The organism is Paraburkholderia sp. MM5496-R1 (assembly GCF_050436205.1).
In the GTDB taxonomy this organism is placed as follows: domain Bacteria; phylum Pseudomonadota; class Gammaproteobacteria; order Burkholderiales; family Burkholderiaceae; genus Paraburkholderia; species Paraburkholderia tuberum.
In genome coordinates this window covers 4,013,956-4,071,404 of record NZ_JBNDLT010000002.1, presented here as the reverse complement: position 1 = coordinate 4,071,404, position 57,449 = coordinate 4,013,956, and the positions used below count along the sequence as shown (strand labels likewise).

The window sequence follows — 57,449 nt, the reverse complement described above, 5'->3', positions numbered from 1 at the left end:
GATCCCGCTCGCGCAACGCGGCGAGCGCGGCGCGGCGCGCGCACGGCGGCTCGTCGTGAGAATTCGATGCGGGAGAAGCGACAGAAACGGGCGAAGCGGCGGACGTCATGGCAAACGGATCGGCGTTGGAGGCGGTAAAGACGGCGGACAGACGGCGGCTGAGCCGCGCGCGAGCGGCCAAGCGGCTCAAGCACACAACCGTTTACAATACCCGATTCGACCAACCGGCGCGCTTTCGGGCACGCCCGTCAGTTGGCGACGCAAGACCGCCGACCTCGCACCGCGCCGGCTGCGCGCCGCCCCGCCCATGCGTGGCAACCGATCAGACCATCATCGTGCACCGGATCGGAGTCACCGAAGGCCCGGCTCTGACCAACAAGGAGACATTGTGACGATTTACAAGCTGGGCGAAGCCGCCCCGATCATTCATGAAAGCGTGTTCGTCGCGGATTCGGCGAACATCATCGGCAACGTAACGCTCGAGGAGAACGCGAGCGTGTGGTTCGGCGCGACACTGCGCGGCGACAACGAGCCGATCACGATCGGCGCCGGCAGCAACGTGCAGGAAAGCGCGGTGCTGCACACCGACCCCGGCTATCCGCTGACGGTCGAGTCGAACGTGACGATCGGCCATCAGGCGATGCTGCACGGCTGCACGATCAAGGAAGGCGCGTTGATCGGAATTCAGGCGGTGGTCTTGAATGGCGCGGTGATCGGCCGCAACTGTCTGGTCGGAGCGGGCGCCATCGTCACCGAGGGCAAGGTGTTTCCCGACAATACGCTGATCCTCGGCGCGCCGGCGAAGGCGGTGCGCGAACTGACGCAAGCGGATATCGCCAACATGCAGCGCGGCGCGGCAAGCTATGCCGGGCGCCGCGAGTATTTCAAGGCGCAGCTCGTACGCATCGGCTAGACGGCCGGCGCGCGGTGCGCAAAGGCGCGGCGTCATGCCGCGTCATTCCAGCGAGGAAAAGTTGTGAGCGACCAGTTGCAAAAATTCATGTTCAGCGCGGCGCCGGTGCGCGGCGAGATCGTTTCCCTGCGCAATACCTGGCAGGACGTCCTGACGCGCCGCGATTATCCGGCGCCCGTGCGAACGATTCTGGGCGAAATGATGGCCGCGTGCGCGCTGCTGTCGGCGAACCTGAAATTCGACGGCACGCTCGTCATGCAGATTTTCGGCGATGGCCCGGTCAAGATGCTGGTCGTGCAGTGCAGCTCGAACCTGACCATGCGCGCCACCGCGAAGCTGTCCGGCGAAGCCGCCCATACGATCGACGACACGACCTCGCTCATCGATCTGGTGAACGCGAGCGGCTACGGCCGCTGCGTGATCACGCTCGACCCGACCGCCAAGCAGCCCGGCCAGCAGCCGTACCAGAGTATCGTGCCGCTGTCGGGCGTGGACGGAGCGCTGAAGTCGATCGCCGAGGTGCTCGAGCACTATATGCCATCACTCCGAGCAGCTCGACACGCGCATGTGGCTCGCGGCGAACACCGAGCGCGCGGTCGGCATGCTGCTGCAGAAACTGCCGGGCGACGGCGGCATCGTCCCGCATCCGGGCGAGCTCGACGCGGATACGTGGGAACGCGTGTGCACGCTCGGCGGCACGCTGTCGCACGACGAGCTGCTGAAGGAAGAACCTGAGACGGTGTTCCGACGCCTGTTCTGGCAGGAAAACGTCCAGCATTTCGAGCCCGTTACCGCGCGCTTCGAATGCACGTGCTCGCGCGAAAAAGTCGGCGCGATGCTGAAGATGCTTGGCCGCGATGAAGTCGACAGCGTGATCGAGGAACGCGGCCACGTCGAGATTCACTGCGAGTTTTGTAATCAGCGCTACGAGTTCGACCCGGTCGACGTCGCGCAACTTTTCGTGGCCGGCGGACTCTCACAGGGTGTGACGCCGGCGGCCGCGCAGCGGCACTAGACCGCGCTTTCGCCGAAGCGGAGTACGTGCCCGTGAACTGATCGCGCTCTTCAACGCAAGTCCTGACCGCGCCGCCCCATGCCTCGTCACGGCTCGGGCGGCGCGTTGCTTTTGAGCGCGGCGTTGATACTTTGGAAGGATGCGGCGCTGCGCGTTGGAAGACGCTTGCTCGAGCCTCGGACCGATGGAGATTCGACCATGAAGCACACGCTTTCGTTGATCCTTGCCGTCCTCACGGGCAGCGCGGTGCTGGCCGGCTGCTCGATCGATCCGCGTGGCCCAGCGCCGATTCTGAGCCGTCTGCCGCCCGATCAGGCTGAAGCCATCAGTCATACGCAGACGCTGACACCGGAGGAACGCGCGCGCTATGACGCGATCGAGCAACAGGTCATGTTCGAACAGAATCAGACGATGGCCGCGGACGCCGCCGCGCAAGCCTGGTCGCGCTATTACTCGCGTTCGCCGCCCGTGAGGTTTTCCGCGGGCTTCTCGAGCGGCGGCTGGGGACGTGGCTGGGGAACCGGGATCGGCGTCGGGTTCGGGCCGTATTGGGGCTGGTAGGGCGAACACGGCAGCATAAAAACAAAAAAGCGCGGTTCAGGATGAACCGCGCTTTTTTTGCGCCTTCCTGCGAGGCCGATGCGAAATATCGAACCTCAGTGCACCGGCTTCTTCTGCTTCGCAGCCGCTGCCTTCCCGCCATGCTTGCGATCCGGCTTCGCGCGCGACTCCGGATTCGGCACCACATGCAGCGGCGCGGCCGACACCTCACCGCGCGTCGAGGTGTTCGCCGACGGCGTATTCGCCAACGGCAACGGCTGGTTCGGCGACACGAACTGCACGAACACTTCGCCGTCCTTGACCATGCCCATTTCGTAGCGCGCCCGCTCTTCGACCGCGGCCGTGCCATTCTGCAGGTCCTGCACTTCGCCCTGGATGCGCTCGTTGCGCAGCTTCGCGTCGGCATTCTTCTGCAGTTGCTGCGCGAGTTGTCCCTGCAACTCATGTACGCGCAGCCAGCCGCCGTGCCCCCACCAGAGCGGGTACTGGATCAACGCCAGCAGAACGATCAGGACAGCAGTGACAAGCCGCATGAAGTAAGCACAATAAATACGCGCCGCCCTGCGCTATACGCAGGGCGGCGAGGTCAATCAGAAACGAAGGATAACCGGCTCATCGATCGGCGTGAACAATCTGGCGAAGACCGCTTAGCGCAGATTGTAGAAGGCCGACTTGCCCGGGTAGCTCGCGATATCGCCGAGATCTTCCTCGATACGCAGCAGCTGGTTGTACTTCGAGATGCGGTCGGAACGCGACAGCGAACCTGTCTTGATCTGGCCGGCGTTCAGACCGACGGCGATGTCCGCGATCGTCGAGTCTTCAGTTTCGCCCGAACGGTGCGAAATCACCGCCGTGTAGCCCGCGCGCTTGGCCATTTCGATCGCCGCGAAGGTTTCCGTCAGCGTGCCGATCTGGTTGATCTTGATCAGGATCGAGTTCGCGATGCCCTTCTCGATGCCTTCCTTCAGGATGCGCGTGTTCGTCACGAACAGGTCGTCGCCGACCAGTTGGACCTTGTTGCCGAGCTTGTCGGTCAGCGTCTTCCAGCCTTCCCAGTCGCCCTCGTGCATGCCGTCTTCGATCGACACGATCGGGAACTTGTCGGCGAGGTTCGCGAGGTAGTCCGCGAATTCCGTCGACGACAGCTGCAGGCCTTCGCCCGCGAGCTGGTACTTGCCGTCGTGGTAGAACTCGCTCGCCGCGCAGTCGAGCGCGAGCAGCACGTCTTCACCGGCGCGGTAGCCTGCTTTCTCGATGGCTTGCAAAATAGTGGACAGGCATTCCTCGTTGCTGCCGAAGTTCGGTGCGAAGCCGCCTTCGTCGCCGACTGCCGTGCTCATGCCGCGGTCCGACAGGATCTTCTTCAGCGCGTGGAACACTTCGGCGCCGCAGCGCAGTGCTTCGCGGAAGCTCGGCTGGCTGACCGGCACGATCATGAATTCCTGGATGTCCAGGCTGTTGTTCGCATGCGCGCCGCCGTTGACGATGTTCATCATCGGCACCGGCAGTTGCATCGCGCCCGAGCCGCCGAAGTAGCGGTACAGCGGCAGACCGGCCTCCTCAGCCGCGGCCTTCGCGACGGCCATCGACACGGCCAGCATCGCGTTCGCGCCGAGGCGCGACTTGTTGTCGGTGCCGTCGAGCTCGAGCAGCGTCTTGTCGAGGAACGCCTGCTCGGAAGCGTCGAGACCCATGATCGCTTCGGAGATTTCCGTGTTGATGTGCTCGACGGCCTTCAGTACACCCTTGCCGCCGTAGCGGCCGGCTTCGCCGTCGCGCAGTTCGATCGCTTCGCGCGAGCCGGTCGACGCGCCCGACGGCACGGCCGCGCGCCCCATCGTGCCCGACTCGAGCAGCACGTCGCATTCGACGGTGGGGTTGCCTCGCGAATCGAGAATCTCTCGACCGATGATGTCTACGATAGCACTCATGGTTTCCTCAAAGGATGACGTTGAATTCTTTACTGTGACCTTGCATCGCGTGTCTGCCGGTCTCCCCGACAGACAGCTCGCGCGCCGATACGTTCGACGACCATTATGCGAAAACGCCGCGGGTCGATTATCGAGGACAATCGTGACACGCGGCGCACACCTGAATCAGTTGAAATCGCTTTCGAGGAACGGCCCGCGCTTGACGGCCCGGTCGAGCGTGACGAGCGTCTCGAGCAGGTCGGCCATGCGATTGAGCGGCACCGCGTTCGGCCCGTCGGACTTCGCTTGCGCCGGATTCGGGTGCGTTTCCATGAACAGACCGGCGACGCCGACCGCGACCGCGGCGCGCGCGAGCACCGGCACGAATTCGCGCTGGCCGCCCGAGCTCGTGCCCTGACCGCCCGGCAACTGCACCGAATGCGTCGCGTCGAACACGACCGGCGCGTTGGTCTCGCGCATGATCGCGAGCGAACGCATGTCCGACACAAGGTTGTTATAGCCGAACGACACGCCGCGCTCGCACGCCATGAAGCGGTCTTCGGACAGACCCGCTTCACGCGCGGCGTCGCGCGCCTTGTCGATCACGTTCTTCATGTCGTGCGGCGCGAGAAATTGGCCCTTCTTGATGTTGACCGGCTTGCCCGAGCGCGCGCACGCGTGGATGAAGTCGGTCTGACGGCACAGGAACGCGGGCGTTTGCAGCACGTCGACGACCGACGCCACCTGCTCGATCTCGTGTTCGGCGTGCACGTCGGTCAGCACCGGCAGACCGAGCTGGCGCTTCACTTCCGACAGGATGCGCAGACCTTCGTCCATGCCCAGACCGCGAAACGACTTGCCGCTGCTGCGATTGGCCTTGTCGTACGACGATTTGTAGATGAACGGAATGTTCAGCTTCGCGCAGATTTCCTTCAGGCGGCCGGCCGTGTCGATCGTCATCTGTTCGGATTCGACGACACAGGTACCGGCGATCAGGAAAAACGGCTTGTCGAGCCCGACGTCGAAATCGCCCAGTTTCATGCTTTCTCCTCGACCCTCGACTGCTGATGCGCGAGCGCCGCTTCGACGAACGACTTGAACAGCGGATGACCGTCACGCGGCGTAGACGTGAATTCAGGGTGGAACTGGACGCCGACGAACCACGGGTGCATGCTGCGCGGCAGCTCCATCATTTCCGGCAAATCCTCGCTCGGGGTACGGGCGCTAATGATGAGGCCACCGCCTTCGAGCTGGGGCACGAAACGGTTATTCACCTCATAACGGTGACGATGGCGTTCGTTCACGTCGGTGCCGTAGATCTCTTCGGCGAGCGTGCCGGGCTTGATCGGGCAGCGTTGCGAGCCGAGGCGCATCGTGCCGCCGAGATCCGACTCTTCGGTACGCTTCTCGACGCGGCCTTCGCGGTCGTACCACTCGGTGATCAGCGCGACCACGCGGTTCTTCGTTTCCTGATCGAATTCGGTGCTGTTCGCGTCCTTCAGGCCGACGACGTCGCGGGCGAATTCGATCACGGCGAGCTGCATGCCGAGGCAGATGCCGAGATACGGCACCTTCGCTTCGCGCGCATAACGGATCGCGGCGATCTTGCCTTCGGTGCCGCGACGGCCGAAGCCGCCCGGCACGAGCACCGCGTCGAGATGCTTGAGGCTCCCGACGCCTTGCGTTTCGATTTCTTCGGAGTCGATGTACTCGATGTTCACGCGCGTCGACGTATGCATCGACGCATGACGCAGCGCTTCGATCAGCGACTTGTACGACTCGGTCAGATCGACGTACTTGCCGACCATGCCGATCGTCACTTCGTGCTTCGGGTTCTGCAGCTTCTCGACGAGGTCCGACCACATGGACAGGTCCGCCGCCTTCGGCGTGAGCTTCAGCTCTTCGCAGATGATCGCGTCGAGACCCTGGTCGTGCAGCATCTGCGGAATCTTGTAGATGCTGTCCGCGTCCCACACGGAAATCACCGCGTCTTCGGGCACGTTCGAGAACAGCGAGATCTTCGCGCGCTCGTCGTCCGGAATGCGGCGGTCGGCACGGCACAGCAGCACGTGCGGCGAAATGCCGATTTCGCGCAGCTTCTGCACGCTGTGCTGGGTGGGCTTGGTTTTGAGTTCGCCGGCCGTGGCGACCCAGGGCACCAGCGTCAGGTGCACGAAGCACGCGCTGTTGCGGCCGAGGCGCAGGCTCATCTGGCGCGCGGCTTCGAGAAACGGCAGCGATTCGATGTCACCCACCGTGCCACCCACTTCGACGATCGCGACATCCGGCTCGCCGCACGTCGCAGACGCTGCGCCGCGCTCGACGAATGCCTGGATTTCGTTCGTGATGTGCGGGATGACCTGCACGGTCTTGCCGAGATAATCGCCGCGGCGTTCCTTGCGGATTACCGACTCGTAAATCTGGCCCGTGGTGAAGTTGTTGGCCTTGCGCATCTTCGTGCTGATGAAGCGCTCGTAGTGGCCGAGGTCGAGGTCGGTTTCCGCTCCATCTTCCGTCACGAACACTTCGCCGTGCTGAAACGGGCTCATCGTGCCGGGGTCGACGTTGATGTAGGGATCGAGTTTGAGGAGGGTGACTTTAAGACCGCGCGATTCGAGGATCGCGGCGAGGGAAGCGGCGGCAATACCCTTGCCGAGGGAAGATACTACGCCGCCGGTGACGAAAACATATTTGGTCATCGCTGGATGCTCGCGGGAAAAACGGATTATACCGTAAAGGATGGTCCCGACCCAGCAAAAAACGACCGACCCACGCGTGCCGAGGCCGCCTCGCATGGCAGCCGGCGCAGCGGTTTGGGGCCCGCTTCGTGCCCGCAGCACGTCAGGCGGTTCGCTCCAGTTCACGCAGCATGCGTTGCACCGCGCGCGCGGTTTCGATCGGCTTTTCCATCGGATACAGATGGCTGCCCTCGATCCACTCGACATGCCCGCCGGTCGCGCGTCGCGTCGCGTCGAGCCCGGCCTGGCGGATTTCCTTCGAGCGTGTTCCGGCGATGAACCCGACCGGCACCGGCGCGCCGCGCGCGAGCCGCGCGCCGAGCGTATGCGGCAGCGTCCGGTAGATCTGGTATTCGGTGCGACGATCGAACGCGAGCACCCGGGTGCCGTCGGGCGAACTCTGCGGAATGCCGAAGTCGATGTAGTCGGACAGCATGCGCTCGTCCCAGCGCGCGAACGCGGGCTTCGAATGGAAGTGCCGCCATGCTTCGTCACGGCTCGTCCATTGCGTGCGCCGCTTGCGCGTCGCGGCGGCGGGCGACAGCCGCTCGTCGAGCCCGGTCCATTGCGACACGCGCAGCATGCTGCTGCGCCAGCCGGCGATCACCGGCGAGTCGAGCATCACGACGCCCCTCACCCACTGCGGCTTTTTCAGCGCCGCCATCAGCGACAGATAACCACCGAGCGAATGCCCGACGAGCCACACCGGCTGCTCGTACTTGCGGGCGATGTCGTCAAGCAGTTGCTCGACCAGATGGGGCCAGTCCTGTGTGACCGGAAAGCGCGGATCATGGCCGATCCGCTCGATCGAGCGCACGTCGTAGTCGTCGGAGAGCTCGGCGAAGATCGTCCGGTAAGTCGAGGCCGGAAAGCCGTTCGCATGCGAGAAATGGATGATGTTTTTCAACTGCGGCGATCTCCGTTGTGTTTTTTACGCGTGGGCGGGTGCTTTGCCCGTGCCGCTGCTTATACCGCTGCTTGCGCCTGTTGTCTGCGCTGTTGCGCTCATCGGGCCGCGACGCGCTCAGGGCTCCATCCAGTAGCGGCGCTGCGTGTCCCGATAGCGCTCGAGCGTGAGCGCGGCGCCCTCCTCACCGCGCGCGCCCGGATCGACGTCGACCCTCACGGCGCCATCGCGATCGCTGCGCCCGAGTTCGATATGACGCGCCGCGTAGCGCGCGAACACGCCCGCATTCGGATGATGGAAGCGATTCTCGTAGCCTACCTGAAATAACGCGATGGACGGATCGATAGAGTCGAGGAACGGCTCGGTCGACGACGTTTTGCTGCCATGATGCGGCACCATCAACACTTGCGCGCGCAGCATAGCGGGATCGCGCGCGAGCAGCGCGCGTTCGGCCGGCGCTTCGATGTCGGCGGTCAGCAGGGCCGTGAAACGCGGCGCGTTCGCACCGACGAACGCCGCCGCCTGGCTTGCGTTGGTGGGCGGCAACGTGCTGACCCTCAACACGCAGCAATGCTCGTTCGCCTTGCCCGTGAGTGCCCCGACGTCAGGCCACAGGACGGCGAACTCAACACCATCCCAGTGCCAGCGCTGCCCCGCCACGCACGGCAGCGTCTGCGTGCCATGCTGGTTTGCCTTCGGCCACAGCGGATTGTCCGGCGCCAGAGCAGCCACCAGCTGACGCACCTCGATCGCATCGAAAACGGCAGGGGCGCCGCCCGCATGATCCGAATCAGCGTGACTGATCATCAGCGTATCGAGCGTCGTCACGCCTTGCGCCCGCAGGAACGGCACCACCACGCGCTCGCCAGCGTGGCTCGATTCCGGACCGGGACCCGCATCGAACAGCAAGGCGTGATGCGCGGTCTGCACGAGCACCGACGAGCCCTGCCCGACATCGAGCGCAGTCAGACGGAACGCGCCTGATGGCTCGGCGAGTGCGCCGCTTGCGCTGGGCATCAGCAGCGGCAGCCACGACAGCGGCGCCGCCCAGCGCAGGGGCCAGCCGCGCGGCGCGAGACACCACAGCACACCGAGCGCCGCCGCGGCCAGCGCCCACGCATGCGGCTGCGGCAGCCACCACAGCGTCCAGCGCGGTCCCGACGCCAGTTGCAGGCCGGCCGCGAGACCATCGAGCAGCGTGTGCGCGGCGCGCCACGCGAACGCATCGAGCGGCGCGGGCAATGCGACGCCCGCGAGCACCGTCGGCGTGACGAGCAGGCTCACCCAGGGAATCGCGAACGCGTTCGCGAGCGGACCGGCGAGCGGAATTTGCGCGAACCAGTAGGCGGTCAGCGGCGCCAGCGCGACCGTCACCGCGACCTGCGCGTGAGCGGCGCTGCGCAACCGTTCGGCGAGCGCGCGCAAACGCCGGATCGACACGGGACGCGCCGCGCTGCCCTCCTCGTCTTCATGATGACGGGACGCCAGTGGAACCCGCACGCGCGGCCGCCCCGACATCGCCAACAGGATCGCGCCGACTGCGCAAAACGACAGCCAGAATCCGGCCGACACGACCGCCCAAGGATCGACCAGCAGCACGAGCCCGAGCGCCCACGCGAGCACCGTGGAGCGCGCTAGCTGCCGGCCGCCGACGAACGCCAGCGCGACGAGCGCGGCCATCCACAGCGCGCGTTGCGCTGGCACGTTGAAGCCCGCGAGCGCGGCATGCAGTGCGGCGAACATCGCACCCGCCGTCACGCCGACGAGCTGCGCGGGCAAGCGCAGCGGCCAGTTGCGGCCGAGCCACCCCGACCGTCGCCAGATTGCCGCCGCGAGCCAGCCGGTCAGCCCCGCGACCAAGCCGAGATGCAAGCCCGAAATCGCCACCAGATGACTCGTGCCGGTGCCGCGCATCAATTGCCAGTCGGCGGGGCTCACTTCGTCCTGCGCGCCGATCGCGAGCGCGACGACGATGCCGCGATGCGGCGCATCGGCAAGCACCGTGTCGATACGCGCACGCAATCCGGCGCGCCAGCGGTCGACCAGCACGGCGAGCCCGCGCGCGTGACCGGTCAGGCGCCGCGCATGGTCCGGCACGCTCACGTAGCCGGTCGCGCGGACGTTGCGCGCGAGCAGACTCGCCTCTGCATCGCGCACGCCGAAATTCGCGTTGCCGTGCGGGCGCTTCAGGCGCACGGTCAGACGCCAGCGTTCGCCCGGTTCGAGCCGCGGCGCCGCGGCGTTGCGCGCGATCCAGGCTAGCTGGATCACGCGCGGGAAAGCGGCGAGCCGCGCACCGTTCGTATCGACGTCGAACAGGAAGCGCGCGCCTTTGTCGTCACGCGTCGGCAATCCCTTGATCGTGCCGACCACCTCGATATCGCGCCCTTCCCACTCGTGCGGCAGGCTCACCGCGAGCCGCGTTTGCGCGCGCACGGCCGCGTAGCCGAAGCCGACGCAGATCGCCGCGCACCACACCGCGCTCCAACCGGCCACCCGCCGCATGCGAGCGTCGCGCCATACGCGGCTAGCGAGCTGGTGCGAGAAGCCCCGCTCGTATTCGCGCTGGAGCGCCGCACCGGCCGCATCTGCCGCACCTGCCGCACCTGCCGCACCTGTAACACCCGCCGCCGCAGCCGCTCCGCCGCCACGCAAACCCCACACCGCAACGCCGGCCGCCGTGCAGCCGAGCAGTATCAACGCGCACCATGCGCCTGTATCCGGCAACACCGCCTGTCGCTGCAGCCAGACCACCCCCAACGCAAATCCACACCAGACCGCCCTCATCCGCCCTCCGTACCCGCTGGCGCCGGGCCTCGTCACTGCGCCAGCGAACGGGCAGCAGCGAGCCCGCCGGGCGTGGGGATCGCCCGACGCGAACCCTTTCGATCAACGGAATCGATTATGCAGAGGAAAGCGCGAGTCGCGGCAGCGCGGCGAGCGCGTTAGCCGTTGTGCCAAGGGCGGCTGCGTCGGAAGTGACACCGCGCAGTCGCGCGAGGCTCGCGCCGATCGCCGGAATCTGCTCGGGTGAATTGCGCTGCCTGTACATCCACGACGGCGCGATATCGGGCGCGTCGGTCTCGACGACCAGCGCATCGAACGGCAGTTGTTCCGCGAGTCGCCGGATCTGCCGGGCGCGCTCGAACGTGAGGTTGCCGCCGAACCCAAGATGCATGCCCTGATCGATGTACGCCTGCGCCTGCTGGAAACTGCCATTGAACGCGTGCGCGATGCCGCGATGAATCTGATGCCGGCGCAGCCCTTTGATCACCTGATCCTGCGATTTGCGCACATGGCAGATGACCGGCAAATCGAATTCGCGCGCGAGCTGCAACTGGCCGTTGTAGAAAAACTGCTGGCGCGCATCGTCGAGGCCGTCGACGAAATAGTCGAGCCCGATCTCGCCGATGCCGACGAAGCGCGGATCGTCGAGACTCGCCTCGATCTCCATGCGCAACAGGTCGAGGTCGGCATCGACGGCGTGCGGCGTGAGGAGCGGATGAATGCCGAGCGCGTACGCGCCGCCGTCGACGCGATGCGCGAGCTCGCGCACCGCCGCGAAGTTCTGTCGCCCGATCGCCGGAATCACGATGCGCGACACCCCCGCATGGCACGCGGACGCCGCAACCGCATCACGGTCGGCGTCGAATTCCGAAGCGTCGAGATGGCAGTGCGTGTCGATCCACATGGGTTATCTCGCTGGCAAGAGTGCGGACCGTGCCGGCCCGCACTCAGACCGGCACCGGCGGCTCTTCGTGCAGCACGCCGTCGCGCAACCGCATGATGCGATCACAGCGGCCCGCCAGCTCCGGGTCGTGCGTGACGATCACGAAGCTCGTCTCGAGCGTGCGCGACAGTTCGAGCATCAGGTTGAAGACCGTGTCGGCGGTGCCGCCGTCAAGGTTACCGGTCGGCTCGTCGGCGAGCACGCAGGCGGGCTTCGTGACGAGCGCACGCGCGATCGCGACACGCTGACGCTCGCCGCCCGACAGCTCGCCCGGCCGATGCTTCGCGCGATGCCCCATGCCGACGCGCTCCAGCACCGCCATGGCCTCGCGGCGCGCGACTTCGGTCGTCTCGCGACGAATCCGCAGCGGCATCGCGACGTTATCGAGGGCGGAAAACTCCGGCAGCAGATGGTGAAACTGATACACGAAACCGAGCGCGCGATTGCGCAGGACGTTGCGCTCGCGCTCGGAGAGTTTCGTGAACGGCTTGCCGAGCACCGACACGTGGCCCGCGCTCGGATCGTCGAGACCGCCGAGCACGTGCAGCAGCGTGCTCTTGCCGGAGCCCGACGCGCCGACGATCGCGAGCTTCTCGCCGCGCCGCACGGCGAGTTGCGCATTGTTGAGCACCTGCACGTTCAGCCCGCCCTGCACGAACGCTTTGGAAATGCCGGTGGCTTCGAGCACGAACGGATGCAACGCGGAGTCCTGAGCGGTCATGGATGAATCGGTTGAGGGATGGACGAGGCGGTCATTCATAGCGCAGCGCCTCCGCCGGACGGACCTTCGCGCCGCGCCAGCTCGGATAGAGCGTCGCGAGCGCCGACAGCACGAACGCGATGATGCCGATGCGCGCGACGTCCGCCGGAACCAGCTCGGACGGCAGCTCGCTGATGAAGTACACCGACGGCGGCAGGAATTGCACGCCGAGCAGATGCTCGATCATCGGCACGAGCCACGGAATGCTCCACGCGATCAGACAGCCGAGCACGACGCCGGTCGCCGTGCCGATGAAGCCGATCGTCACGCCCTGCACGACGAAGATCTTCATGATCGAGCCGGGCTGCGCGCCGAGCGTGCGCAGGATCGCGATGTCGGCCTGCTTGTTGGTCACCGTCATCACCAGCGACGACACCAGATTGAACGCGGCCACCGCAATGATCAGCGTCAGGATGATGAACATCATGCGCTTCTCGATCTGCACCGCCGAGAACCAGGTCTTGTTCTGCTGGGTCCAGTCGCGAATGTACAGATCGCCCGACAGCGTGCGCGCGAGCTGATGCGCGACTTCCGGCGCGCGCTGCATGTCGGTGAGGCGCAGCCGCACGCCGGTTGGTGCGGGCAGCCGGAACAGCGCCTGTGCGTCCTTGATGTTGATCAGCGCGAGCGTGCTGTCGTATTCGTAATGGCCCGACTCGAAAATGCCGACCACCGTGAACTGCTTCAGGCGCGGCAGCATGCCGGCCGGCGTGATCGTGCCTTCGGGCGCGACGAGCGTGATCTTGTCGTTCAGCTGCACGCCGAGATTGGCCGCCAGATCGGCGCCGAGCACGATGCCGAAGCCGCCGGGCACGAGGTCGGCCAGCTTGCCGCCTTTCATTTCCTTGCCGATGTCGGACACTTCAGGCTCGAGCGTCGGCTCGATGCCACGCAACGCGACGCCGCTCACCGCGTCCTGGCGCGTCAGCAGCGCCTGGGCCTCGACGTAGGGCGCCGCGCCGATCACCTCCTTGTTCTGGCGCGCCTCCTTCGCGGTCAGTTGCCAGTCGGGCATCGAACCGGTCGGCGAAAAGATCTCGACGTGCGCGAGCACCGACAGCATGCGGTCGCGTACCTCTTTCTGAAAGCCGTTCATCACCGACAACACGACGATCAGCGCCGCGACGCCAAGCGCGATGCCCGACATCGACACCAGCGCGATGAACGAAATGAAGCCGTTACCGGTCGTGCGTTTGCCGGCGCGTGTATAGCGCCAGCCAATCTGCCATTCGTAGGGAAATTTCAAGCGAATCCTTTTGTGCGTTCTTCGACTGTATGTCGGGATCGGCGGACCTCGACGTCCGCCGTGCGGCCCGAACGTCGTGATCGTTGGGCTCGCGGCGGCGCGGATCGTTCCTCGCGCGCCCGGCCGCTGTGCGGCTCTGCCGGCGCATAGAGGCGCGGCGCCGCGGTGCGCCACCCTGCCGGGTCCAGCGATCAAGCGCGAAGTTTGCCACACAATGCCGCCGGCTCGCGCAAAGGACGTGCCTCGGCCGCGCCATCGACGAACCGGCCGCGCTTCGTCGAAATACTCGCACCGTTTGCCCTACAATGCGCAGCATCATGCCTGCCGACCGCCTCCATCTTCTGCTGCCCTTCGCGCTGCCTGCCGCGGCCGACGCCTCCACCGCGCTTCACGACATCCAGTGTCCCGCTCTCGACAGGCTGATCGCGCGCGCGACGCTGATCGAACGCGTGATCGGCGAGGATTTTCAGCGCACGCTGCCGCACGAGCGCTGGGTCGCGCGACAATTCGGCGCGCTGCCCGACGGCGCCTCGGCCGCCGCCGACGAAGCCCCGCTCGCGCCCTACATGCTGCGCGCCGACGGCGGCGAACCCGGCAACGCGACGTGGGCCTGCGTGCAGCCGGTACACGTGCACATCGCGCACGACCACCTGGTGCTAATCGACCCGGCGTCGCTCAATCTGTCGGACGCCGAAGCGAGCACGCTGCTCGCGCTTGCGCGTCCGCTGATCGAGGAACTCGGCGTGCGCATCGAGGCGCCCAAGCCAATCCGCTGGTATCTGTCGAGCGACGCTTTCGGTTCGCTAGCGGGCGCGTCGCCGTTGCGCGCGAGCGGCCGCAACATCGAGATCTGGTTGCCGCACGAAGCGCATTCCGGCGAACGCTCTCGCGCGTGGATGAAGCTGCAGAACGAAGTGCAGATGGCGTGGTTCGAGCACCCGGTCAACGAAGCGCGGGAGGCGCGCGGGCTGCCGGCCGTCAACTCGATCTGGTTTCACGCGCAAGGCGCCGCGCGGAGCGTGCGCAGTCCGTTCGCGCAGGTGCTGTCCGATGCCGCCGCAACGCGCGGTCTCGCGCTCAGCGCGGGGGTCGCGACAGGCGCGCCGCCGGCGTCGTATCGCGAACTGGCCGCGGCGCTGCGCGGCACCACCAACGGCAGCGGCGCAACGCTCGTCGAACTCGACCCCTTCTCCGCGCCCTACATCGAACAGGACTGGGCGCGCTGGAACCAGGCATTCGCCGCGCTGCAGACCGACTGGTTCGCGCCCGCGCTCGCGGCTCTCCAGTCGGGCGAACTCGCCGAGCTCGGCCTCACGCTGTGCGGCGACACCGGCTCGGTGACGCTGACGGTCACGCGCGGCGATCTGCGCAAATTCTGGCGGCGGCGCGTGCTGGCCTCGCTTTTCATCGAATGATCCACGGCCCTTCCGCATGACCCGAATCGTTACGCGCCCCTGCTCCCCCGTCGACGCCGAAGTGCTGACCCGCTGCGGCCTGCATCCGGTGCTCGCGCGCCTGTACGCATCGCGCGGCGTGTGCCTGCCCGAGGACGTCGAAACCGGCCTCGCGCGGCTCGTGCCGCCAGCCGAACTGAAGGGCTGCGACGCGGCCGCCGCGCTGCTCGCCGACGCGCTCCAGCAGCAGCGCCGCATGCTGGTCGTCGCCGACTACGACTGCGACGGCGCGACCGCCTGCGCGGTCGCGGTGCGCGGGCTGCGCATGTTCGGCGCACGCATCGACTACCTGGTGCCGAACCGCATGGAGCACGGCTACGGGCTCACGCCGGACATCGTCGAGCTGGCGGCGCGTGGCGCGGCCGGCAAGCCCGATCTGCTGATCACCGTCGACAACGGCATCGCGAGCGTCGACGGCGTCGCGGCGGCCAACGCCCTTGGCATCGACGTGCTCGTCACCGACCACCACCTGCCCGGCGACGAACTGCCCGCCGCGCGCGCAATCGTCAATCCGAACCAGCCGGGCTGCACGTTCCCGAGCAAGTGCCTCGCCGGCGTCGGCGTGATGTTCTACGTGCTGCTCGCGCTGCGCGCCGAACTGCGCCGCCGTGGGGCGTTCGGCGACGCGCTGCCCGAGCCGCGCCTCGACGGCCTGCTCGATCTGGTCGCACTCGGCACCGTCGCCGATGTCGTCAAACTCGACGGCAACAACCGCGTGCTGGTCGCGCAAGGTCTGCAGCGCATCCGCCGCGGCCGCATGCAGCCGGGCATCGCCGCGCTGTTTCGGGCCGCCGCGCGCGATGCGCGCAACGCCTCCGGCTTCGACCTCGGCTTCGCGCTGGGACCGCGCCTGAACGCGGCGGGACGGCTGTCGGACATGTCGCTCGGCATCGAATGCCTGACCACCGACGACGTCGGCCGCGCATGGGAACTCGCGCAGCAGCTCGACACGATGAACCGCGAGCGCCGTGAAATCGAGGCGGGCATGCAGCAGCAGGCGCTGGACGACCTGTCGACGGTCGATCCCGACGGCGCGACCACGATCACGTTGTTCAATCCGGGCTGGCATCAGGGCGTGATCGGCATCGTCGCGGGACGGCTGAAAGAGAAGTTCCACCGCCCGTCGTTCACGTTCGCGCCGGCCGACGATACCGGCATGCTCGTCAAGGGCTCGGGCCGCTCGATCGCGGGCTTCCACCTGCGCGACGCGCTCGATCTGATCTCGAAGCGCGAGCCGGACCTGATCGTCAAATTCGGCGGCCACGCGATGGCCGCGGGCCTGACGATCGCCGCCGCCGACGTGCCGCGCTTCACCGCCGCGTTCGAGGCGGTCGGCCGCGAATGGCTGTCCGCGGCGGCGCTCGCGCGCACGATCGAAACCGACGGCGAGCTCGAAGACGCGTACTTCACGCCGCAATTCGTCGAAATGCTCGACGCGGCCGTCTGGGGCCAGGGTTTTCCGGCGCCGGTGTTCTCCGGCGAATTCGAGGTCGCCTCGCAGGCGTTGGTGAAGGACAAGCACCTGAAGCTGCAACTGCTGCGCGGCCGCCAGCGCTTCAACGCGATCTGGTTCAATCACACCGACACGCTGCCCGCGCGCACCACCATCGCCTACCGGCTCGCGAGCGATACATGGAACGGCGTGTCGCGCGTGCAACTGATCGTCGAGCACGCGGTGAGCTGAAATCTTCCGCAAAATCAATCGCGAACACGCGCCAGATCGCCCGCGAGGCTCCGGCGCGGCGTGCCGATCGGCTATAATTTCTGCTTTTTACGCAGAATAGAAGATCGACATGGAAGCGGAACGTCTCAACGCGATCGAAGCCTCTCTGGCCGACCTGCGCAAGCGCGCGGACGACCTACGGGGGTATCTTTGACTACGACGACAAAGCACTGCGTCTAATCGAAGTCAACCGGGAACTCGAAGACCCGGACGTCTGGAACGACTCGAAGCACGCCCAGGCGCTCGGTAAGGAAAAGAAGCTGCTCGACGACACGGTCGGCAAGCTCACGTCGATCGCGAACGACGTGCGCGACGCGCAAGACCTGTTCGAGATGGCACGCGAAGAAGCCGACGACGACACGCTGCTCGCCTGCGAGGGTGACGCCCAGGCCATCGAGGCACGCGTCGCCGACATGGAATTCCGCCGGATGTTCGCGAACCCGGCCGATCCCAACAACGCCTTTCTCGACATCCAGGCCGGTGCCGGCGGCACCGAGGCGTGCGACTGGGCGTCGATGCTGCTGCGCCAGTATCTGCGTTATTGCGAGCGCAAGGGCTTCAAGACCGAAGTGCTCGAGCAGACCGAAGGCGACGTCGCCGGCATCAAGAACGCGACGATCAAGATCGAAGGCGAATACGCGTACGGCTTCCTGCGTACCGAAACCGGCGTGCACCGGCTCGTGCGGAAGTCGCCGTTCGACTCGTCGGGCGGTCGTCACACGTCGTTCTCGTCGGTGTTCGTGTACCCGGAAATCGACGACTCGATCGAAGTCGACATCAACCCGGCCGACCTGCGCATCGACACGTACCGCGCTTCGGGCGCGGGCGGTCAGCACATCAACAAGACCGACTCGGCGGTGCGTATCACGCACATGCCGTCGGGCATCGTCGTGCAGTGCCAGAACGACCGTTCGCAGCACCGCAACCGCGCCGAAGCCATGGCGATGCTGAAATCGCGCCTGTATGAAGCGGAAATCCGCAAGCGTCAGGCCGAGCAGGACAAGCTGGAAGCCGGCAAGACCGATGTGGGTTGGGGCCATCAGATCCGTTCGTACGTGCTCGACAACAGCCGCATCAAGGATCTGCGCACCAACGTCGAAATCAGCAATACGAAGAGCGTGCTCGACGGTGACCTCGATCCGTTCATCAGCGCGAGCCTGAAACAGGGCGTCTAGGCGCGCACGGCGCGGCCCCGTTCACCGATCGGGACCGCGCCTTCTTCGTTGCTGCTTTTGCGTTGCTTTTGCGTTGCTTCCACGCTATTTGTTCGCCGTTTTTCCAGTACCGCCTGAGGTTTTTACACTGACTGGCTTCCCGCCAGCGGAGCACTCCGCGGCGGGCCACCGAATACCAAATCATCATGACTGAACCGATCCAGCCGACTGTCGTGCCCGAAGCGGACGACAACAAGATCATCGCCGAGCGCCGCGAAAAGCTGCGCGAACTGCGTGAGCGAGGCGTCGCCTATCCGAACGATTTCCGTCCCACGCACCACGCTGAAGATCTGCAGGCGCAGTACGAGCACACCGACAAGGAAGCACTCGAAGCGAATCCGCTCGAAGTCGCGATCGCTGGCCGCATGATGCTGAAACGCGTGATGGGCAAGGCAAGTTTCGCGACCGTGCGCGACGGCTCGGGTCAGATCCAGTTCTTCATCACACCGGCCGACGTCGGTCAGGAGACCTACGACGGGTTCAAGAAGTGGGACATGGGCGACATCGTCGCCGCGCGCGGCGTGCTGTTCCGCACCAACAAGGGCGAGCTATCGGTGCGCTGCACGGAGCTGCGTCTGCTGTCGAAGTCGCTGCGTCCGCTGCCGGACAAGTTCCACGGTCTCGCCGACCAGGAAATGAAGTACCGCCAGCGCTATGTCGATCTGATCGTCACGCCGGAAACGCGCCGCACGTTCGTCGCGCGCACGAAGGCGATTTCGTCGATCCGCAAGTACATGGCCGACGCGAACTTCATGGAAGTCGAAACACCGATGCTGCACCCGATTCCGGGCGGCGCGGCGGCCAAGCCGTTCTCGACGCACCACAATGCGCTCGACATGCAGATGTTCCTGCGCATCGCGCCGGAGCTGTACCTGAAGCGGCTGGTGGTGGGCGGCTTCGAGCGCGTGTTCGAGATCAATCGTAATTTCCGCAACGAGGGCGTATCCGTGCGCCACAACCCGGAATTCACGATGATCGAGTTCTACGCGGCCTACACCGATTACAAGTGGCTGATGGACTTCACCGAGCAGCTGATTCGCCAGGCGGCGATCGATGCGCTCGGCACGGCCACCATCACTTATCAGGGCCGCGAGCTCGATCTGTCGAAGCCGTTCCATCGGCTCACGATCACGCAGGCGATCCAGAAATACGCGCCGCAATACACGAACGAGCAGCTCGCCGACGGCACGTTCCTGCGCGCCGAACTGAAGAAGTTCGGCGTCGATGCGTCGCAGCCGCAGTTCCTCAACGCGGGCGTCGGCTCGCTGCAACTGGCGCTGTTCGAAGAGACCGCCGAGTCGCAACTGTGGGAGCCGACCTACATCATCGACTACCCGATCGAGGTGTCGCCGCTCGCGCGTGCGTCGGACAAGGTGGCAGGCATCACCGAGCGTTTCGAGCTGTTCATCACCGGCCGCGAAATCGCCAACGGCTTCTCGGAGCTGAACGATCCGGAAGATCAGGCCGCGCGCTTCAGGAAGCAGGTCGACCAGAAAGACGCCGGCGACGAGGAAGCGATGTTCTACGACGCCGACTACATCCGCGCGCTCGAGTACGGCATGCCGCCAGCGGGCGGCTGCGGTATCGGCATCGATCGTCTGGTCATGATGCTGACCGATAGCCCGAGCATCCGCGACGTGATTCTGTTCCCGCATCTGCGTCGCGAAGACTGAGCGACGCTGGGCGCGAGTGCTCGTTGTGCTTCGCGCGCAATGCGACGGTTTGAAGAGCGCCCGGTTGATGCCGGGCGTTTTCTTATGCGCGCGTTTTCGCTTTGCGGGACCGTTTTCTGCTTCTCATCGTTTGTAACCAGCGGTAAAAGCTGCTCGTTCGCGCGCAGGTCGCCGCGGACTCAACGGTCTTAGAAGTTTGTTGACACCAAAGCGCACCGCGTGAAGGGAGCCTACACACGCCCGAGGGCGCCACCTGAGCGGTTACAAATAGAAACGCTGCCCGGATCGAATTGCCCGACACTCAGTCTCACAAGAAGTCGGCTCTGTCACAAATGGAGGCCCTACATGGACACCCCTACTCATCAACCCACGCAGCCACGTCGTCTTCATCCCTTGATCGCGGTGGCCGCCGGCGCGGTGCTCGTCGCGAGTCTCGTCGCTACCGCAGCGATCACCGGCGTGTTCCCGAAGGCGTCGGGCAACGGCGCACAGAACGATCGGACGCAGGCCGCGCAGGTCCGCACGCAAGCGCCGGGCGTCGTCGATTCGGCCGCGCCGGTCAAGCCGTCTGCGCAACAGCGGCAGGATCAGGCTCAGCAAGCGGTGCCGGCCGCCCCTGCCACCGCTCCGACCCAGCAGCAATACGCGCTGCAACAGCAGGCACAGGCCGCGCCGCGGTATGCGCAGCAGCCGGCGCCGCATGCCGCTTATTGCTCGACTTGCGGCACCGTCGTCGCGATCTCGGCGGTTCGGCATGAAGGACATGGCACCGGCATTGGCGCGGTCGGCGGTGCGGTGGCCGGGGGCGTCGTCGGTAATCAATTCGGCGCCGGCGGCGGGCGTACCGCGATGACGCTGCTCGGCGCGCTAGGCGGCGGGTTCGCCGGCAACTCGGTCGAAAAACATCTGCGCAGCACGACGTCGTATTCGGTGCGCGTGCACATGGAAGACGGCAAGACGCGCTACTTCACCTATAGCGAGGCGCCGCCGTTGCGCGACGGCGAGCGCGTGCGCGTTCAGAACGGCGGCCTCGTCGCCGACTGAGCTGAGCTCGGCGCCCAACGTTCGTCGACGCGCCATGAAAAAAGGCGATTCCATCGGAATCGCCTTTTCTTTGGAGTTCAATGCACCCGTTCGAACACGCGTTCAATAATCCGCGTCTTCGATCCATGCCGCCTGAATCGCTTCGAGAATCTTTTCGCTCGAACGGTTCGGATCGTCGTCGAAGCCTTCGAGCTCGGTCACCCAGCGGTGCAGGTCGGTGAAACGCACCTGCTGTGGATCGACGTCCTGATGCTTGTCCGTCAGAGCCATCGCGATGTCTTGCGTATCGGTCCACTTCATGGCGGCACCCTCCTGTTAGTGATTTTCCTTCGCGTGATTGATCGAGTAACGCGGAATTTCGACGACCAGATCCTGCTCGTCCGGCATGACCGCCTGACACGACAGGCGCGAAGCCGGTTCCAACCCCCATGCCTTGTCCAACAGATCGTCCTCGTCTTCCTCGGATGGCGTCAAGGCGGCGAAACCCTCACGCACGATTACGTGGCAGGTCGTGCACGCGCACGACTTCTCGCACGCATGCTCGATTTCGATACCGTTATCGAGCAGGTTGTCGCAGATGCTCTTGCCGGGAACGGCGTCGATCACCGCGCCTTCCGGGCACAGTTCGACGTGAGGCAGCACAACGATTTGAGGCATACAGTTTCCGTTTGGGTCTGAGGCACGGCGGCTGCCAGCAATGCCGCGTGCAGGCTCCGTGCCATTTTACTGGCGCCGCGCGGACTTTTTAAGTCCGCGCGGGCGCGATCGGTGGTTCGTGGGGGGCGCAGTTCGTGCGTGGCCTGAGCGCGCGTCGCATGCATGTTGCTGCCGCTACGCTCGCCCGTTCAGATCTCGTCGAGCTTGCGGCCCGACAGCGCGCGGCGAATTCCCTTGTTCATGCGGCGCGCGGCGAATTCGTCGGTGCCTTCGGCGAGCGCCTTCGTCGCGGCTTCGATCGCGCCGACGTCTTCTCCTGGCGCGACGTTGCGCAGTGCGGCGAGCAGCGCGTCGAGTTCTGCGCGTTCGCTGTCGTCGAGCAGCTCGGCGTCGGCGGCGAGCGCCGCGTCGGTCGCTTCGACGAGACGCTGCGCTTCGACCTGCGCCTCACGCAGAGCGCGCGCCCGCATGTCGATTTCAGCGGTCGAAAAGCTGTCTTCGAGCATGCGCGCGATGTCGTCGTCGGCGAGGCCATACGAAGGCTTCACGACGACCGATGCCTCCACGCCCGACGCCAGCTCGCGCGCAAACACCGACAGCAGGCCGTCGGCGTCGACCTGATAGGTCACGCGAATGCGCGCGGCGCCGGCGGCCATCGGCGGAATGCCGCGCAGCTCGAAGCGCGCGAGCGAACGGCAATCGCTGACGAGCTCGCGCTCGCCTTGGACGACGTGAATCGCCATCGCGGTCTGGCCGTCCTTGAAGGTCGTGAAATCCTGCGCACGCGCGACTGGAATCGTCGAGTTGCGCGGAATGATCTTTTCGGTGAGGCCACCCATCGTCTCGACGCCGAGCGACAGCGGAATCACGTCGAGCAGTAGCCATTCGTCGCCTTCCGCCCCGCGGTTGCCGGCGAGCAGATCGGCCTGGATCGCGGCGCCGAGTGCGACGACTTGATCCGGATCGAGATTGACGAGCGGCGGCTGGCCGAAGAACGCCTCGACCGCGCGGCGGATCACCGGCATGCGCGTCGCGCCGCCGACCAGCACGACGCCTTTGATTTCCTTCGTGGTGACCTTCGCGTCGCGCAGCGCCTTTTTCGTCGGGCCCAGCGTGCGTTGCACCAGCGCGGCCGTGATGGTCTCGAAAGTGGCTTCGTCGATCGTCAGATCGAGCGCGGTGCCGTTGGCAAGCGTGAGCTCGAGGGTGGTTTGCGACGCGCTCGACAGCGCCTCCTTGGCCTCGCGCACGCTATCGAGCAGCAGGCGCACGTCGTGCGGCGCGAGCGTCTTTGACGCGATGCCGGCCTGTTCGAGCACATGGCGATATAGCGCATGGTCGAAGTCGTCGCCACCGAGCGCGGAATCGCCGCCCGCCGCGAGCACTTCGAAAACGCCCTTGGTGAGCTTCAGGATCGACAGGTCGAAGGTGCCGCCGCCGAGGTCGTAGACCGCGTACAAACCTTCCGCGCCGTTGTCGAGACCGTAGGCGATCGCCGCAGCGGTCGGTTCGTTGAGCAGACGCAGCACATTCAGCCCCGCGAGGCGCGCGGCGTCCTTGGTCGCCTGGCGCTGCGCTTCGTCGAAGTAAGCGGGCACCGTGATTACCGCGCCGACGAGCTCGTCGCCGAGCGTGTCTTCGGCGCGCTGGCGCAGCGTCGCGAGAATTTCAGCCGACACTTCGACCGGGCTCTTCACGCCGTCGACAGTGCGGATCTGCACCATGCCGGGAGCATCGACGAAGTCGTACGGCGCGTTTTCGGCGCCCTCCACCTCGGCCTTGCCGCGGCCCATGAAGCGCTTGACCGACACGATCGTGTTGCGCGGGTCGGTCGCGGCTTCGGCCTTCGCCCGGCGGCCGATGCGACGGCCGCCCTGCTCCAGGTAACGCACCACCGACGGCAGCAGCACGTGCCCGTCTTCGTCGGGCAGCACATCGGGCACGCCGCTGCGCACGGCGGCGACGAGGGAGTTGGTGGTGCCGAGATCGATACCGACCGCCAGACGCCGCTGGTGAGGCGCCGGCGCCATGCCGGGTTCGGAGATTTGCAGTAAGGCCATCTGGATCTTCTCGGGGACGTTGTGCCCCGTCCTGAATGTTCGCGTTGCTGGGGTGATGCCGCGGCTCGCGGCCGCTCTGGTTTTTTGTTTGTCGCTTAGTACGTCGCTGCCTACTGTTGCTTGCCCGCGCCGCGCTTTTGCGCGCGTCGCGCGAAAGCGCGCTAGCCTTCGAGCCGCTCGATCTGGGCATCGATTTCCGACGCGACGCGCTCGATGAACATCAGCTGCCGCACCGCCTCGCCCGCCGCCTGATTCGCGCCGTGATCGAGCGATGCGCCGAGCTTGTCGAAGCGCCGACGCTCCTCGTCGCGCAACTCGATGAGCAGCGCGTCGAGCGCGTCGACGTTCTTCGCCGCGGCCGCGTCCTCGATGTTCTCGCGCCACTCCATCTGCTGCATCAGGAACGCGGGCTCCATCGCCGTGTTGTTCTCCGCGCCGACGTTGATGCCGCGCAACGACAGCAGATAGGTCGCGCGCTTGAGCGGATCGCGCAGCGTCTGATAGGCCTCGTTCGCGCGCGTCGCCCACTGCATCGCGATACGCTTTTGCGCATCGCCGGCCGCCGCGAAGCGATCCGGATGCACCTGCGCCTGCACGGTGCGGTACGCGTGATCGAGCGTGCTCGCGTCGAGCGCGAATTGCGCCGGCAGACCAAACAGATCGAAGTGGCTGTCGTTCAGCGAGGCCATCGGATTAAAGTCCGTTGATGAAAACTGGTATGGAGAAGTCGGGCCTTGTCAGGCGTGACCGGTTCAGTGGAGCGCGGATCAAACTAAAAAGGCGGCCCGCGCCGCCTTTTATCCGCCGCACGCGGAAGGTAACGAATCTAGACGCGGAACGACTCGCCGCAGCCGCATTCGTCTTTCACGTTCGGGTTGTTGAACCTGAAGCCTTCGTTCAGCCCTTCGCGCGCGAAGTCGAGCTCGGTGCCGTCGATATACGCGAGACTCTTCGGGTCGACGACGACCTTCACGCCGCCCGTCTCGAACACCTGATCTTCAGGCGCGACTTCGTCCACGTACTCGAGCTTGTAGGCGAGGCCCGAGCAACCGGTGGTGCGCACGCCGACGCGCAACCCGATGCCCTTACCGCGGCGGGTCAGATACTTCTGGACGTGCTGTGCTGCCTTTTCGGTCAACGTAATTGCCATAACGTTTCTCAGTTGCCAGAGCGCGCGGCGCGCGTGTCCGCGCTGCGCTCACCGGTTACTCCGTTCTTACCCAGTTGCTCAGGCGGCCTTGCCGTCTTCGGCAAGCGCTGCTTCGCCGTGGCGCTGCTTGTAGTCGGCGACCGCTGCCTTGATCGCGTCTTCCGCGAGGATCGAGCAATGGATCTTCACCGGCGGCAGTGCCAGTTCTTCGGCGATCTGCGTGTTCTTGATCGACATCGCCTGGTCGAGCGTCTTGCCCTTCACCCATTCGGTGACGAGCGAGCTCGATGCGATGGCCGAGCCGCAGCCGTAGGTCTTGAACTTCGCGTCTTCGATGATGCCGTCCGCGCCGACGCGGATCTGCAGCTTCATCACGTCGCCGCAGGCCGGCGCGCCGACCATGCCGGTACCGACCGTGTCGTCGTCCTTCGCGAAGGAACCGACGTTGCGCGGGTTTTCGTAGTGGTCGAGGACCTTGTCGCTATAAGCCATGATTACACTCCTTGATTCGTTTCAACCTGCAATGCGATGAACGTTCGACGTCCGCTTCGTCCAGCCGGCGCGTCAGTGCGCGGCCCACTGGATGGTCGACAGATCGATCCCGTCCTTGTGCATTTCCCACAGCGGCGACAGATCGCGCAGCTTGGAAATCTTCGACTTCAGCAGGTTGATCACGTAGTCGATTTCCTGCTCGGTCGTGAAGCGTCCCACCGTGAAGCGGATCGAGCTGTGCGCGAGTTCGTCGTTGCGGCCAAGCGCGCGCAGCACGTACGACGGCTCCAGCGACGCCGATGTGCACGCCGAGCCCGACGACACCGCGACATCCTTCACCGCCATGATCAGCGATTCGCCTTCGACGAAATTGAAGCTGATGTTCAGGTTGTGCGGCACACGCTTTTCCATGTCGCCGTTCACATACACTTCCTCGATTTGCGACAGGCCTTTCAGCAGCCGGTCACGCAGCATGCGGATGCGCTCGTTTTCGGTCGCCATCTCTTCACGCGCGATACGGAACGCTTCACCCATGCCGACGATCTGGTGCGTGGCGAGCGTGCCCGAACGCATGCCGCGCTCGTGACCGCCGCCGTGCATCTGCGCCTCGATACGGATACGCGGCTTGCGACGCACGTAAAGCGCGCCGATGCCCTTCGGGCCGTAGGTCTTGTGCGCCGAGAACGACATCAGGTCGACCTTCAGCTTCTGCAGATCAATCTGGATCTTGCCGGTGGCCTGCGCCGCGTCGACGTGGAAAATGATGCCCTTCTCGCGCGTGATCTCGCCAATCGCCTCGATGTCCTGGATGACGCCGATCTCGTTGTTGACCGACATCACCGACACCAGAATCGTGTCCGGGCGCAGCGCCGCCTTGAACGCGTCGAGGTCGATCAGACCGTCGTCCTTGACATCCAGATAGGTGACTTCGAAGCCTTCGCGCTCGAGCTCGCGGGTGGTGTCCAGCACCGCCTTGTGCTCAGTCTTCACCGTGATGATGTGCTTGCCCTTGCTCTTGTAGAAGTGCGCGGCACCTTTCAGAGCGAGGTTGTCCGACTCCGTCGCACCCGAGGTCCAGATGATTTCGCGTGGATCGGCGTTCACTAGCGCGGCCACCTGCTCGCGCGCTTCCTCGACTGCGCGCTCGGCGGTCCAGCCATAAGCGTGACTACGCGACGCGGGATTGCCGAACTGCTCGCGCAGATACGGGATCATCTTGTCCACCACACGCGGATCGATCGGCGTCGTGGCGCTGTAGTCCATGTAGATGGGCAGATGGAGAGAGTCGTTATTCATCAATTGCTCCGGGGACGTCATGTGCTCTGGCTTCTGGGTTCGATATGGGGCTGCGGCGAGGGTTTTCTTTTGCGTGCCGCGCTTCACGAACCGGCCATGTTGAAAACGGAATTGGGACCCTTGGGCGCCACGCGCACGGGTTCGACCGCCGGCGCGTCGTTGCGCCTGTCGCGCAGCACGGCCGGCGTGCCTTCGCGCGAACGCTGCTGATCCACTAGATCCTTCAGCGAAACCGAATCGAGGTATTCGACCATTTTCTGGTTCAGCGTCGACCACAGCTCATGCGTCATGCAGTGGCCGTCGTGCTGCTTGGTGCCTTCGCATGTGCCCTTACCGCCGCACTGGGTGGCGTCGAGCGGTTCGTCGACCGCGATGATGATGTCGGCCACCGTCACCTCTTCGGCACGGCGCGCGAGGTTGTAGCCACCGCCCGGTCCGCGCACGGATTCGACGATTTCATGACGGCGCAGCTTGCCAAACAGCTGCTCGAGATACGACAGGGAGATGTGTTGGCGCTGGCTGATACCCGCAAGCGTCACCGGGCCCTGCTCCTGGCGCAGCGCCAGGTCGATCATCGCCGTGACGGCGAAACGGCCTTTCGTGGTGAGTCTCATATGATGTGGGAACCGCAATTCTCGACAAGTTTGGTCAAGTATAAATACATGAGCGATTTAGTCAAGTATGGGCGGTAAATTTTGTGTCATTCGCTTAATTGATCGCCATACGTCGACGCCGCGCCCCTACCCGTGTGGTGCGTCTGCGTTCTTCGCCCGATGCCTACGCGAGCAACTGCGGGCGCAGCGCGGCGATCAGCCCGCGGCAGGCTGCTTCGCACTGATCGAGCACCAACTCGAAGCCTTCCGCGCCGCCGAAATACGGATCGACAACCTCTCGCGCGCCGCTCCAGCGGCCATCCGACTCAGGCACGAACTCCATCAGCAGACGGATCTTGTCGCGCTGTGCGCGCGGGCACAGTTGACGCAACGCGGCGACGTTTCGGTCGTCCATGGCAATCAGCAGATCGAACCGCTCGAAGTCCGCGACCGTGATCTGGCGGCCGCGCAGCGCGTCGAGCGCATAGCCGCGCTGGCGGGCCGCGTGTTGCGCGCGTTCGTCGGGCGCCGCGCCGATGTGCCAATTGCCGGTGCCGGCCGAATCGATCAGGATGCAGTCCGCAAGCTTCGCCTCGTCGACCAGATGACGCATCACGCCCTCCGCCGTCGGTGAACGGCAGATATTCCCGAGGCAAACGAAACAGATGGATACAGTTTTCATCAGGGATTTTCGACGCCCGAGGCGCCGCGCGTGAGGTCGTCAGACAGTCAGCGGACTGCGCCGCGATTATACAAATCTCGACAGATTCGCGCCGAGCGGGGCGCAGCCAGCAAGATCAGCGGCTTCGGAGCGTCGCGGTCCGCCGCGCCGGCTTACGATGCCTCGGCGGCCGGCGTCGCCGTGGCTGCACGCATCGGCTTGGCCGGCAATGCCGACGCCGTGTCGATCATGCCGTACGACACCGCGCGTGCGAGTTCGGCGGTCAGATGATTGGCGTCGAGCGGCATCTGCGAAGCGCGCGAAGCGGTTTGGCCGTTGACGTGCAGAAAGGCGAGCACCGCGAGAGGTACAACGATGGCTAGGGGCCAGTACACCGATATTGTCTTTTTCATGATGTGTTTTTCAATTAGGGGCGCATGAGCTTATGACGCACTATGCCCTAACGAAATGCTATAGGAATTCACAATCGGGAAAAACCCGCCCGCGCGGGATAGATCGTTGCTTGATACGAAACAGTCAAGTGAGACCTCTTTGGGGAACGAGTGGCGCATCGCTGGCACACAAAAGTAAAGCTTACAAACGCATACAAAGCCGCCGCGACGGACGGCGACAATGACGGTCTTATTCTTACCCTTACATTTCTTTGCACTGGCATCGGTCCCACAAAATGAAACGCATTGCACCTTCCGTCGGCCTGATGGCCGCCGCGCTGCTCGGCGGCTGCGCGGTCTATCCGAACGGCACGCCGATATACGGCAACGGCTACGGCGCCTATAGCGGCTACAACGGTTATGACGATTCCGCATACGCGCCGGGTGCCGCGGTCGTGCCGCAAACCAATGTGTACCTCGGCTATGGCGATTACGGTCCGGGACGCTACTACGGCCCGGCGTCGGGCTCCGGCTATCGCGGCTATCCGGATCGCGGTCATCCGAACGACAACGACTGGCACCACGGCGATCACGGCAACGGTCATGGCAACAATGGCGGCGGTCCTGGACAACCGCACGGCGGCCCGCCGCCGCAGGGCGCAGCGGGCGGTCCGCACGGCCCTGGTGGCGCCAATGGCGGCCCGCACCCCGGCGCGGGCGGCCCGCCGCCGCGCCAGCCGCAAGCCGGCAACGGCGGCGGACGAGGCAACGATTTGGGGAGAAATGCGCCCGCGCGTCAGCCGAGGCAGATGACCGAACATTGAAGACGGAGCGGCGCTGAAGTATCCCGGCGGCTTCTTCGCCCGTTTCGACGGCTGCGCGAGCGCGCAGCCGTCAAACCAATCCCAATGCCGCCCGCTCAGCCAATATGGCTGCGCTGCGCGGCATACAACTCGCGGAACGTACGACCCACCGGCGCCGGCATGTCGCGCGTATCGGTCCAGCCCGCGCCGCCGAGCGGCAGTTTGGCGATCGACCGATTGCGCCCACCCATGCGCTCCAGCACGCGCACGGCGAGTTTGGTAAACAGCGCATAGGCATCGGGATGCAGCGCGAGCCAGCCCCACAGCGCCAACCCGGCGCGCTCCTTCCACGGCCGCAGGTGTCGCTCCATCTGCTTTTCGCGCAGCTTGCGCAACAGATCGGACAGCGGGATACCGACCGGGCACACGCTATTGCATTCGCCGCATAACGTCGCCGCTTGCGGCAGGTCGAGCGCCTTGTCGATGCCGACATAGCTCGGCGTCAGCACCGACCCCATCGGCCCCGGATAGACCCAGCCATATGCGTGCCCGCCGACCTTCTGATACACCGGGCAATGGTTCATGCACGCGCCGCAGCGGATGCAGCGAAGCATCTCCTGGAAGTCGCCGCCGATCAGCCCTGTGCGGCCACCGTCGACGAGCACCACGTACATATGCTCGGGCCCATCCTGATCGCCCGCGCCACGCGGCCCGGTCAGCATCGAAAAATAGTTCGAGGTGGCCTGGCCGGTTGCCGAACGCGGCAGCAGGCGCATAGCCGTCGCGAGATCCTCGAGCGTCGGCAGCACCTTCTCGATGCCGGTGACAGCGACATGCACGCGCGGCAACACCGTGCACATACCTTCGTTGCCCTCGTTGGTCACGACCGCGACCGAGCCCGTTTCCGCGATGATGAAATTGCCGCCCGTCACGCCCATGTCCGCGCTCAGAAAATGCGGCCGCAGCATCTCGCGCGCCTCACGCGTCATGTCGGGAATCTCGGTGAGCCGCGGCCGGCCGTGCGTCTTCGCGAACAGATCGGCGATCTCGTCCTTATCCTTGTGAACGACCGGCGCGATGATGTGGCTTGGCGGCTCGTTATCGTTGATCTGCAGGATGTATTCGCCAAGGTCGGTTTCGATCGACTGCACGCCTATCTGCCCGAGCACTTCGTTCAGACGCATTTCCTCGGTGACCATCGACTTGGTCTTGATCACCTTCTTCACGTCGTGCTTGCGCGCAATGTCGCCGACGAGCCGCGCGGCCTCCTGCGTGGTCTCCGCGAACAGCACAGTCACGCCGCGCCGGGTCGCCTCGCGCTCGAAGGTTTCGAGCCACACGTCGAGATTCTCGAGCGCGCGATCACGGCGCTCCTTGAGCGCGGCCCGCGTCGCGGGGAAATCGATCGCGGTCATCGCGCTCGCGCGCGCCGACACGAACTTCGTGGACAGCTTGGTCAGGTTCTGCTGCAGGCGCTGGTCGGCGAGTTTCTGGCCGGCGCGAGCCTTGAACTGCATCGATTGGACTTGCATGGCGGCCCTGATGAGATCGGATTGAAACGCGCGGCGCATTCGCGCCCGACGCAATGCGTGACAGACAAGATAAACGTGACGCGAACAATGGCGGTGTTCGCCGCGCGGGGATTACACGTCGCCGGCCAGCACCTGTGCGATATGCAGCACGCGCGTCGTCGAGTCGCCGTTGCGGCGCAGCCGCCCTTCGATATTCAACATGCAGCCGAGGTCGCCGAGCACCACCGCACCGGCGCCGCTCGCGGCGATGTTCGCGCACTTTTCGTCGACGATCGCGGTCGAGATATCGCCGTATTTGACCGCGAAAGTGCCGCCGAAGCCGCAGCAATGCTCGCAGCCTTTCATCTCGGTGACCGCGACGCCGACCTGCGCGAGCAGTTCGCGCGGCTGTTCCTTGACGCCCAGTTCGCGCAAGCCCGAACACGAGTCGTGATAAGTCACCTGTCCCGTGAACTCGCCCGGTTGCAACTGCACCTTCGCGACGTTGACGAGGAAATCCGTCAGCTCGAACACCTTGCCGCGCAGGCGGCCGAAACGGTTCATCAGTTCGGGATCGTGGCGGAACAGGTCGCCGTAGTGCGCGCGGATCATGCCGCCGCACGAGCCCGACGGCACCACCACATAGTCGAACTGTTCGAACTCGCGCAGCGTTTTCTCGGCAAGGTCGCGCGCGAGGCGGCGGTCTCCCGAGTTATACGCAGGTTGCCCGCAACAGGTTTGCGCGGGCGGCACCACGACCTCGAAACCGGCGCCTTCGATCAGCTTGATGACGGAGAAACCGATCTCGGGACGCATCAGGTCAATGAGGCAAGTGACGAACAATCCGACTCGCATGAGCCCTCCTTGCGGGGAAACGTCCCTGATTATCCGCTGTTTGCCGGTGCAATACCAACGGCCGGAAGGCATAGGAAGCACGCCGCGCCGGGTTGGAAGCGCGCCTCGAAGCGTTCGCTTTTTTCACAATACGAGATACAATCAGTTTTCGCTGTTTGACGCATCCACCGATTCTCATATGAGCGATACGAACCCGGATCCCAAAACTTCGATCCAGGTGATCGAGCGCATGATGCGCCTGCTCGACGCACTGGCGGCGCATAGCGACCCGGTCAGCCTGAAAGAACTGGCCATCCGCACGGAGCTGCATCCATCCACCGCGCACCGCATCCTGAACGATATGGTGATGTGCCGGCTGGTCGACCGTTCGGACCCCGGCACCTACCGTCTTGGCATGCGCCTGCTCGAACTGGGCAATCTCGTCAAGGCGCGCCTGTCGGTGCGCGACGCGGCGCTCACGCCGATGCGCGAGCTGCACCGCGAAACCGGGCAGACCGTGAACCTGTCGGTGCGTCAGGGCGACGAAATCGTCTATATCGAACGCGCGTATTCGGAGCGCTCGGGCATGCAGGTGGTGCGGGCGATCGGCGGGCGCGCTCCGCTTCATCTGACCTCGGTCGGCAAGCTGTTCCTCGCGGCCGACGAAGCCACCCGCGTGCGTGCCTACGCAACACGCACCGGTCTGTCGGGCCACACGCAGAACAGCATCACCGATCTCGCGAAACTCGAGCGCGAGCTGTCGCATGTGCGCCAGCAGGCCTGCGCGCGCGACAACGAGGAACTGGAGTTGGGCGTGCGCTGCATCGCCGCCGGCATCTACGACGATACCGGCAAGCTGGTCGCGGGGCTGTCGCTGTCGGCGCCGGCCGATCGTTTGCAGGATTCATGGCTCGGGCAGTTGAGCCAGACCGCGTTGATGATTTCGGAATCGCTCGGCTACCGCCCGCAGCCGCAGCAGGACCATGCGCACGGCGGGCACGGCTCACATGGCTCGCACGGCCAGCATTAGTAAAGGGGGCGGCCGCCCAACCGCCGTGCACCCTTTGCCCTCCCGCCGGCGCCATGAAAAAAGCCTCGCATCCGCGAGGCTTTTTCTTTGCCCGTCAGCTGCAGCCGGACTGACTACCACCGGCTGAGTATGCGTTGCGGCTTCAGGTACCCGGACCGCCGGCATCGGCGCTCGTGATACGCGGCTGGTCGCCGCCGTTGTCGAGCCACGTACGCAGACGCGTCGCGTCCGCGAAACGCGAGTACTTGCCCGACGAATCGAGCAGCACCAGGATCATCGGCCGGCCGTGGATGGTCGCCTGCATCACGAGACACTCGCCCGCTTCGTTGATGAAGCCGGTCTTCTGCAGACCGATGTCCCACGTCGGGTTGCGCACCAGCGCGTTCGTGCTGTTGTACGCGAGCGTGCGCTTGCCGGTGTACACCTCATAGCTGTGATCGGTCGAGAACTTGCGGATCAACGGGTACTGATACGCCGCGTTGACCATCTTCACGAGATCGCGCGCGCTCGACACGTTCATGCTCGTCAGACCGGTCGGGTTCTCGAAGTGCGTGTCGTTCATGCCGAGCTGCCTGGCCTTCGCGTTCATCGCCGCGAGGAACGCCGGACGGCCGCCCGGGTAGTAGCGCGACAGCGCCGCCGCCGCGCGGTTTTCCGACGCCATCAGCGCGATGTGCAGCATGTCCTCGCGCGACAGCACCGAGCCCACCGACAGACGCGAACCGGTGTTCTTCTCGTAGTCGCGGTCTTCGTCGGTGACTTCGATCTGATCGGTCATCGGCTCTTTCGAATCGAGCACCACCATCGCCGTCATCAGCTTGCTGATCGATGCGATCGGTACCACCGCGCGCGAGTTCTTGTCGAACAGCGTCTCGCCGCTGTTCTGGTCGATCACATAGGCGACGCTCGAGCGCAGCATCAGCGCGTCCGGCGTCTCGTGCAGACCAAACGCCTGGCCGACGCTCGGCTGGCGCGGCTCGTACGCGACGCGTCGCATCACCGAACGGTGTCGGCCGTTCGCCGTGAACGTGACGCGCTTGCGTTTGACGCCGGCGTGCGGGGCATCTTCATCCGCCGCAGCGGCTTTGACGGCCTCACCCTTGCCGGCTTTCGCCGCATGGCTCGGCACCTTTCCGGTGGCGGCCGCCTGCGCAGGCTTCCTGGCAGTTTTAGCGTGTTTGGAAGTGTTTGCGGATGCAGCAGACGTAGCTGCAAAAGTGCTGACAGGCGTAGCGAACGCCGCTGCGACGGCCAGCGAGACGGCCACCGATAGAGCGGTGCTGCGCGCCGCGCCGTGGAGCACTTTTAGCGACGAAAACATGTCGGTTTTCATGGGTGTTCGATAGGGAGCGGCGAGAGGTTTCCGCAAGTGTAGTAAAGCAACGAAAAATTAGCAATTTGAAGCACTTATACGCGCTCCTTAAACCGGCTTGTCAGCTCCGATCGCGAAAACACGAATAAGTGCCGCGCCTCGATCGAAAAAAAACGATCGTCGCGCCAGCAAGCCTCGCCATCGCCGCCCGGCCCAATCGAGCAGATCATTGCAGGATAACGGCAATTTTGAGACAACCTTGATTCGGGGAAATACTGTCAGAGCACAGGCGGAAACTACTGCGCCGCGCCATGAAGGCGTTGCGAGCGTGCGACGGACTTTTTTAAGTGTCCGACGAAAGTCGCTAACGCGCGTTCGACTGCCATCGTTCTTTAACGTTCCTTGTCATCTTATGGTTTACATCGAATTGATGATGATCGGTTTTTCAGGGGCGAATTGCTGCCACACGAAAAAATAATCTCCCGACGGCCTGCTAAACGGTTGGTTTATGTCGCACCAGCACGGTGCAACGAGCAATCGTTCCGCGTCATGTTAATGACATGCCTACTGTATAACCTGTTGTTTTGTCGCCATTTTCTTGACATTGTGCGATGCACAAAAAGCGCTTGACATTCCTTGTGGGCATCCTAAAATGGGAACCATTGCTGCGATGCACAAAACATCGCGGTCCGGGGAGACGATAAATCTGCGTCTCGCCACCCACCCAATGCGGTCCGCACAGACCGGCCGCAATCCAGGAGCGTAAACCATGACTCTGCTGACCCCTGAGCAATTCGCCGCAGCCCAGAAAGCCAACTTCGAAACCCTGTTCGGCCTGACGACCAAAGCATTTGAAGGTGTCGAAAAGCTGGTCGAGCTGAACCTGCAAGTTGTGAAGTCGACGCTCGCCGAAAGCCAGGAAAATGCCCAACGCGCGCTGTCCGTGAAGGATGCGCAGGAACTGCTGGCACTGCAAGCAAGCCTCGCCCAGCCGGTGGCTGAAAAGGCGCTGTCGTATGGCCGCCATGTGTACGAAATCGTTTCGGCAACGCAGGGTGAATTCACCCGCGTCGCGGAAGCGCAATTCGAAGAGCAAAACCGCAAGGTTCAGGCGCTCGTCGAAAACGTCGCCAAGAACGCGCCGGCCGGTTCGGAAACCGCTGTCGCCGTGATGAAGTCGGCTATCACCGCCGCCAACACCACGTACGAAACGGTCCACAAGGCAACCCGCCAGGCTGTCGAAATCGCCGAAAGCAACTTCAACGCAGCTGCAACGGCCGCTTCGAAGGCAGCTTCGCAAGCCGCTGCGCAAGCATCGCGCGCCGCCGCCAAGAAGGCCGTCTAAGCTTCACGCGTCAACACGCCAGGCTTTATGCCTTGCGTCGTCTTTCACGCCGGCCCAGCCTATGCGCTGCGCCGGCGTTATCGCAAGCAACAGCGTCGTGCCGTTGCCGCTTATACGGTTTGATGAGCCGAACGCTCCGATACGTTGCAATGGCGTATCGTTTGCCCGGCCGCCAAGCCGGGATTTTTTTGCCCGCCACTGGCCGCCACGAAAACAGAAATGGCGCGCTCCGCCATGGAGCGCGCCGTTTTTCTTTGCCGTACGGCTCGACCGGCTTTGCCGCGCCCGCATGTCGTCACGCAGGCGCGGCGCACCGCGTTACTTCTTCTTGACGGGCGGCAGATCGGTACAGACGCCTTCATACAACTCCGCCGCCATGCCGATCGATTCGCCGAGCGTCGGATGCGGATGGATCGTCTTGCCGATATCCGTTGCGTCCGCGCCCATCTCGATCGCGAGACAGACTTCGCTGATCAGGTCGCCCGCGTTCAGACCGACGATACCGCCGCCGATCACGCGATGCGTTTCCTCATCGAACAGCAGCTTCGTGAAGCCCTCGTCGCGACCGTTGGCGATCGCGCGACCCGATGCGGCCCACGGAAACACCGCCTTGCCGAACTTGACGCCTTCGGCTTTCAGCTGGTCTTCCGTCTTGCCGGCCCAAGCCACTTCCGGATCGGTGTAGGCCACCGACGGAATCTGCAGCGCGTCGAAGTACGCCTTCTCGCCATGCGCGGCTTCCGCCGCCACGTGGCCTTCGTGCACGGCCTTGTGCGCAAGCATCGGCTGACCGACGATGTCGCCGATCGCGAAGATGTGCGGCACATTCGTGCGCTGTTGCCTGTCGACTTCGATGAAGCCGCGATCCGTCGCCGCGACGCCGGCCTTTTCCGCGCCGATCCGCTTGCCGTTCGGCGAGCGGCCGACGGCCACCAGCACGAGGTCGTAGCGTTGCGGCTCGGCCGGCGCCTGCTCGCCCTCGAACGACACGTAGATGCCGTCGTCCTTCGCTTCGGCGGCGATCGTCTTGGTCTTCAGCATCACGTTCGCGAAACGCTTGCTGTTGTACTTCTCCCAGACCTTGACCAGATCGCGGTCCGCGCCGGCCATCAGGACGTCGAGCATTTCGACCACGTCGATGTTCGCGCCGAGCGTCGAGTACACGGTTGCCATTTCGAGACCGATGATGCCGCCGCCGATCACGAGCATGCGCTGCGGAATCTGGCGCAGTTCGAGCGCGCCGGTCGAATCGACCACCCGCGGATCTTCCGGAATGAACGGCAGCTTCACCGCTTCCGAGCCCGCTGCGATGATCGCCTGGTCGAACCTGACGACCTTCTTGCCGCCCTCGGTCTGCACTTCCATGTGGTTCGGATCGACGAACGCACCCGTACCGACCACCACTTCGACCTTGCGCGCCTTCGCCATGCCGGCGAGACCGCCGGTCAGCTTCTTGACCACGCCGGACTTGAAATCGCGCAGCTTGTCGAGATCGATCTGCGGCTTGCCGAACGTGATGCCGTGGGCGGCAAGATCAGCCGCTTCGTCGATGACGAGCGCGGTGTGCAGCAGCGCCTTCGACGGGATGCAGCCGACGTTCAGACACACGCCGCCGAGCGTCGGATAACGCTCGACCAGCACGGTCTTCATGCCGAGGTCGGCGGAGCGGAACGCGGCCGAATAACCGCCGGGGCCCGAACCGAGCACGAGCATGTCGCACTCGATGTCGGCGCTGCCCGAATAGCTGCCGGCTTGCGCAGCCGGTGCGGCGGCCTTCGGCGCCGCAGCGGCAGGCGCCGGCGCGGGAGCCGCCTTCTCCGGCGCTTTCGGCTCCGCAGCGGCCGTAGCCGCGCCGCCCGCCGTTGCCTCGACGAGCGCGATGACCGTGCCCTGCGAGACCTTGTCGCCCGGCTTGATACGCACTTCCTTGACGGTGCCGGCGGTATCGCTCGGCACTTCCATCGACGCCTTGTCGGATTCGAGCGTCAGCAGCGACTGCTCTTTTTCGATGGTGTCGCCCGGCCTGATGTTGACTTCGATGACGTCGACGTCCTTGAAGTCACCGATGTCCGGCACTTTTACTTCGACGAGACTCATGGTGTCCCCTTCTCTTATTGATCGATGATGAGCGGCGCCTTCGACGCGCACAGCGCACGCGAACGCGCGGACGGCGCGACGCGGATCGGTCGAAACCATCCGCGCCCGCGCCGGCGGACCTCACCAGCCGGTCAAAGAATCACACGCCGGAAATCGGCAAGAATCGAACCGAGGTATGCGTTGAAGCGCGCGGCTTCCGCTCCGTCGATCACGCGATGGTCGTACGACAGCGACAGCGGCATGGTCAGGCGCGGCTCGAACTGCTTGCCGTCCCACACCGGCTTCATCGCGCTGCGCGACAGGCCGAGAATCGCGACTTCAGGCGCATTGATGATCGGCGTGAAGTGCGTGCCGCCGATACCGCCCAGCGACGAGATCGAGAAGCAGCCGCCCTGCATCTGGTCCGGCTTCAGCTTGCCCTCGCGCGCGGCCTTCGACAGGTCGGCCATTTCCTTCGCGATGTCGACGAGGCCCTTCTTGTCCGCGTCGCGAATCACCGGCACCATGAGGCCGTTCGGCGTGTCAGCGGCAAAACCGATGTGGTAGTACTGCTTGAACACCAGGTTGTCGCCGTCGAGGCTCGCGTTGAAGGTCGGGAATTTCTTCAGGGCCGCCACGCAGGCCTTGATCACGAACGCGAGCATCGTGAACTTGACGCCCGCCTTCTCGTGTTCCTTGTTCAGCTTGACGCGCAGCGCTTCGAGCTCGGTGATGTCCGCTTCGTCGTTGTTCGTGACGTGCGGAATCATGACCCAGTTGCGATGCAGGTTCGCGCCCGAGATCTTCTTGATACGCGACAACGGCTTCGGATCGATCGGACCGAACTTCGTGAAGTCGACCTTCGGCCACGGCAGCAGATTCAGCTCGCCACCGCCGGCGGCCGGCGCGGCCGCACCAGCCGGCGCCGCGCGCTGGCCCGTCATCACGCCCTTCACGAACGCGGTCACGTCGGCCTGCGTAATGCGGCCCTTCGGACCGGTGCCCTTCACTTGGCCGACGTCCACCCCGAGTTCGCGCGCGAACTTGCGCACCGACGGCGACGCATGGCTCGGATGACGCGAGCCGCCTTCTCCAGCCGGGATCAGCGGCGCCTGCGCGAGCGCGGACGGCGCGGCCGGTGCCGGGGTCGGCGTGGCCGGCGCGTCGAACGGCTTTTCAGTCGGCGCCTTCGCGGCCGGTGCCGGCGCGGGTGCCGGGGCAGCGCCGCCTTCCGCTTCGATCACGACGATGACCGAGCCTTCCGACACGGTATCGCCAACCTTCACCTTCACTTCCTTGACGACGCCGGCGGCCGAGCTGGGCACATCCATCGTCGCCTTGTCGGATTCGAGCGTGACGAGCGACTGTTCCTTCTCGACACGATCGCCTACCTTCACCGCGATCTCGATCACGGGAACGTCTTTGTAGTCGCCGATATCCGGCACCTTGATTTCCTGCACGCCACCGCCTGCCGCCGCGGGTGCGGGCGCCGCAGCGGGAGCGGCCGCCGGCGCAGGAGCAGGAGCCGGTGCGGCAGCCGGCGCGGGCGCCGCGGCAGCGGGGTTGGCGCCTTCGAGCACGATGATCAGCGTGCCTTCGGACACCGCATCGCCGACCTTGACCTTCACTTCCTTGACGACGCCGTCGGCCGAGCTCGGCACGTCCATCGTCGCCTTGTCGGATTCCAGCGTAACGAGCGATTGCTCTTTTTCGACGGTGTCACCCGCCTTCACCAGCACCTCGATCACAGGGACGTCCTTGTAATCGCCGATGTCCGGCACCTTGACTTCGATCGCTTGACTCATTGTTAGTGTCTCCTGGGCCGCGCACGCCGCCGGCCCCTCGCGATGAGGAGCAAGCGCGTGCATCGTGGCACACGGGTGATGCCTTAGACGGTCATCGGGTTGGGTTTGGCGGGATCAAGGTTGTACTTCTTGAGCGCCTCGGCGACCACCTTGCGTTCGATCGTGCCTTCGTCCGCCAGCGCGTTCAGCGCGGCGACCGTGACCCAGTAGCGATCGACTTCGAAGAAGTGACGCAGCTTCTCGCGCGTGTCCGAACGGCCGTAGCCGTCAGTGCCCAGCACGACGAACTTCTGCGGCACGAACGCGCGGATCTGCTCGCTCAGCGCGCGCACGTAGTCGGTCGATGCGATGACCGGACCCGGCGCATCCTTCAACAGCTTCTCGACGTGCGACAGCTTCTTCTCTTCGGTCGGGTGCAACAGGTTCCAGCGCTGCACTTCGTGACCTTCGCGCGCGAGCTCGGTGAAGCTCGGCACGCTCCACAGGTCGGCGTTGACGCCCCAGTCGTTTTTCAGCAGGTCGGCCGCGGCGATCACTTCGTTGAAGATCGTGCCCGCGCCCATCAGTTGCACGTGCGGCGCCTTTTTATCGGCTGCGGTCTTGCTGAACGAGTACATGCCCTTGATGATGTCGGCCGCCACGGTCTCGCCCTGCGGGATCGCCGGGTGCTCGTAGTTCTCGTTCATCACGGTGACGTAGTAGTAGACGTCTTCCTGGTCGGCGACCATGCGGCGCAGACCGTCCTGCACGATGACCGCGAGTTCGTAGCCGAACGTCGGGTCGTAGCTGATGCAGTTCGGCACCGAAGCCGCCCACATCAGCGAGTGGCCGTCTTCGTGTTGCAGGCCTTCGCCGTTCAGCGTCGTGCGGCCCGCCGTGCCGCCCAGCAGGAAGCCGCGCGAGCGCATGTCGCCAGCGGCCCATGCGAGGTCGCCGATGCGCTGGAAGCCGAACATCGAGTAGAAGATGTAGAACGGGATCATGATCTCGCCGTGCGTCGAGTACGACGTCGCGGCCGCGATCCAGTCGGCCATGCCGCCGGCTTCGTTGATGCCCTCCTGCAGGATCTGACCGGTCTCCGACTCGCGGTAGAACATCAGCTGGTCGGAATCTTCCGGCACGTACTTCTGGCCGTCCTGATTCCAGATACCGATCTGACGGAACAGACCTTCCATGCCGAACGTACGCGATTCATCCGGCACGATCGGCACGACGCGCTTGCCGAGCGTCTTGTCCTTCAGCAGGATGTTCAGGATCCGCACGAACGCCATCGTCGTGGAGATCTCGCGGCCTTCGCCCGTGCCCTTCAACAGCGGCTCGAATGCCGACAGTTCCGGCACCGGCAGCGACTCGGCCTTCTGACGACGCGCCGGCAGATAGCCGCCGAGGTCCATGCGCTTCTGGCGCATGTATTCGAGTTCCTTCGAGCCTTCCTCGAACGTCAGGTACGGCACGTCGACGATCTGCTCGTCCGTGATCGGCAGACGGAACTGGTCGCGGAACTTCTTCAGCTGCTCCACCTGCATCTTCTTCTGCTGGTGGGTGATGTTCATCGCCTGGCCGGCTTCGCCCATGCCGTAGCCCTTGATCGTCTTCGCGAGGATGACGGTCGGCTGGCCCTTCGAATTCGTCGCTTCCGTGAACGCCGCGTAGATCTTGTGCGGATCATGGCCGCCGCGGTTCAGATTCCAGATGTCGTCGTCGGACCAGTCGGCGACCAGCGCCTTCAGCTCCGGCGTGTTGAAGAAGTGTTCGCGCACGAACGCGCCCGACTCCGACTTGTACGTCTGGTACTCGCCGTCGACGACTTCCATCATGCGGCGCATCAGCGCGCCCGACTTGTCGCGCGCGAACAGCGCATCCCAGCGGCTGCCCCAGATGACCTTGATGACGTTCCAGCCGGCGCCGCGGAATTCGCTTTCGAGTTCCTGGATGATCTTGCCGTTGCCACGCACCGGACCGTCGAGACGCTGCAGGTTGCAGTTGATCACGAACACGAGGTTGTCCAGACGCTCGCGGCCGGCCATGCCGATCGCGCCGAGCGATTCCGGCTCGTCCGTTTCGCCGTCGCCGAGGAAGGCCCAGACCTTGCGGCCGTCGGTCTTCGCGATGCCGCGCGCCTGCAGGTACTTCATGAAGCGCGCCTGGTAGATCGCCATGATCGGGCCCAGGCCCATCGACACGGTCGGGAATTGCCAGAAGTCCGGCATCAGCCACGGATGCGGATACGACGAGATGCCCTCGCCGCCGACTTCCTGGCGGAAGTTGTCGAGCTGCTTGTCGGTCAGGCGACCGAGCAGGAACGCGCGCGAGTAGACACCCGGCGACGAGTGGCCCTGCACGAACACGAGGTCACCGCCGTGCTCGGCCGACGGTGCGTGCCAGAAGTGGTTATAGCCGACGTCGTACAGCGTGGCGGCCGATGCGAACGACGCGATGTGGCCGCCGACGTTGGTTTCCTTGCCGGCGCGCAGCACCATCGCCATCGCGTTCCAGCGGGTGTACGAGCGGATACGGTGTTCGATGTCCTGGTCGCCGGGGTTCTTGGCCTGGCGCGCGACCGGAATCGTGTTGATGTAAGGGGTGTTAGCGGAGAACGGCAGATGTTCGCCGTGCACGCGTGCGAATTCGATCTGTTTTTCGATCAGGTAGTGGGCACGGTCAGGGCCTACTGCAGAAATCACGCCATCCAGCGCTTCCAGCCATTCGCCGGTTTCCTGGGGATCGTCGTCTTTATCGGCGGCGACATATTTCATGACTTCGTCGGGTACAGCGGACATGCTCGTCTCCTGGGTATGGGGAACGCACTTTGAACAGACGACGCGGACGCAGGAATGGCCGCGGCAGCTCCGGCCGATTGTAATAAGGGTCCCGACGTCAGCGCAACCAAATTTTCAAATTACGAGATCAATTCTCATAATGCGGAAAATTGCTGCGACGCAACCTAGTTTGACTGCCGATCGACTGATCCGCCGGCTAGTTTGCGCCGATTAACTGCACTTTCCGTGCTTTTTTGCGCCATTTGTCGGGGACGTGCTGAGCTACAATGCCACGCATGTTGACCGAACGGCTCTTCTCTCGCTCGGCGCGCACCGCGGGTTCGCCGGCGGATTCGTCGCCGTCCTCGCGCTGGCACCACGGACCCTGGTGGTCCAATTCCTATTTGCTGACGCCGCTCCTGTCGATCCTGGTGTTCCTGGTCGTCATGAGCCTGATTCTGTGGAGTCTGAACCGGCGCGAGCAGCAACAGCAGGAAGACACGCTGTACCGCAACGTCGCGTGGGCGCAGCAGCAGATCCGCCTGTCGATGACGGGCGCGCAAGAGCAGATCCAGGCACTCGCGCGCGACCTCGCCGCCGGCCATGCCGACGAGCATTCGTTCCAGGTGAGCACCACGGACATCATGCAGGGGCATCCTGAGATCCTCTACATGAACTGGTACACGGGCCAGCAGCAGCCGCGCTGGCCCAACGCCGCGCCGCCGGTGCTCGGCCAGCGGCTCGCGCGTCCGAACGACGCGCAGATGGACGAAGCTGTCAAGGCCGGCTTCGCCGAGGCGCGCAACACGCGCCGCCAGGTGTACTCGCCGCTCATCTACGACGACCTCGGCAACGGCTTCATCACGCTGCAAACGCCGATCTTCCGCGACCGCGATTTCCTCGGCACCATCGCCGCGGTGTTCTCGGTGGAAGGCATTCTGAAGCGCGACATCCCGCCCGAGCTGTCGGCCAAATACAAGATCTCGATCATCGACGCGAACAACCGCGAGTTGACCACCACGTCGACCCGCCCGCGCCTGCCGCGCGACATGTTCTACGACCTGCCGCTCGACCCGCCGGGCCAGGGCATTTCGGTGCGCGTGTACGCGTTCCCGCAGATCACCAACTTCACGAACAACACGCTGGTGTGGCTGGTGGCCGGCCTCTCCTGCTTCGTACTGTGGAGCCTGTGGAGTCTGTGGAAGCACACGCGCCAGCGCTTCGAGGCGCAGCAGGCGCTCTACGCGGAAGCGTTTTTCCGCCGCGCGATGGAAAACTCCGTCCTGATCGGCATGCGCGTGCTCGACATGCACGGCCGCATCACGCACGTGAACCCGGCGTTCTGCCGCATGACCGGCTGGGACGAAAGCGACCTCGTCGGCAAGAGCGCGCCGTTCGCCTACTGGCCGCGCGACGCGTACCCCGAGATGCAGCGTCAGCTCGACATGACGCTGCGCGGCAAGGCGCCCTCGTCCGGCTTCGAGCTGCGCGTGCGGCGCAAGGACAGCTCGACGTTCCACGCGCGGCTCTACGTGTCGCCGCTGATCGACAGCTCGGGCCGCCAGACCGGCTGGATGTCGTCGATGACCGACATCACCGAGCCGAAGCGCGCGCGCGAAGAGCTCGCCGCCGCCCACGAACGCTTCACGACCGTGCTCGAAAGCCTCGACGCGGCAGTGTCCGTGCTCGCCGCCGACGAAGCCGAGCTGCTGTTCGCGAACCGCTATTACCGGCATCTGTTCGGCATCCGCCCGGACGGCCACCTCGAACTCGCGGGCGGCGGCTTCGACGCCTCGCAGGCGTCGTCCGATTCGATCGACATGGTCGACACCTTCGTCGGCCTGCCCGCCGCCGCGCTGACCGAAAGCACCGCCGACGCGCAGGAAATCTACATCCCCGGCATCCAGAAGTGGTTCGAGGTGCGACGCCAATACATCCAGTGGGTCGACGGCCATCTCGCGCAGATGCAGATCGCGACCGACATCACGACCCGCAAGCGCGCGCAGGAACTCGCGCGCCAGCAGGACGAGAAGCTGCAGTTCACGAGCCGCCTGATGACGATGGGTGAAATGGCCTCGTCGCTCGCGCACGAACTGAACCAGCCGCTCGCCGCCATCAATAACTATTGCTCCGGAACCGTCGCACTGGTTAAATCCGGTCGAACGACGCCCGACAATCTGCTGCCGGTGCTCGAAAAGACCGCGCAGCAGGCGGTGCGTGCCGGCATGATCATCAAGCGTATCCGCGAGTTCGTGAAGCGCAGCGAGCCGAAGCGGCAGGCCACGCGGGTCGCGGATATCGTCGCGGACGCGGTGGGTCTCGCCGAAATCGAGGCAAGGAAGCGGCGCATTCGCATCGTTACCGATCTGCGCTCGCGGCTGCCGGTGATCTACGTCGATCCGGTGCTGATCGAGCAGGTGCTCGTGAACCTGCTGAAGAACGGCGTCGAGGCGATGGCCGAAGCGCGCCCGAACGCGGTCGACCCAGTCATCCGCGTGGTCGTGCGACTGGAGAGCGGCTTCGTCTGCATCAGCGTCGTCGACCAGGGGCCCGGCGTCGACGAAGCGACCGCCGAGCGTCTGTTCGAACCGTTTTACAGCACCAAGTCCGATGGCATGGGCATGGGGCTGAACATTTGCCGTTCGATTATCGAATCGCACCGCGGCCGTCTGTGGGTGGTCAACAACGTCGAATCCGACGGCCACATCACGGGCGCCACGTTCCATTGCAGTCTGCCCATTGGGGAGCCTGACGGCCCGAGCAACGGCGGGTCCGAGGCGCCGATACCACAAACCGTTACGGGAGAGCTATGAACAGCCCAGTCACCACACAGGAAACCGTCTTTGTCGTCGACGACGACGAGGCCGTGCGAGATTCGCTGCGCTGGCTGCTGGAGGCGAACGGCTACCGCGTTCAGTGCTTCTCGAGCGCCGAGCAGTTCATCGACGCATGGCAGCCGCATCAGCATCCGGGCCAGATCGCGTGTCTGATCCTCGACGTGCGGATGTCCGGCATGAGCGGGCTCGAGTTGCAGGAACGCCTGATCGCCGACAACGCGTCGCTGCCGATCATCTTCGTGACGGGCCACGGCGACGTGCCGATGGCGGTGTCGACGATGAAAAAAGGCGCGATGGACTTCATCGAAAAGCCGTTCGACGAAGCCGAACTGCGCAAGCTCGTCGAGCGCATGCTCAACAAGGCACGCAGCGAAAGCACCAGCGTCCAGCAGCAGCGCGCCGCGGCCGAGCGCCTCGGCAAGTTGACCGCGCGCGAGCATCAGGTGCTCGAGCGGATCATCGCGGGCCGCCTGAACAAGCAGATCGCCGACGACCTCGGCATCAGCATCAAGACGGTCGAAGCGCATCGCGCGAACATCATGGAAAAGCTGAACGTCAACACGGTCGCCGATCTGCTGCGACTCGCGCTGTCGAACAAGCCGCAAACGGCGCAGTAACAGAGGCACGGGCGGCCTTTCGTTCGGAGGGGCCGTTGGTACGTGGCCGCCATCCGTGGCGGTTGCGTCGCCGGTTCGCGACTGCCTGACCGACGCCGAGTCCGGCGTGCGGGTGGCGCGCGAGCGGCCTGCCCCGCCGCTCGCAGTGCGCTTCCTGGCCGCCACAGGACCGCCGCCACAGGGCCGCCGCCTCACATCCCGGACGCTCCCACGCGCGCCGCGCGCCCCGAATCCACTGCGAAAGCGCGCCCCCGCGCCGGTATAATGTCGGACTTCGCAGCGGCGCCTTGCCCGAACCGGCAGCGCGCCTGTCGCAGGGCGACGGGGCTCCGTGGCTCCGTGGCTCCGTCAGCCAGCCGAAGCACGCCGTCGCGCGCCCCTCCGCGCGAGCGCTTCGCCCCGCCTGCCAAACCGTCTGTCCCGACCTGATTCCCGATCCCAATCTCGACCCAACGTTCGACCGACCATGACTGCCAAACTGATCGACGGCCTCGCCCTCTCCAAGACCCTGCGCGCCGACGTCGCGGCGCGCGCCGCCGCCCTGACCGCCCGCGGTCATCAGCCGGGCCTCGCCGTGATTCTGGTCGGCGACAATCCGGCCAGCGAAGTGTATGTGCGCAACAAGGTGAAGGCCTGCCACGACAACGGCCTCGGCTCGTCGTTCGACCGCTATCCGGCCGATCTGCCCGAAGCCGACCTGCTCGCGCGCATCGACGAGCTGAATCGCGATCCGGCCATCCACGGCATTCTCGTGCAGCTGCCGCTGCCGAAGCACATCGACAGCCACAAGGTGATCGAGGCGATCGCGCCCGAGAAGGACGTCGACGGTTTCCACGTCGCCAATGCGGGCGCGCTGATGACGGGTCAGCCGCTGTTCCGTCCGTGCACGCCGTACGGCGTGATGAAGATGTTCGCGGCCTACGGCATCGATCTGAAGGGCGCGAACGCGGTCGTGATCGGCCGCTCGAACATCGTCGGCAAGCCGATGGCGCTGCTGCTGCTCGAAGCGGGCGCGACCGTCACGATCTGCCACAGCAAGACGCGCGATCTGGCCGCGCACACGCGCAACGCCGACGTCGTGGTCGCCGCGACCGGTCTGCGCAACATCCTGACCGCGGACATGGTGAAGCCGGGCGCGACCGTGATCGACGTCGGCATGAATCGCGACGACGCCGGCAAGCTGTGCGGCGACGTCGACTTCGCGGGTGTCAAGGAAGTGGCCGGCCATATCACGCCGGTGCCGGGCGGCGTCGGCCCGATGACGATCACGATGCTGCTCGTCAACACGATCGAAGCGGCCGAGCGCGAGGCGGACGCGGCCAAGGCGTAACCGCTGGGCGGTGAGCGCGAGGCGGAGTGAGGCGACTCATCCGTCTCGTCCACCGGATCATCACCCGCCCTTCTCTCTCGCAGAGCCACCGCCTCCTTACCGCGTCGCCGGATCCCGCGGCCCGCGGCCTGCCCCAACGCGCGCCCAACGCGCCGCAACATCTGTTAATTTGTCAGCCGATGGATTGGAATCGGCGCCCCCCGCCCCAATAATGTCCGTAGCCGGTGCCGCCATGCGCCGGGCGTCGAGCGACCCAGCACGAGACGGCACGCGCGAGCGCCGCACCGCCCCCTTCACCCGCGTCAGACAGGAAGCCTTATGTCCACTACCGCCACGCATCAAGACAACCCGCTCCTCGATTTTTCCGATCTGCCGCGCTTTGGCTCCATCCGACCCGAACACGTGACGCCCGCCCTCGACGTGCTGCTCGCCGACGCGGCGGCCGCCGTCGAGCGTGCCGCGTTGCCGGCCACGCCCGCGTCGTGGGCCGACGTCGTCGAACCGGTCGAGCGCGCCACCGAGCCGCTGTCGCGCGCGTGGAGCGTGATCGGTCATCTCAATGCCGTCGCCGATACGCCCGAGCTACGCGCCGTGTACGGCGAGAACCTGCCGCGCGTGACCGAGTTCTGGTCGAGCGTCGGCCAGAATCTCGCGCTCTACGAGAAGTACAAGGCACTGAACGCCAGCGACGAATTCGCATCGCTGAACGGCGAACGCAAGAAGATCCTCAGCAACGCGCTGCGTGATTTCCGTCTGTCGGGCGCCGAGTTGCCGGAAGACCAGAAGCCGCGTTTCGCCGAATTGCAGGAGCGCCAGGCGGCGCTGTCGAAGGCGTTTTCGGATCACGTGCTCGATGCGACCAACGCATATGCGTACATCGTCGATGCGGGCAACGAAACGCAACTGGCGGGACTGCCCGAAGACGTGATCGAAGCCGCGAAGGAAGCCGCCGAGCGAGACGGCAAGACTGGCTACAAGTTCACGCTGCACTTCCCGTCTTATTTCCCGGTCATGCAGTACTCGGAAAACCGTCCGATGCGCGAAGCGATGTATCGCGCATACGTGACGCGCGCGTCCGAGCTCGGCGCGCAATACGGCAACGGCAAGACCGAGTGGGACAACACCCAGGTGCTCGCCGACGAACTGAAGCTGCGCGCCGAAGAAGCGCAGATGCTCGGCTACGGCAACTTCGCCGAAGTGTCGCTCGCGCCGAAGATGGCCGAATCGCCGGCGCAGGTAATGGCCTTCCTCGAAGACCTCGCGACGCGCGCGCGTCCGCATGCCGAGCAGGACTGGAAAGAGCTGCGCGAATTTGCCGCGAGCGAACTCGGCATGACCGATCTGCAGCCGTGGGACATGACGTTCGCCGCCGAGCGCCTGCGCCAGAAGCGCTATTCGTTCTCGGAAAACGAAGTGAAGCAGTACTTCCCGGAAGACGCGGTGTTCAAGGGCCTGTTCAAGGTCACCGAGACGCTGTTCGGCGTGCGCATCCGCCGCGACGAAGCGGCCGTCTGGCATCCGGACGTGCGCTTCTTCCGCGTCGAGAATCAGGACGGCGGCCTCGTCGCGCAGTTCTATCTCGACCTGTATGCACGCGAAGGCAAGCGCGGCGGCGCCTGGATGGACGACGCACGCGGCCGTCACAAGCTCGCGCATGGCGCGGTGCAAACGCCGGTCGCGTATCTGACCTGTAATTTCTCGGCGCCGGTCGGCGGCAAGCCCGCCTGCTTCACGCACGACGAAGTGATCACGCTGTTCCATGAGTTCGGCCATGGCTTGCATCACATGCTCACGCGCGTCGATGAGCTCGGCGTGTCGGGCATCAACGGCGTCGAATGGGATGCGGTCGAGCTGCCTTCGCAGTTCATGGAGAACTTCTGCTGGGAGTGGGACGTGCTGTCCGACATGACCTCGCACGTCGATACCGCGAAGCCGCTGCCGCGCGAGCTGTTCGACAAGATGCTCGCCGCGAAGAACTTCCAGAGCGGCCTCGGCACGCTGCGGCAGATCGTGTTCTCGATGTTCGACATGCAACTGCATACCGGCTTCGACGCGAACGGCGCGAAGAGCGCCAACGAACTCGCGCGCGAAATCAACGAACGCTTCCACGTCGTGCCGCAAGCGCCGTTCTCGCGTTGGCCGAATACGTTCAGCCATATTTTCGCGGGTGGTTACGCGGCCGGCTACTACAGCTACAAGTGGGCCGAAGTGCTGTCGGCCGACGCGTACGCGGCGTTCGAGGAAGCCGCGCAAGCCGCGGGCAGCGTGCTCGATCAGTCGACCGGCATGCGTTATCGTCGCGAGATTCTCGAAGTGGGCGGCAGCCGTCCGGCGATGGAATCGTTCAAGGCGTTCCGTGGCCGCGAGCCGAATATCGATGCGCTGCTGCGGCATAACGGCATGGCGCCGGGTGCCGCGCACTGAGCGATTGAAACGTCGCGATGATCGTTCGTTCGGCCTGGATGCGATGGCGCTGAATGAACGATGCCGATAGAAAAACCGGCGGTCTGCTCGCGCAGGCCGCCGGTTTGTCATTGATGCGCGAGATACGTCGCTACGCGCGATGCAGCTTGAAATCGACCTGCTCAGGCCGCCCTTCGAGCGATAACGACACGCTCGCGGCCGGCGCGCGGCCGACCACCCTGCCCCGGCTAACCACCACGAGCCGCGCGGCGCGCAGACGGATCGCCTCGAGTTCGTCGCGCGCATCGAGCACGACGAGATTGGCCGCGCATCCGGGCGCGATGCCATAGTCTTCCAGACCGAGAATGCGCGCCGCGTTCACGGTCACCGCGTCGAAACAGGCGTGCATGCCGTCGACGCTGGTCATCTGCGCAACATGCAGGCCCATCTGCGCGACTTCGAGCATGTCGGCCGAACCGAGGCTGTACCACGGGTCCATCACGCAGTCGTGGCCGAACGCGACCGTGATGCCCGCGGCCAGCATCTCCGGCACCCGCGTCATGCCGCGCCGTTTCGGGTACGTGTCGCTGCGGCCTTGCAGCGTGATGTTGATCAGCGGATTCGCGATCGCCGCGACGCCCGACTCGCGAATCAACGGCAGCAGCTTGCTCACGTAGTAGTTGTCCATCGAATGCATCGACGTCAGGTGCGAGCCGGCGACACGTCCGTGCAGGCCGAGCCGGTGCGTTTCGGCCGCGAGCGTTTCGATGTGGCGCGATAGCGGATCGTCCGATTCGTCGCAATGCATGTCGACGCGCAGGCCCTTTTCGGCCGCGTACTCGCACAGCATGCGCACCGACTGCGCGCCGTCGGCCATCGTCCGCTCGAAATGCGGAATGCCGCCGACCACGTCGACGCCCATGTCGATCGCGCGCTTCAGATTATCGAACGCGCCGGCGCTGCGCAGCAGACCGTCTTGCGGGAAGGCAACCAATTGCAGATCGAGATACGGCGCGACGCGGCGCTTCACTTCGAGCAATGCCTCGACCGCGAGCAGACGCGGATCGCACACGTCGACGTGGCTGCGGATCGCGAGCAGGCCGCGCGCGACCGCCCAATCGCAATACTGCATCGCGCGTTCGATCAACGCTTGCTGCGTGAGCTCGGGCTTCAGCTCGCCCCATAGCGCGATGCCTTCGAGCAGCGTGCCCGACGCGTTCACGCGCGGCAAACCGTACGACAGCGTCGCGTCCATATGGAAATGCGGGTCGACGAACGGCGGCGTGACGAGCGAACCGGCCGCGTCGATTTCGTCGCGCGCGCTCGCGGCCAGGTTGGGCTCGATGGCGACGATACGGCCCGCGTCGATGCCGATGTCGACTGGGGACTGGTGATGCGGGGACAGCTGGGCGGCACTGCGCGGCAGCGTCGCGTGGCGGATGATCAGATCCATGTTCGCTCCGGTTGATCGCGTTCGGACTCGCTACGATTCTATCGGCGCCAGAAAAATGCGGGCACCGATGCGTACCGGCGCGCAGGCCGAAATCCGTACCGGCTGCGCGCGATGCGACGCGCCTATACTCGCCGTTTCGGCCATGCATCGACGGAGCGTACAGATGAAAACGATCGGCGTGATCGGCGGAATGAGCTGGGAGTCGTCCACCGAGTATTACCGGCTGCTGAACCGCCACGCGAAGGCGCGGCTCGGCGGCCATCACAACGCGCGCAGTCTTCTGCTGACCGTCGATTTCGCGTCGATCGAGGCGAACCAGCGCGCCGGCGACTGGCACGCGCTCGGCGAACAGATGGCCGACGCCGCGCGCCAGCTCGAACGCGGCGGCGCCGATCTCGTGATTCTTGCGACGAACACGATGCATCGCGTGTGCGAATCGATCGAGCAGGCGATCACGGTACCGTTCCTGCACATCGCCGATCCGACCGGCGCGGCGCTGCGCGCGGCGGGCGTCGAGCGGGTGGGCCTGCTCGGCACGCGCTACACGATGGAGCAGACGTTCTATATGGGCCGGCTGCGCGAGCGCTATGGACTCGACACGCTCGTGCCTGACGAGGACGAACGCGCGGACGTGCACCGCATCATTTACGACGAGCTATGCCACGGTAACGTGACCGACGCGTCGCGCAAGGTTTATCAACGCGTGATCGAGCATCTGGCCGCGCGTGGCGCGCAGGCGGTGATACTCGGCTGCACGGAGATCACGCTGCTGATCAAGCCGGAAGATTCGGTGCTGCCGGTGTTCGATACCACTGCGTTGCATGCGCAGGCGGCGGTGGAGTGGGCGATCGGGGCGAAGTGAAAATGGGCTCGGGGCTCTGGTTTTGCGCCGGAAGGAAAACAGATTCGTCTCCCTTTGTCGCTGAGAGATGGCGCGAGTCGAAAGCGATAGATCGACACTGAGAACGTCCCGTGCATAAACGTCGGACCGCACGAAACTGTCCGCAACTGGCTACAAGCCGATTATTCGCTCAGAACGCGCTGGATCTCCTCGAGAAAAGAGGCGGTTGTGTAGCCCCAGCCTTCGGGACGAAACCCCCTCCTGAACACCTGTTTGAAAGCGGCGTCCAGGTCACTCGGATGTTCGCTCCTGAACGAGTCAATTTCGCGAATCAAATATTCATAATCGTAAGGGCTGTCTTTCTTGTAACACGCGACAATTTCTTGCACGTTCTCCCCGAACAGGTCGAAGTCCTGGCCGAAATACACATTAAAAATATGCTCCATTGCTGGATAGCGCTCGGAGTAACTCATTGATTTCTCATTCAAGGTAGGCGGTAAGGACGTAATATGGCATGCCGTTATAGGTTTCGTATTTCAGGACGACGAACACCTGGTTCATGCGCGTGAGTGTGCCTGTTTCCCGCGTCACTCCATATCCAATGTCGCCTGAGACGACTTTGGTTACCATGATCGTCGCGCTTCGAGTCGAAGACTGCGCCCACGTCCTGATTCTTGCAGCATTGGCATCCACTGCTTCAGAAATGGCACGTTCGGCCTGCTCGATATTTGTAAATGACGACACGATGTCTCGCCCGGACTCGCGTTTCAGCCGCTCCCTGAGCCATGCTTCGTTCTTACCAACATGCTTCTGGAGCGTGTGCCCTCCGAGCCCTGGATTGAGCGCTTTCGCCTCGTGCATTTGCAGATGGATCCGGCCCATCCTAACGCTGGCCGCGCGTGCAGCCTTGATCGAGCCAGCAAAGCCGAACGGCACGGCCATCTCGATAGACAGGCCGATCTGGTCTGCCATGTCAGGGCTGACCCGCATCGCCTCTGCCAGCTTCGCCGTGCCCTGCTGAGTCAAGCTGGCGGTATCGCGCCCTGTCCAGACCTGACGCAGGCCCGCCGCGGCCGTGTCCGAACCATGCGCCCCGAACACTACACACCCGGCCTTGCTTGCCATCGTCGGTTCGGGCAACACGCACAGCGCTGCCGCTCCAGCCATTTCAAGCACCCCGCCGACAACCTGCAAACCGCCCCACAGACGGTTGGAAAGCATTTCGGTGGGGCTAATCGAGTGGCGAGCCAGCACGGCCGACAGCTGCGGGGCGCTCAGCACCACGCGCACGCTGTCTGAATCCTGTTCATATGACATCTGAAACCTGCTCCTGGTCATTGGGACGACCAAGCTAACCTATAAGGACTTCCCTTTTTTTGCAAGCTGGGGTTGATTTATCCATCCATCCTCGTCCATCCATTCGATTGCCATGTCATCGGGGTACACATTCGGCATTCAGCGGCGAGACAGACTGCACACCTATAAACGGCCTTGTTGAGCACTATCATTGCGGGTGCCCGGGCCCGGATAGTAACCGCGCAGCAGGACTCCATCCGTTGGACGGCGAATACATTTCGTGTAGCGCCTCACAGCTTTTCGAGTTCGCCCGCTGCCGGTCTGACCTGTCGCTATCCTTGCCTTTGCGTCCTGGATTACGAAGTCACGCTTTTAGGTGACGCTGCGAATTTACCTGTTCATGCTGTTGTCCTACCGTGGCTGGCCCGGTGTTGAGGGAGTGGAGACATACGAGGGATCGAAGCGCTCGCCCTTGGCCAGAATTGCCCAGAGGATGCGCGCGTGCTTGTTGGCGACAGCCACCAGCGTTCGATACCAACCCACGCGTGCCTGGAGCTGAACGATCCAGCGCGAGAGCCGGTCGGTTCGTCGATGGGCGCTCGTTACTGCCGAGCGCGCGCCTTGGAACAGCAGCGTGCGCAGATACGTGTTGCCCTGTTTGGTGATGCGGCCCAGGTGGGTCTTGCCGCCGCTGCTCTTCTGTTTGGGCACCGTGCCGATCCAGGCGGCAAATTGGCGGCCGTTTTTGAACAGGCGAGCGTCGCCGACGGTAGCCACCGTGGCCGACGCGGTGAGCGGCCCGATGCCGATGACCGCCATCACGCGCTGCGCGTTGCTGTCGTGCTTCACGTGCGTGGCGACTTGCGCGTCGCACCAGGCGATTTGCTGGTCGAGGCCCTGCAGGTGCTCCCAGCCTCGCAGCAGCGCAGTGCGCGCGACACCGTTCAGTTCGGTGGCCCCGTCCTCCAGTGCCTCGACGAAGTGGGCACGAAATGCATTGATGCCTTGCGGCAGGAACACGCCGAACTCGACCAGCTCACCGCGCAGCCGGTTGACGAGCGCGGTACGCTCCTCAACGAAACCGTCCCGCATCCGGTGCAGCAGCAGCACGTTTTGCTGCTCTGCCGTTTTGACGGCCACGAAGCGCATGTGCGGTCGGCCCGCGGCCTCGCAGATGGCCTCGGCATCGAGCCTGTCGTTTTTCACGTGTTTGCCGCCCTTGCGGTAGGGCGCGGCGAGCTGCGGCGCGATCAGCCGAACCTCGTGGCCGAGCGCGCGCAGCTTGCGCCCCCAGTAGTGGGCTGCGCTGCACGCTTCCATTGCGACCAGGCACGGCTCGAGGTTGGCAAACCATTCGAGAAACTTCTGCCGTGAAATGGCTTTCCTGACCACCACGCGTTCCATGCTGTCCACGCCGTGTACCTGGATGATGTTCTTGGCCAGATCCACGCCGATACGAGTAATCTTGTCCATGACTTTCCCCTTCCCAGATGAGTTGTCTAGCACCAACCATCCTGGCATATCGCTATGCCACGAGATCGGGAAAGTCCTTACTAATTCGTTGGTTTAGACATCGGATATGGGCGATGGATGATTCTTGCGTCACACCGGTCAACGAAGATTCGGATACTGACTCGCGCTCGGCGAACGGATGGCCAACGCCGCGCGCCAACTCGAACGCAGCGGCGCCGATCTCATGATCCTCGCGACGAACACGAGCCGGAAGATTCAGTGCTGCCCGGCTTCGATACCGCCGCGTTGCATGACGAGGCGGCGGTGCAGTGGGCGATTGGAGGAGAGAGACGATGGGATCGAGGCCTCGATCCCGCGCGAATCGTGTTGCATCTATTCACGCGCGCAGCATACGCAGCGAGCGCCACAAGCAAAACGTAGCGCCGAAAGTCAAAAAGCCCGCATGGCATGCGCGATGCGGGCTTTCAACAATGCTTTGGTTGCGGGGGTAGGATTTGGCACCACGAGACAGATTGTTTGGCTCCATAGCGTGCCGCAGCGGGGTCGCCCCCGTGCCCGCATCACGCCCGTAACCTGAACGGACGACCTCGCAGGCACTTCCGTTATGCTTTCTGAATAACCAGGCGCACGCCCCAACAGCGTGCGCTTTTTTTGTGCCTGCGGAAGCAATCGGTTTCGGTCTGACGATAGAAAAACGCACTTGTCCACAGGCATCCACCGGCATTTATAAATATGTTGCTGTACATCCAACACTCGAACGGTGGAGACATGTCATGCAAGGGGAGACTGACCCGGCATCCGTTCCTCCGACGACCGGCGCGCGGCCCGGTTCCAAACCGGCTGTCATTGACACGGATTCGCGTCGCGTTTTCACGATTGACGAGTTTTGCGGCGCCTATCACCTGAGCCGGTCGTTCTATTACCGGCTACGACACACAGGACGGGGACCGCGCGAGGTTCACCTCGGTCGCAAGGTGGTCATTACCGTCGATGACGCGCGCGCATGGGAAGACCGGATGCACACGCTTACGCGTAAGGCCGAGCCGAATGGGTAACGCGCGCGGCCCGGATGACCGCGCTATTTTTCCGGGGGGTTACAAATGAATTACGGGTTTGATCTGTCTTCCTGCCAGTTCATAACCGATCACGAAGGGAAACGACTGCGGGTTGAAATGCCGATATGGTTGTTTGACCAGTTTGTGGAACTCAGGAACGCCGCGCTACGCGCACAGGCGACAGCTTTGGAAGAAAAAACACCACGCGGCGCGTACCGCAGTTCGCTCGCGGGGCTGACAGGCGTACCCGATGTTGCGGTCTCGGTCGATGCGCCGTTCCGGCCCACGCTCCCCGAACCGCGGACAAAACGTGAACGCGCCGAACGGCTGTTTCTGACGCCGGAAGAACGGCTGATGCAGGAGGCAACGCGAGCTGTCGAGTTCCCCACGGTGTCGGAAACGTCATCAGGCGCTCCTGCGGTGTCCTGCCAGGAAGAACCGGCCTCCCTGACGCCCCGCCACCCCGCGAAGCAGCAGGTATTCTTTCCGCGTCTATTTGTCGAGCCGATTCCCGATGAGGTTGCGCGACTGATCGAGCAAGGCAACTATAACCTGCGGGCGTGGAGACTCTATCGGGACCTTACGCCCGTTGAGGCCGCTGAACTCGCGGGCCTCTCCCGCGGCACGGTTCTCTGGCACGAACGCGGCTATAACGTGCCCAGCGTCGAGACACTGAAGCGCTTCGCGGACGTGTACGACTGCACGACCGGGCAGTTGACCCCGCAACCTGACTCCTGCACCAAACCCTACCAGTCCGTACCTGCCCCAAAAGGCCATGTGGCCCAATTTGCACCCGACGACACTGAGTATCCCGACGCCGTGATGGCGCACCTGATCGATGGCAGATCCCCGATTACCGCCTGGCGAATGTACCGGCGCATGACGATCGACCAGTGCGCCAAAGCCTTCGGCTGTACATCCAAGACCTTCAAGGGTATGGAAGCGTTACCCGTGCTGCGCGACCGGACCCGAAAGACACTGGCGCTTGTCCTTTCCTGCAAGCCTGTGCAATTGCTGCGCCCCCGAGGTCTTGAAATCGAAAATACATCGCGGCCCGGCGCTTCTGCGCATCGAACAGAACACCGTGCGGCTCGAAACGATAACGCGCATCGCGCGCACCTGTAATGCCGGAGAAAAATCGATGGAAAAGCGAGATTCAGTTGCAAGCACAAGCATAAGACCGCTTCATTCCTGCACATACCGGTGCAGAACGGAAGTGAGAGATGTGCTGACCGGTGCGCAGCGCCCGCGCACGTCCGCAGCCACCCTGGATGGATAGCATCGCGTTGTAAAGCGTCGCGGTCCCATCCTCGGACCGCGACGTGTGTGGTAATGCCCGCACCTTTGTGTGCGGGTTTTTTTTTGCCTTTTGGAGGTAGGGAAATGAGGCTTGGTGCAAATGTCTCCCATGTGCGTGAATACCTTGGATGGACGCGAACCGAGTTCACGTATCGTTTCGCGCCCGCCACGTTCGACCATAACAACAGGAAGCGCTGCTACGACAATCTTCGCTCGCTCGAAGTGCGAAAGCAGCATTCGTCAGAATTGCTGGCGTGGATGGAACCTGTGCTGAGAATCAGCGCCGCTGTGTTGCAGACCGACGACCTGACGGGACTCTTGCCTGACGCGCTGTTGTCGTTGCGCGCCCGGTATGCCGGGCCGCCGATGGATGCGCTTACCGTGGTGGTGAACCGGTGCTGTGATGGCGTCGAGGCGACGCCTGATGAATATCGGGCCGCTATGGAACGGGCGGATAAAGCCGGCAAGCGCGAAGAGGTGTTGCAACTGCTGGAGAAGATCGCAGCAGAACGGCGCAAGTGGCACCGCGAGGGAGTGCCCCACCGCGTCAATCGGTGGGAGCAGGCATAACACTGAAAAGGCCCGAACGGAGCGGGCCTTTTCACGTTTTCGCGTACCAACCGAACGTCTAGTTCGCTGGCGGTTGTTCCTTTGGAGCCGGTTCGGTATTGCACCGATGACCTCCCCTCGGAGGACAGGTTGGCGCAACCATGATTTCTATTGCGAGGTAGTCGTCGGGATTTCCCCTCGCATGGTGCAAGGATGAATCCGGGTAGTGTTGCGGTCCCCGTCTGCCACAAGTCGATCAAACATTGGCACTCCCCGGATGGTTAGCACAAAGCTTTCGTACAGCCGCCGCTCGTGCGTCGTGTGTTGACGCTTCGCTCTTTAGCAACATCGAACGACACACAGGCTCATAACGCCCCCAGGCATCGGGAAATAACTCACGCACAGCGTCAATCTCTTTTTCCGAAATACCAAAGGGTAATTCGCCGGGTGTTTCGAAATAGTAGCGACCGCACAAATGGAGTGCCTTGGTAAACTGCGTCCGCTGGAACTCATCTAGCGGACGCAGCCATTGCACTACCGTGCAGACACTACGCCACTCCGATTTCACCATTCCTCCCCACAATTGCCGTCGCAACCACGGCATCCTACCTGCTTTCGCACGACCGATTAGC

At 64.3% G+C, this 57,449-nt stretch carries 49 protein-coding genes and 2 pseudogenes (2 of these 51 only partly in view); 19 read left to right on the top strand and 32 right to left on the bottom strand.

Translation table 11 applies throughout. The features are described from left to right. A protein-coding gene (locus tag OKW38_RS26015) for a ferritin-like domain-containing protein (protein WP_429363819.1) crosses the window boundary here: on the bottom strand, positions 1–109 show its start. Its footprint begins 797 nt before the window's first position; the window shows 109 of its 906 coding nt (coding positions 1–109); the start codon lies at positions 107–109; the stop codon falls past the left edge of the window. Positions 110–388: 279 nt separating this feature from the next. Between OKW38_RS26015 and OKW38_RS26010 the strand changes: the two genes are divergently transcribed. The 3 genes and pseudogenes from OKW38_RS26010 (at position 389) to OKW38_RS26000 (ending at position 2,489) form a co-directional block, all read left to right on the top strand. Next, the gene (locus OKW38_RS26010; RefSeq protein ID WP_184048896.1) at positions 389–913 is read left to right on the top strand and encodes a gamma carbonic anhydrase family protein; all 525 of its coding nucleotides are present in this window, start codon (positions 389–391) and stop codon (positions 911–913) included. A gap of 63 nt (positions 914–976) precedes the next feature. Then, a pseudogene (hslO, locus tag OKW38_RS26005) lies at positions 977–1,928 on the top strand (Hsp33 family molecular chaperone HslO). Positions 1,929–2,126: 198 nt separating this feature from the next. Continuing rightward, positions 2,127–2,489: a hypothetical protein gene (locus OKW38_RS26000; RefSeq protein ID WP_090800761.1), complete on the top strand. Its 363-nt coding sequence runs from the start codon at positions 2,127–2,129 to the stop codon at positions 2,487–2,489. Between the two features lie 95 nt (positions 2,490–2,584). On the opposite strand, the gene ftsB is transcribed toward OKW38_RS26000, so the two are convergent. The 9 genes from ftsB to OKW38_RS25955 all read right to left on the bottom strand — a co-directional run bounded on the left by ftsB (position 2,585) and on the right by OKW38_RS25955 (position 13,780). Further along, complete coding sequence (gene ftsB, locus OKW38_RS25995) at positions 2,585–3,022, bottom strand: cell division protein FtsB (protein ID WP_429363663.1); 438 nt, start codon at positions 3,020–3,022, stop codon at positions 2,585–2,587. A 114-nt stretch (positions 3,023–3,136) separates the two neighbouring features. Further along, entirely contained in the window at positions 3,137–4,420 is a 1,284-nt protein-coding gene (gene eno / locus OKW38_RS25990; protein WP_018417543.1) for a phosphopyruvate hydratase, read from the bottom strand. 165 nt (positions 4,421–4,585) lie between these two features. Next, positions 4,586–5,440, bottom strand: coding sequence for a 3-deoxy-8-phosphooctulonate synthase (gene kdsA, locus OKW38_RS25985; RefSeq protein ID WP_090800765.1), 855 nt, complete (start codon positions 5,438–5,440; stop codon positions 4,586–4,588). Continuing rightward, positions 5,437–7,098 (bottom strand): CTP synthase, encoded by a 1,662-nt coding sequence (locus OKW38_RS25980; RefSeq protein ID WP_184022401.1) that lies wholly within the window; start codon positions 7,096–7,098, stop codon positions 5,437–5,439. Before OKW38_RS25980 ends, kdsA begins: the two co-directional genes overlap by 4 nt. A 142-nt stretch (positions 7,099–7,240) precedes the next feature. Continuing rightward, positions 7,241–8,044, bottom strand: coding sequence for an alpha/beta fold hydrolase (locus tag OKW38_RS25975; protein WP_184022399.1), 804 nt, complete (start codon positions 8,042–8,044; stop codon positions 7,241–7,243). A 117-nt stretch (positions 8,045–8,161) separates the two neighbouring features. Continuing rightward, a complete protein-coding gene (locus OKW38_RS25970; RefSeq protein WP_429363661.1) occupies positions 8,162–10,831 on the bottom strand; it encodes a DNA internalization-related competence protein ComEC/Rec2 in 2,670 nt (889 codons plus the stop codon). A gap of 115 nt (positions 10,832–10,946) precedes the next feature. Continuing rightward, positions 10,947–11,735 carry a TatD family hydrolase gene (locus tag OKW38_RS25965; protein WP_429363660.1) on the bottom strand — a complete coding sequence of 263 codons (789 nt, stop codon included), beginning with the start codon at positions 11,733–11,735 and terminating at the stop codon, positions 10,947–10,949. Positions 11,736–11,778: 43 nt separating this feature from the next. Continuing rightward, on the bottom strand, positions 11,779–12,495 hold the full coding sequence (lolD, locus tag OKW38_RS25960) for a lipoprotein-releasing ABC transporter ATP-binding protein LolD (RefSeq protein WP_429363658.1): 717 nt from the start codon (positions 12,493–12,495) through the stop codon (positions 11,779–11,781). 31 nt (positions 12,496–12,526) lie between these two features. Further along, positions 12,527–13,780 (bottom strand): lipoprotein-releasing ABC transporter permease subunit, encoded by a 1,254-nt coding sequence (locus tag OKW38_RS25955; RefSeq protein WP_184048864.1) that lies wholly within the window; start codon positions 13,778–13,780, stop codon positions 12,527–12,529. 305 nt (positions 13,781–14,085) lie between these two features. On the opposite strand from OKW38_RS25955, the gene OKW38_RS25950 reads away from it, so the two are divergent. The 5 genes from OKW38_RS25950 to OKW38_RS25930 all read left to right on the top strand — a co-directional run bounded on the left by OKW38_RS25950 (position 14,086) and on the right by OKW38_RS25930 (position 20,888). Then, positions 14,086–15,195 carry a regulator gene (locus OKW38_RS25950; RefSeq protein ID WP_184022388.1) on the top strand — a complete coding sequence of 370 codons (1,110 nt, stop codon included), beginning with the start codon at positions 14,086–14,088 and terminating at the stop codon, positions 15,193–15,195. 16 nt (positions 15,196–15,211) lie between these two features. Further along, positions 15,212–16,918, top strand: a complete 1,707-nt coding sequence (recJ, locus tag OKW38_RS25945; protein WP_429363656.1) for a single-stranded-DNA-specific exonuclease RecJ — start codon at positions 15,212–15,214, stop codon at positions 16,916–16,918. Between the two features lie 109 nt (positions 16,919–17,027). Further along, positions 17,028–18,132 (top strand): peptide chain release factor 2 gene (gene prfB, locus OKW38_RS25940; protein ID WP_429363655.1). Its coding sequence is split into 2 segments (ribosomal slippage): positions 17,028–17,108 and positions 17,110–18,132, totalling 1,104 coding nucleotides; the frame shifts between segments, so codons are not numbered across the junction. A gap of 185 nt (positions 18,133–18,317) precedes the next feature. Then, positions 18,318–19,844, top strand: coding sequence for a lysine--tRNA ligase (gene lysS, locus OKW38_RS25935; protein ID WP_429334817.1), 1,527 nt, complete (start codon positions 18,318–18,320; stop codon positions 19,842–19,844). A gap of 345 nt (positions 19,845–20,189) precedes the next feature. Then, complete coding sequence (locus tag OKW38_RS25930) at positions 20,190–20,888, top strand: glycine zipper 2TM domain-containing protein (protein ID WP_429363653.1); 699 nt, start codon at positions 20,190–20,192, stop codon at positions 20,886–20,888. Between the two features lie 102 nt (positions 20,889–20,990). On the opposite strand, the gene iscX is transcribed toward OKW38_RS25930, so the two are convergent. From iscX to OKW38_RS25880, 10 genes are all read right to left on the bottom strand, one after another. Beyond that, positions 20,991–21,188: a Fe-S cluster assembly protein IscX gene (iscX, locus tag OKW38_RS25925; RefSeq protein WP_027198111.1), complete on the bottom strand. Its 198-nt coding sequence runs from the start codon at positions 21,186–21,188 to the stop codon at positions 20,991–20,993. Positions 21,189–21,203: 15 nt separating this feature from the next. Further along, positions 21,204–21,545: an ISC system 2Fe-2S type ferredoxin gene (gene fdx, locus OKW38_RS25920; RefSeq protein ID WP_090800789.1), complete on the bottom strand. Its 342-nt coding sequence runs from the start codon at positions 21,543–21,545 to the stop codon at positions 21,204–21,206. 188 nt (positions 21,546–21,733) lie between these two features. Continuing rightward, positions 21,734–23,605, bottom strand: a complete 1,872-nt coding sequence (gene hscA, locus OKW38_RS25915; protein ID WP_090800790.1) for a Fe-S protein assembly chaperone HscA — start codon at positions 23,603–23,605, stop codon at positions 21,734–21,736. 161 nt (positions 23,606–23,766) lie between these two features. Further along, positions 23,767–24,294: a Fe-S protein assembly co-chaperone HscB gene (gene hscB / locus OKW38_RS25910; protein WP_090800792.1), complete on the bottom strand. Its 528-nt coding sequence runs from the start codon at positions 24,292–24,294 to the stop codon at positions 23,767–23,769. Between the two features lie 137 nt (positions 24,295–24,431). Continuing rightward, positions 24,432–24,755 carry an iron-sulfur cluster assembly protein IscA gene (gene iscA / locus OKW38_RS25905; protein ID WP_090800794.1) on the bottom strand — a complete coding sequence of 108 codons (324 nt, stop codon included), beginning with the start codon at positions 24,753–24,755 and terminating at the stop codon, positions 24,432–24,434. 78 nt (positions 24,756–24,833) lie between these two features. Continuing rightward, the gene (gene iscU, locus OKW38_RS25900) at positions 24,834–25,247 is read right to left on the bottom strand and encodes a Fe-S cluster assembly scaffold IscU (protein WP_090800797.1); all 414 of its coding nucleotides are present in this window, start codon (positions 25,245–25,247) and stop codon (positions 24,834–24,836) included. A gap of 72 nt (positions 25,248–25,319) precedes the next feature. After that, a complete protein-coding gene (locus OKW38_RS25895; protein ID WP_184005994.1) occupies positions 25,320–26,543 on the bottom strand; it encodes an IscS subfamily cysteine desulfurase in 1,224 nt (407 codons plus the stop codon). An 83-nt stretch (positions 26,544–26,626) separates the two neighbouring features. Continuing rightward, positions 26,627–27,157: a Fe-S cluster assembly transcriptional regulator IscR gene (iscR, locus tag OKW38_RS25890; protein WP_018417524.1), complete on the bottom strand. Its 531-nt coding sequence runs from the start codon at positions 27,155–27,157 to the stop codon at positions 26,627–26,629. Positions 27,158–27,320: 163 nt separating this feature from the next. After that, complete coding sequence (locus tag OKW38_RS25885) at positions 27,321–27,818, bottom strand: low molecular weight protein-tyrosine-phosphatase (RefSeq protein ID WP_429334821.1); 498 nt, start codon at positions 27,816–27,818, stop codon at positions 27,321–27,323. A gap of 152 nt (positions 27,819–27,970) precedes the next feature. After that, positions 27,971–28,210: a hypothetical protein gene (locus tag OKW38_RS25880; protein WP_090800800.1), complete on the bottom strand. Its 240-nt coding sequence runs from the start codon at positions 28,208–28,210 to the stop codon at positions 27,971–27,973. A 275-nt stretch (positions 28,211–28,485) separates the two neighbouring features. On the opposite strand from OKW38_RS25880, the gene OKW38_RS25875 reads away from it, so the two are divergent. After that, positions 28,486–29,013 carry a hypothetical protein gene (locus OKW38_RS25875; protein WP_429363651.1) on the top strand — a complete coding sequence of 176 codons (528 nt, stop codon included), beginning with the start codon at positions 28,486–28,488 and terminating at the stop codon, positions 29,011–29,013. A 95-nt stretch (positions 29,014–29,108) separates the two neighbouring features. On the opposite strand, the gene OKW38_RS25870 is transcribed toward OKW38_RS25875, so the two are convergent. Then, positions 29,109–30,524 (bottom strand): lactate utilization protein B, encoded by a 1,416-nt coding sequence (locus OKW38_RS25870; protein WP_429363650.1) that lies wholly within the window; start codon positions 30,522–30,524, stop codon positions 29,109–29,111. A 111-nt stretch (positions 30,525–30,635) separates the two neighbouring features. Next, positions 30,636–31,358: a (Fe-S)-binding protein gene (locus OKW38_RS25865; protein WP_429363648.1), complete on the bottom strand. Its 723-nt coding sequence runs from the start codon at positions 31,356–31,358 to the stop codon at positions 30,636–30,638. Between the two features lie 178 nt (positions 31,359–31,536). On the opposite strand from OKW38_RS25865, the gene OKW38_RS25860 reads away from it, so the two are divergent. After that, complete coding sequence (locus OKW38_RS25860; RefSeq protein WP_090800805.1) at positions 31,537–32,367, top strand: IclR family transcriptional regulator; 831 nt, start codon at positions 31,537–31,539, stop codon at positions 32,365–32,367. A 142-nt stretch (positions 32,368–32,509) separates the two neighbouring features. Here OKW38_RS25860 and pbpG read toward each other — a convergent pair whose 3' ends face one another. Continuing rightward, positions 32,510–33,700 (bottom strand): D-alanyl-D-alanine endopeptidase, encoded by a 1,191-nt coding sequence (gene pbpG, locus OKW38_RS25855; protein ID WP_429334825.1) that lies wholly within the window; start codon positions 33,698–33,700, stop codon positions 32,510–32,512. 748 nt (positions 33,701–34,448) lie between these two features. On the opposite strand from pbpG, the gene OKW38_RS25850 reads away from it, so the two are divergent. After that, positions 34,449–35,024, top strand: coding sequence for a phasin family protein (locus tag OKW38_RS25850; RefSeq protein WP_013089827.1), 576 nt, complete (start codon positions 34,449–34,451; stop codon positions 35,022–35,024). Positions 35,025–35,027: 3 nt separating this feature from the next. Here OKW38_RS25850 and OKW38_RS25845 read toward each other — a convergent pair whose 3' ends face one another. The 4 genes from OKW38_RS25845 to aceE form a co-directional block, all read right to left on the bottom strand. Then, positions 35,028–35,315: a hypothetical protein gene (locus tag OKW38_RS25845; protein ID WP_429363646.1), complete on the bottom strand. Its 288-nt coding sequence runs from the start codon at positions 35,313–35,315 to the stop codon at positions 35,028–35,030. A gap of 27 nt (positions 35,316–35,342) precedes the next feature. Continuing rightward, positions 35,343–37,121 (bottom strand): dihydrolipoyl dehydrogenase, encoded by a 1,779-nt coding sequence (lpdA, locus tag OKW38_RS25840; RefSeq protein ID WP_429363644.1) that lies wholly within the window; start codon positions 37,119–37,121, stop codon positions 35,343–35,345. Positions 37,122–37,252: 131 nt separating this feature from the next. Further along, a complete protein-coding gene (aceF, locus tag OKW38_RS25835; RefSeq protein ID WP_429363643.1) occupies positions 37,253–38,905 on the bottom strand; it encodes a dihydrolipoyllysine-residue acetyltransferase in 1,653 nt (550 codons plus the stop codon). A gap of 83 nt (positions 38,906–38,988) precedes the next feature. After that, on the bottom strand, positions 38,989–41,685 hold the full coding sequence (aceE, locus tag OKW38_RS25830; RefSeq protein ID WP_090800813.1) for a pyruvate dehydrogenase (acetyl-transferring), homodimeric type: 2,697 nt from the start codon (positions 41,683–41,685) through the stop codon (positions 38,989–38,991). Between the two features lie 275 nt (positions 41,686–41,960). On the opposite strand from aceE, the gene fixL reads away from it, so the two are divergent. The 4 genes from fixL (at position 41,961) to OKW38_RS25810 (ending at position 48,872) form a co-directional block, all read left to right on the top strand. Further along, on the top strand, positions 41,961–44,477 hold the full coding sequence (gene fixL / locus OKW38_RS25825; protein ID WP_167368661.1) for an oxygen sensor histidine kinase FixL: 2,517 nt from the start codon (positions 41,961–41,963) through the stop codon (positions 44,475–44,477). Next, entirely contained in the window at positions 44,474–45,118 is a 645-nt protein-coding gene (gene fixJ, locus OKW38_RS25820) for an oxygen response regulator transcription factor FixJ (RefSeq protein ID WP_018417512.1), read from the top strand. Before fixL ends, fixJ begins: the two co-directional genes overlap by 4 nt. Before the next feature lie 466 nt (positions 45,119–45,584). Next, positions 45,585–46,448 (top strand): bifunctional methylenetetrahydrofolate dehydrogenase/methenyltetrahydrofolate cyclohydrolase FolD, encoded by an 864-nt coding sequence (gene folD, locus OKW38_RS25815; protein ID WP_090800818.1) that lies wholly within the window; start codon positions 45,585–45,587, stop codon positions 46,446–46,448. A 318-nt stretch (positions 46,449–46,766) separates the two neighbouring features. Next, positions 46,767–48,872 carry a M3 family metallopeptidase gene (locus OKW38_RS25810; RefSeq protein WP_184057356.1) on the top strand — a complete coding sequence of 702 codons (2,106 nt, stop codon included), beginning with the start codon at positions 46,767–46,769 and terminating at the stop codon, positions 48,870–48,872. Between the two features lie 130 nt (positions 48,873–49,002). Here the strand turns inward: OKW38_RS25810 and OKW38_RS25805 are convergent, their stop codons facing one another. After that, positions 49,003–50,304, bottom strand: coding sequence for an amidohydrolase family protein (locus OKW38_RS25805; RefSeq protein ID WP_184057358.1), 1,302 nt, complete (start codon positions 50,302–50,304; stop codon positions 49,003–49,005). Positions 50,305–50,467: 163 nt separating this feature from the next. On the opposite strand from OKW38_RS25805, the gene OKW38_RS25800 reads away from it, so the two are divergent. Then, entirely contained in the window at positions 50,468–51,166 is a 699-nt protein-coding gene (locus OKW38_RS25800) for an aspartate/glutamate racemase family protein (protein WP_429363641.1), read from the top strand. Positions 51,167–51,327: 161 nt separating this feature from the next. On the opposite strand, the gene OKW38_RS25795 is transcribed toward OKW38_RS25800, so the two are convergent. The 3 genes from OKW38_RS25795 to OKW38_RS25785 all read right to left on the bottom strand — a co-directional run bounded on the left by OKW38_RS25795 (position 51,328) and on the right by OKW38_RS25785 (position 53,914). Further along, on the bottom strand, positions 51,328–51,618 hold the full coding sequence (locus OKW38_RS25795; protein WP_429363640.1) for a contact-dependent growth inhibition system immunity protein: 291 nt from the start codon (positions 51,616–51,618) through the stop codon (positions 51,328–51,330). 7 nt (positions 51,619–51,625) lie between these two features. Then, positions 51,626–52,462: an RNase A-like domain-containing protein gene (locus OKW38_RS25790; protein ID WP_429363639.1), complete on the bottom strand. Its 837-nt coding sequence runs from the start codon at positions 52,460–52,462 to the stop codon at positions 51,626–51,628. Positions 52,463–52,852: 390 nt separating this feature from the next. Further along, positions 52,853–53,914: an IS110 family transposase gene (locus OKW38_RS25785; RefSeq protein WP_429359779.1), complete on the bottom strand. Its 1,062-nt coding sequence runs from the start codon at positions 53,912–53,914 to the stop codon at positions 52,853–52,855. A 160-nt stretch (positions 53,915–54,074) separates the two neighbouring features. Here OKW38_RS25785 and OKW38_RS25780 point away from each other — a divergent pair. The 3 genes and pseudogenes from OKW38_RS25780 to OKW38_RS25770 all read left to right on the top strand — a co-directional run. Further along, positions 54,075–54,170: pseudogene (locus OKW38_RS25780) on the top strand (aspartate racemase); the annotation flags it as partial. 844 nt (positions 54,171–55,014) lie between these two features. Beyond that, on the top strand, positions 55,015–56,094 hold the full coding sequence (locus OKW38_RS25775) for a helix-turn-helix domain-containing protein (protein ID WP_429363637.1): 1,080 nt from the start codon (positions 55,015–55,017) through the stop codon (positions 56,092–56,094). A 258-nt stretch (positions 56,095–56,352) separates the two neighbouring features. Continuing rightward, positions 56,353–56,838: a hypothetical protein gene (locus tag OKW38_RS25770; protein WP_429363636.1), complete on the top strand. Its 486-nt coding sequence runs from the start codon at positions 56,353–56,355 to the stop codon at positions 56,836–56,838. A gap of 235 nt (positions 56,839–57,073) precedes the next feature. On the opposite strand, the gene OKW38_RS25765 is transcribed toward OKW38_RS25770, so the two are convergent. After that, positions 57,074–57,449 carry the 3' portion of a DUF7079 family protein gene (locus tag OKW38_RS25765; protein ID WP_429363634.1) on the bottom strand. The gene runs 233 nt beyond the window's last position, so 376 of the gene's 609 nt are visible here — the last part of the coding sequence; its start codon lies off the right edge, out of view — the gene reads right to left on this strand; its stop codon occupies positions 57,074–57,076.

What these genes read in the sequence shown, in the direction of transcription:
- OKW38_RS25860 (WP_090800805.1), top strand. Translation starts at nt 31,537, where the DNA reads ATGAGCGATACGAACCCGGATCCCAAAACTTCGATCCAGGTGATCGAG.
- OKW38_RS25980 (WP_184022401.1), bottom strand. Translation starts at nt 7,098, where the DNA reads ATGACCAAATATGTTTTCGTCACCGGCGGCGTAGTATCTTCCCTCGGC.
- OKW38_RS25790 (WP_429363639.1), bottom strand. Translation starts at nt 52,462, where the DNA reads ATGTCATATGAACAGGATTCAGACAGCGTGCGCGTGGTGCTGAGCGCC.
- iscA (WP_090800794.1), bottom strand. Translation starts at nt 24,755, where the DNA reads ATGGCAATTACGTTGACCGAAAAGGCAGCACAGCACGTCCAGAAGTAT.
- fixL (WP_167368661.1), top strand. Translation starts at nt 41,961, where the DNA reads ATGTTGACCGAACGGCTCTTCTCTCGCTCGGCGCGCACCGCGGGTTCG.
- OKW38_RS25785 (WP_429359779.1), bottom strand. Translation starts at nt 53,914, where the DNA reads ATGGACAAGATTACTCGTATCGGCGTGGATCTGGCCAAGAACATCATC.
- OKW38_RS25770 (WP_429363636.1), top strand. Translation starts at nt 56,353, where the DNA reads ATGAGGCTTGGTGCAAATGTCTCCCATGTGCGTGAATACCTTGGATGG.
- lpdA (WP_429363644.1), bottom strand. Translation starts at nt 37,121, where the DNA reads ATGAGTCTCGTCGAAGTAAAAGTGCCGGACATCGGTGACTTCAAGGAC.
- OKW38_RS25875 (WP_429363651.1), top strand. Translation starts at nt 28,486, where the DNA reads ATGAAACGCATTGCACCTTCCGTCGGCCTGATGGCCGCCGCGCTGCTC.
- OKW38_RS25775 (WP_429363637.1), top strand. Translation starts at nt 55,015, where the DNA reads ATGAATTACGGGTTTGATCTGTCTTCCTGCCAGTTCATAACCGATCAC.
- OKW38_RS25870 (WP_429363650.1), bottom strand. Translation starts at nt 30,524, where the DNA reads ATGCAAGTCCAATCGATGCAGTTCAAGGCTCGCGCCGGCCAGAAACTC.
- OKW38_RS25865 (WP_429363648.1), bottom strand. Translation starts at nt 31,358, where the DNA reads ATGCGAGTCGGATTGTTCGTCACTTGCCTCATTGACCTGATGCGTCCC.
- aceE (WP_090800813.1), bottom strand. Translation starts at nt 41,685, where the DNA reads ATGTCCGCTGTACCCGACGAAGTCATGAAATATGTCGCCGCCGATAAA.
- OKW38_RS25805 (WP_184057358.1), bottom strand. Translation starts at nt 50,304, where the DNA reads ATGGATCTGATCATCCGCCACGCGACGCTGCCGCGCAGTGCCGCCCAG.
- recJ (WP_429363656.1), top strand. Translation starts at nt 15,212, where the DNA reads ATGACCCGAATCGTTACGCGCCCCTGCTCCCCCGTCGACGCCGAAGTG.
- kdsA (WP_090800765.1), bottom strand. Translation starts at nt 5,440, where the DNA reads ATGAAACTGGGCGATTTCGACGTCGGGCTCGACAAGCCGTTTTTCCTG.
- iscX (WP_027198111.1), bottom strand. Translation starts at nt 21,188, where the DNA reads ATGAAGTGGACCGATACGCAAGACATCGCGATGGCTCTGACGGACAAG.
- iscR (WP_018417524.1), bottom strand. Translation starts at nt 27,157, where the DNA reads ATGAGACTCACCACGAAAGGCCGTTTCGCCGTCACGGCGATGATCGAC.
- eno (WP_018417543.1), bottom strand. Translation starts at nt 4,420, where the DNA reads ATGAGTGCTATCGTAGACATCATCGGTCGAGAGATTCTCGATTCGCGA.
- OKW38_RS25880 (WP_090800800.1), bottom strand. Translation starts at nt 28,210, where the DNA reads ATGAAAAAGACAATATCGGTGTACTGGCCCCTAGCCATCGTTGTACCT.
- lolD (WP_429363658.1), bottom strand. Translation starts at nt 12,495, where the DNA reads ATGACCGCTCAGGACTCCGCGTTGCATCCGTTCGTGCTCGAAGCCACC.
- lysS (WP_429334817.1), top strand. Translation starts at nt 18,318, where the DNA reads ATGACTGAACCGATCCAGCCGACTGTCGTGCCCGAAGCGGACGACAAC.
- aceF (WP_429363643.1), bottom strand. Translation starts at nt 38,905, where the DNA reads ATGAGTCAAGCGATCGAAGTCAAGGTGCCGGACATCGGCGATTACAAG.
- OKW38_RS25810 (WP_184057356.1), top strand. Translation starts at nt 46,767, where the DNA reads ATGTCCACTACCGCCACGCATCAAGACAACCCGCTCCTCGATTTTTCC.
- OKW38_RS25965 (WP_429363660.1), bottom strand. Translation starts at nt 11,735, where the DNA reads ATGTGGATCGACACGCACTGCCATCTCGACGCTTCGGAATTCGACGCC.
- iscU (WP_090800797.1), bottom strand. Translation starts at nt 25,247, where the DNA reads ATGGCTTATAGCGACAAGGTCCTCGACCACTACGAAAACCCGCGCAAC.
- OKW38_RS26000 (WP_090800761.1), top strand. Translation starts at nt 2,127, where the DNA reads ATGAAGCACACGCTTTCGTTGATCCTTGCCGTCCTCACGGGCAGCGCG.
- fixJ (WP_018417512.1), top strand. Translation starts at nt 44,474, where the DNA reads ATGAACAGCCCAGTCACCACACAGGAAACCGTCTTTGTCGTCGACGAC.
- pbpG (WP_429334825.1), bottom strand. Translation starts at nt 33,700, where the DNA reads ATGAAAACCGACATGTTTTCGTCGCTAAAAGTGCTCCACGGCGCGGCG.
- OKW38_RS25795 (WP_429363640.1), bottom strand. Translation starts at nt 51,618, where the DNA reads ATGAGTTACTCCGAGCGCTATCCAGCAATGGAGCATATTTTTAATGTG.
- OKW38_RS25850 (WP_013089827.1), top strand. Translation starts at nt 34,449, where the DNA reads ATGACTCTGCTGACCCCTGAGCAATTCGCCGCAGCCCAGAAAGCCAAC.
- OKW38_RS25930 (WP_429363653.1), top strand. Translation starts at nt 20,190, where the DNA reads ATGGACACCCCTACTCATCAACCCACGCAGCCACGTCGTCTTCATCCC.
- OKW38_RS25800 (WP_429363641.1), top strand. Translation starts at nt 50,468, where the DNA reads ATGAAAACGATCGGCGTGATCGGCGGAATGAGCTGGGAGTCGTCCACC.
- OKW38_RS25895 (WP_184005994.1), bottom strand. Translation starts at nt 26,543, where the DNA reads ATGAATAACGACTCTCTCCATCTGCCCATCTACATGGACTACAGCGCC.
- OKW38_RS25950 (WP_184022388.1), top strand. Translation starts at nt 14,086, where the DNA reads ATGCGCAGCATCATGCCTGCCGACCGCCTCCATCTTCTGCTGCCCTTC.
- OKW38_RS25970 (WP_429363661.1), bottom strand. Translation starts at nt 10,831, where the DNA reads ATGAGGGCGGTCTGGTGTGGATTTGCGTTGGGGGTGGTCTGGCTGCAG.
- folD (WP_090800818.1), top strand. Translation starts at nt 45,585, where the DNA reads ATGACTGCCAAACTGATCGACGGCCTCGCCCTCTCCAAGACCCTGCGC.
- ftsB (WP_429363663.1), bottom strand. Translation starts at nt 3,022, where the DNA reads ATGCGGCTTGTCACTGCTGTCCTGATCGTTCTGCTGGCGTTGATCCAG.
- hscA (WP_090800790.1), bottom strand. Translation starts at nt 23,605, where the DNA reads ATGGCCTTACTGCAAATCTCCGAACCCGGCATGGCGCCGGCGCCTCAC.
- hscB (WP_090800792.1), bottom strand. Translation starts at nt 24,294, where the DNA reads ATGGCCTCGCTGAACGACAGCCACTTCGATCTGTTTGGTCTGCCGGCG.
- OKW38_RS25845 (WP_429363646.1), bottom strand. Translation starts at nt 35,315, where the DNA reads ATGCGGGCGCGGCAAAGCCGGTCGAGCCGTACGGCAAAGAAAAACGGC.
- fdx (WP_090800789.1), bottom strand. Translation starts at nt 21,545, where the DNA reads ATGCCTCAAATCGTTGTGCTGCCTCACGTCGAACTGTGCCCGGAAGGC.
- OKW38_RS25885 (WP_429334821.1), bottom strand. Translation starts at nt 27,818, where the DNA reads ATGAAAACTGTATCCATCTGTTTCGTTTGCCTCGGGAATATCTGCCGT.